Origin of the sequence: Bacteroides faecalis, assembly GCF_003865075.1 — a bacterium.
GTDB classification, from domain to species: domain Bacteria; phylum Bacteroidota; class Bacteroidia; order Bacteroidales; family Bacteroidaceae; genus Bacteroides; species Bacteroides faecalis.
In genome coordinates this window covers 230,687-288,357 of record NZ_BHWB01000001.1, presented here as the reverse complement: position 1 = coordinate 288,357, position 57,671 = coordinate 230,687, and the positions used below count along the sequence as shown (strand labels likewise).

Annotated in this window: 38 protein-coding genes and 7 pseudogenes (1 of these 45 cut by a window edge); 27 read left to right on the top strand and 18 right to left on the bottom strand. The window is 36.9% G+C overall.

Annotated elements, in window-relative coordinates; translation table 11 throughout:
- The 8 genes and pseudogenes from EJF25_RS01075 to EJF25_RS25290 form a co-directional block, all read right to left on the bottom strand.
- Window positions 1-197: the 5' portion of a hypothetical protein gene (locus tag EJF25_RS01075; protein ID WP_125039670.1), read on the bottom strand. It extends 88 nt beyond the left edge of the window; 197 of the gene's 285 nt are visible here — the first part of the coding sequence; it begins with the start codon at window positions 195-197; its stop codon lies beyond the left edge, outside the window.
- Window positions 198-635: 438 nt separating this feature from the next.
- Complete coding sequence (locus EJF25_RS01070) at window positions 636-962, bottom strand: DUF1493 family protein (RefSeq protein ID WP_125039669.1); 327 nt, start codon at window positions 960-962, stop codon at window positions 636-638.
- Between the two features lie 662 nt (window positions 963-1,624).
- Window positions 1,625-2,376 (bottom strand): annotated as a pseudogene (locus EJF25_RS25295) (RHS repeat domain-containing protein); the annotation flags it as partial.
- Window positions 2,336-3,469 carry a hypothetical protein gene (locus EJF25_RS01060; protein WP_125039668.1) on the bottom strand — a complete coding sequence of 378 codons (1,134 nt, stop codon included), beginning with the start codon at window positions 3,467-3,469 and terminating at the stop codon, window positions 2,336-2,338. The pseudogene EJF25_RS25295 and the gene EJF25_RS01060, both read right to left, overlap by 41 nt.
- 1 nt (window position 3,470) lies before the next feature.
- The gene (locus EJF25_RS01055) at window positions 3,471-4,955 is read right to left on the bottom strand and encodes a JAB-like toxin 1 domain-containing protein (RefSeq protein ID WP_306308329.1); all 1,485 of its coding nucleotides are present in this window, start codon (window positions 4,953-4,955) and stop codon (window positions 3,471-3,473) included.
- 499 nt (window positions 4,956-5,454) lie between these two features.
- A complete protein-coding gene (locus EJF25_RS01050; protein ID WP_125039666.1) occupies window positions 5,455-5,706 on the bottom strand; it encodes a hypothetical protein in 252 nt (83 codons plus the stop codon).
- A gap of 114 nt (window positions 5,707-5,820) precedes the next feature.
- Entirely contained in the window at window positions 5,821-6,225 is a 405-nt protein-coding gene (locus tag EJF25_RS01045; protein WP_125039665.1) for a hypothetical protein, read from the bottom strand.
- An 847-nt stretch (window positions 6,226-7,072) separates the two neighbouring features.
- Window positions 7,073-8,120 (bottom strand): annotated as a pseudogene (locus tag EJF25_RS25290) (RHS repeat domain-containing protein); the annotation flags it as partial.
- A 62-nt stretch (window positions 8,121-8,182) separates the two neighbouring features.
- Between EJF25_RS25290 and nadA (EJF25_RS26440) the strand changes: the two are divergent.
- A pseudogene (gene nadA / locus EJF25_RS26440) lies at window positions 8,183-8,776 on the top strand (quinolinate synthase NadA); the annotation flags it as partial.
- 232 nt (window positions 8,777-9,008) lie between these two features.
- Here nadA (EJF25_RS26440) and EJF25_RS01035 read toward each other — a convergent pair.
- The 7 genes and pseudogenes from EJF25_RS01035 to nadA (EJF25_RS01005) form a co-directional block, all read right to left on the bottom strand.
- On the bottom strand, window positions 9,009-9,539 hold the full coding sequence (locus tag EJF25_RS01035; RefSeq protein WP_125039664.1) for a hypothetical protein: 531 nt from the start codon (window positions 9,537-9,539) through the stop codon (window positions 9,009-9,011).
- 4 nt (window positions 9,540-9,543) lie between these two features.
- Window positions 9,544-11,817 carry an RHS repeat domain-containing protein gene (locus EJF25_RS01030; protein ID WP_235016664.1) on the bottom strand — a complete coding sequence of 758 codons (2,274 nt, stop codon included), beginning with the start codon at window positions 11,815-11,817 and terminating at the stop codon, window positions 9,544-9,546.
- Window positions 11,818-11,921: 104 nt separating this feature from the next.
- Window positions 11,922-12,140 (bottom strand): annotated as a pseudogene (locus EJF25_RS01025) (IS5/IS1182 family transposase); the annotation flags it as partial.
- Between the two features lie 127 nt (window positions 12,141-12,267).
- The gene (locus EJF25_RS01020) at window positions 12,268-12,687 is read right to left on the bottom strand and encodes a hypothetical protein (RefSeq protein WP_125039663.1); all 420 of its coding nucleotides are present in this window, start codon (window positions 12,685-12,687) and stop codon (window positions 12,268-12,270) included.
- A 108-nt stretch (window positions 12,688-12,795) separates the two neighbouring features.
- A complete protein-coding gene (locus tag EJF25_RS01015) occupies window positions 12,796-13,053 on the bottom strand; it encodes a hypothetical protein (protein WP_125039662.1) in 258 nt (85 codons plus the stop codon).
- Between the two features lie 737 nt (window positions 13,054-13,790).
- Window positions 13,791-14,864 (bottom strand): annotated as a pseudogene (locus EJF25_RS26435) (RHS repeat-associated core domain-containing protein); the annotation flags it as partial.
- A 906-nt stretch (window positions 14,865-15,770) separates the two neighbouring features.
- Window positions 15,771-16,709 (bottom strand): quinolinate synthase NadA, encoded by a 939-nt coding sequence (gene nadA, locus EJF25_RS01005; protein WP_125039660.1) that lies wholly within the window; start codon window positions 16,707-16,709, stop codon window positions 15,771-15,773.
- A gap of 490 nt (window positions 16,710-17,199) precedes the next feature.
- Here nadA (EJF25_RS01005) and EJF25_RS00995 point away from each other — a divergent pair, with 490 nt between their 5' ends.
- The gene (locus tag EJF25_RS00995; RefSeq protein WP_125039659.1) at window positions 17,200-17,727 is read left to right on the top strand and encodes an RNA methyltransferase; all 528 of its coding nucleotides are present in this window, start codon (window positions 17,200-17,202) and stop codon (window positions 17,725-17,727) included.
- A gap of 87 nt (window positions 17,728-17,814) precedes the next feature.
- Here EJF25_RS00995 and EJF25_RS00990 read toward each other — a convergent pair whose 3' ends face one another.
- Entirely contained in the window at window positions 17,815-18,390 is a 576-nt protein-coding gene (locus tag EJF25_RS00990; protein WP_125039907.1) for a DUF4294 domain-containing protein, read from the bottom strand.
- A 155-nt stretch (window positions 18,391-18,545) separates the two neighbouring features.
- Between EJF25_RS00990 and EJF25_RS00985 the strand changes: the two genes are divergently transcribed.
- From EJF25_RS00985 to EJF25_RS00975, 3 genes are all read left to right on the top strand, one after another.
- Window positions 18,546-20,597, top strand: a complete 2,052-nt coding sequence (locus EJF25_RS00985) for a helix-hairpin-helix domain-containing protein (protein WP_125039658.1) — start codon at window positions 18,546-18,548, stop codon at window positions 20,595-20,597.
- A 78-nt stretch (window positions 20,598-20,675) separates the two neighbouring features.
- Complete coding sequence (locus EJF25_RS00980) at window positions 20,676-21,449, top strand: radical SAM protein (RefSeq protein WP_125039657.1); 774 nt, start codon at window positions 20,676-20,678, stop codon at window positions 21,447-21,449.
- A 30-nt stretch (window positions 21,450-21,479) separates the two neighbouring features.
- Complete coding sequence (locus tag EJF25_RS00975) at window positions 21,480-25,346, top strand: TIM-barrel domain-containing protein (RefSeq protein ID WP_125039656.1); 3,867 nt, start codon at window positions 21,480-21,482, stop codon at window positions 25,344-25,346.
- Between the two features lie 299 nt (window positions 25,347-25,645).
- Here the strand turns inward: EJF25_RS00975 and EJF25_RS00970 are convergent, their stop codons facing one another.
- Window positions 25,646-27,331, bottom strand: coding sequence for a SulP family inorganic anion transporter (locus EJF25_RS00970; protein ID WP_125039655.1), 1,686 nt, complete (start codon window positions 27,329-27,331; stop codon window positions 25,646-25,648).
- A gap of 250 nt (window positions 27,332-27,581) precedes the next feature.
- Between EJF25_RS00970 and rbr the strand changes: the two genes are divergently transcribed.
- The 7 genes from rbr (at window position 27,582) to EJF25_RS00935 (ending at window position 38,460) form a co-directional block, all read left to right on the top strand.
- Entirely contained in the window at window positions 27,582-28,160 is a 579-nt protein-coding gene (gene rbr / locus EJF25_RS00965) for a rubrerythrin (protein WP_025076001.1), read from the top strand.
- A gap of 237 nt (window positions 28,161-28,397) precedes the next feature.
- Window positions 28,398-29,942 carry a S8 family serine peptidase gene (locus EJF25_RS00960; protein ID WP_125039654.1) on the top strand — a complete coding sequence of 515 codons (1,545 nt, stop codon included), beginning with the start codon at window positions 28,398-28,400 and terminating at the stop codon, window positions 29,940-29,942.
- Window positions 29,939-32,206 (top strand): S9 family peptidase, encoded by a 2,268-nt coding sequence (locus tag EJF25_RS00955; protein ID WP_125039653.1) that lies wholly within the window; start codon window positions 29,939-29,941, stop codon window positions 32,204-32,206. Before EJF25_RS00960 ends, EJF25_RS00955 begins: the two co-directional genes overlap by 4 nt.
- Before the next feature lie 57 nt (window positions 32,207-32,263).
- A complete protein-coding gene (locus EJF25_RS00950; RefSeq protein ID WP_235016663.1) occupies window positions 32,264-35,524 on the top strand; it encodes a SusC/RagA family TonB-linked outer membrane protein in 3,261 nt (1,086 codons plus the stop codon).
- A gap of 13 nt (window positions 35,525-35,537) precedes the next feature.
- On the top strand, window positions 35,538-36,938 hold the full coding sequence (locus tag EJF25_RS00945; protein ID WP_125039651.1) for a RagB/SusD family nutrient uptake outer membrane protein: 1,401 nt from the start codon (window positions 35,538-35,540) through the stop codon (window positions 36,936-36,938).
- Window positions 36,939-36,952: 14 nt separating this feature from the next.
- Window positions 36,953-37,168 (top strand): hypothetical protein, encoded by a 216-nt coding sequence (locus EJF25_RS00940; RefSeq protein ID WP_125039650.1) that lies wholly within the window; start codon window positions 36,953-36,955, stop codon window positions 37,166-37,168.
- A 26-nt stretch (window positions 37,169-37,194) separates the two neighbouring features.
- Window positions 37,195-38,460 carry a Calx-beta domain-containing protein gene (locus tag EJF25_RS00935; protein WP_160119354.1) on the top strand — a complete coding sequence of 422 codons (1,266 nt, stop codon included), beginning with the start codon at window positions 37,195-37,197 and terminating at the stop codon, window positions 38,458-38,460.
- A 114-nt stretch (window positions 38,461-38,574) separates the two neighbouring features.
- On the opposite strand, the gene nadB is transcribed toward EJF25_RS00935, so the two are convergent.
- Entirely contained in the window at window positions 38,575-40,146 is a 1,572-nt protein-coding gene (nadB, locus tag EJF25_RS00930; RefSeq protein WP_125039648.1) for an L-aspartate oxidase, read from the bottom strand.
- 106 nt (window positions 40,147-40,252) lie between these two features.
- Between nadB and EJF25_RS00925 the strand changes: the two genes are divergently transcribed.
- From EJF25_RS00925 to EJF25_RS00860, 15 genes and pseudogenes are all read left to right on the top strand, one after another.
- The gene (locus EJF25_RS00925) at window positions 40,253-40,657 is read left to right on the top strand and encodes a PH domain-containing protein (RefSeq protein WP_125039647.1); all 405 of its coding nucleotides are present in this window, start codon (window positions 40,253-40,255) and stop codon (window positions 40,655-40,657) included.
- A gap of 164 nt (window positions 40,658-40,821) precedes the next feature.
- A pseudogene (locus EJF25_RS26430) lies at window positions 40,822-40,884 on the top strand (hypothetical protein); the annotation flags it as partial.
- A pseudogene (gene lpdA, locus EJF25_RS00920) lies at window positions 40,885-42,204 on the top strand (dihydrolipoyl dehydrogenase); the annotation flags it as partial.
- Between the two features lie 224 nt (window positions 42,205-42,428).
- Window positions 42,429-43,631, top strand: coding sequence for a TlpA family protein disulfide reductase (locus tag EJF25_RS00915; protein WP_125039645.1), 1,203 nt, complete (start codon window positions 42,429-42,431; stop codon window positions 43,629-43,631).
- Between the two features lie 26 nt (window positions 43,632-43,657).
- Complete coding sequence (dacB, locus tag EJF25_RS00910) at window positions 43,658-45,076, top strand: D-alanyl-D-alanine carboxypeptidase/D-alanyl-D-alanine endopeptidase (protein ID WP_370685677.1); 1,419 nt, start codon at window positions 43,658-43,660, stop codon at window positions 45,074-45,076.
- Window positions 45,077-45,346: 270 nt separating this feature from the next.
- Window positions 45,347-46,462 carry a hypothetical protein gene (locus tag EJF25_RS00905; RefSeq protein ID WP_235016662.1) on the top strand — a complete coding sequence of 372 codons (1,116 nt, stop codon included), beginning with the start codon at window positions 45,347-45,349 and terminating at the stop codon, window positions 46,460-46,462.
- A 17-nt stretch (window positions 46,463-46,479) separates the two neighbouring features.
- Window positions 46,480-47,736, top strand: a complete 1,257-nt coding sequence (locus EJF25_RS00900; protein WP_125039644.1) for a hypothetical protein — start codon at window positions 46,480-46,482, stop codon at window positions 47,734-47,736.
- Entirely contained in the window at window positions 47,733-48,338 is a 606-nt protein-coding gene (locus EJF25_RS00895) for an RNA polymerase sigma factor (RefSeq protein WP_125039643.1), read from the top strand. Before EJF25_RS00900 ends, EJF25_RS00895 begins: the two co-directional genes overlap by 4 nt.
- Window positions 48,328-48,897: a hypothetical protein gene (locus EJF25_RS00890; RefSeq protein ID WP_125039642.1), complete on the top strand. Its 570-nt coding sequence runs from the start codon at window positions 48,328-48,330 to the stop codon at window positions 48,895-48,897. Before EJF25_RS00895 ends, EJF25_RS00890 begins: the two co-directional genes overlap by 11 nt.
- Before the next feature lie 846 nt (window positions 48,898-49,743).
- Window positions 49,744-50,886, top strand: coding sequence for an ISAs1 family transposase (locus tag EJF25_RS00885; RefSeq protein ID WP_125039904.1), 1,143 nt, complete (start codon window positions 49,744-49,746; stop codon window positions 50,884-50,886).
- Between the two features lie 5 nt (window positions 50,887-50,891).
- Entirely contained in the window at window positions 50,892-53,435 is a 2,544-nt protein-coding gene (locus EJF25_RS00880; RefSeq protein WP_125039641.1) for an RHS repeat domain-containing protein, read from the top strand.
- 191 nt (window positions 53,436-53,626) lie between these two features.
- Window positions 53,627-55,237, top strand: coding sequence for a DUF6443 domain-containing protein (locus EJF25_RS00875; protein ID WP_125039640.1), 1,611 nt, complete (start codon window positions 53,627-53,629; stop codon window positions 55,235-55,237).
- 14 nt (window positions 55,238-55,251) lie between these two features.
- Window positions 55,252-56,613 (top strand): RHS repeat domain-containing protein, encoded by a 1,362-nt coding sequence (locus EJF25_RS00870; RefSeq protein WP_235016661.1) that lies wholly within the window; start codon window positions 55,252-55,254, stop codon window positions 56,611-56,613.
- Window positions 56,582-57,007 (top strand): hypothetical protein, encoded by a 426-nt coding sequence (locus EJF25_RS00865; RefSeq protein WP_125039639.1) that lies wholly within the window; start codon window positions 56,582-56,584, stop codon window positions 57,005-57,007. The genes EJF25_RS00870 and EJF25_RS00865 overlap by 32 nt, the downstream gene beginning before the upstream one ends.
- 6 nt (window positions 57,008-57,013) lie before the next feature.
- On the top strand, window positions 57,014-57,625 hold the full coding sequence (locus EJF25_RS00860) for a hypothetical protein (RefSeq protein WP_125039638.1): 612 nt from the start codon (window positions 57,014-57,016) through the stop codon (window positions 57,623-57,625).
- Window positions 57,626-57,671: the final 46 nt, after the last annotated feature.

The window sequence follows — 57,671 nt, the reverse complement described above, 5'->3', positions numbered from 1 at the left end:
TTATAGTACTTATGAAACCATCGCTTAAATTCTTTAGGAAATTGTTTCATATTAGAATCTCTTACATATTGTTTCCCACCTCGAAATCCTTTACCGGGGAGTGGTGGAAAACCTATTTTAGGAGCTATTCCGGTAATTCTTCCTTGTAAGTTTACATTCCAAGTAAAAGTACCATCAAAATATTTAGTTCCTTCCAAAAAATGATTCGCTTTTAATATAAAACCATCTAAAGGTTCATAAACGAATGCTCCTTTATATCCTATACCTGAAAATGTAACAGGTTTTATATTAGCTTCAAAACTGACTCCTATTATATTGATTTCTCCATTTATAATTTCTGTATAGCTGCTATAGAATTTCTTCTTTTCATCATTATAAACTAAATCAGCTAAAAAATCCGCATCTGTAGCATGATTCCAACTACTAAAATCAAATTGTTTGTTTCTGTTAGTCAGTGCATTGATAAAGGTAAAATAGTATGATCTCAGTCATTTGTACTCTAATATTTTTTTCATTGGGATCAATCCTATATATGGGTTCATTATTACTGTATGAAATACCCTGATATAAGTTTGTGTATCAAACAACTCATATCAGGGTAAAACAAATTTATGTATAAATTTAATGAAATAATATTAAATCAACTTTCCTTCTTTCACCCCTCGTTCTAAATCTCCAAGTGTTATCTTCTTCTTTATTTTTTTCTTCCGTTTTAGGAGTAAGTCTAATATCATTGGAAGTATCCAATCTCCTTCAGAATCAAAGTATTCTTCAAAATCAAACTCGGAGATATTAATATTAAACTTTTTGCCAAATAAACAGATAAATTCGTAAGCATCATCTCCTTTAAGCTTTAAATCTTTTACGAGATCCGTTTCGTGAGTAAATTCACCATTCCATCGTTCTTCTTCAACAAATAGAATAATTTGTTTCCAGATATCATCTTTATTCATTGTTTTCATTCAAACCATTTATAATCATTATTTCCATACCAAGTACTTGGTCCATATTTTTCTCCTAGACTAAACGAAGTAGTAGTGATAGTTATTCCCACACCTAAATAAGGCACAAATCGACCAATAGCTCGACCAATAGTATTGGTTCCAACTTTTTTTGCAATTTGTGTTCCAACTTTCTTTCCAAACACATTTGTAAAACGTTGTGGTAACGCCTTTGATAATGTATAGGAAGCTATTGAAGAACCAGGCTTTGATCCTAACGCTCCAATGGGTTTTAGTGCTCGAATAGGTTGTCCCAAAAGAATCAAAGAAGGACCTATTAAATGCTTCCAATTATTACTATCACTAAAACCCATTCTTTGTTGGTTATTATTGTAATAATTTTGTACAACAGAACTATATTGGTGTATTTCATTAAGCATTGCTATTTTTTGAGATTCAGTAATGTCCCATTCTCCTTGCTTATTCCTAATAGTACTCACTTCTGATAATAATATACTTCCATCACTCAATCTACCTCCTATACCTTTATATTCTTCATAAATAAAAGTATTTAATTGGTCTATTAAAACACCTCCTCGCATATCATTTTCGATTTGGATCATATTAAAAAATCTTCCTATATCTTTTATATTATTTGTAGACCATCCTGAAGAAGTCTGAACCCATAAACCATTAGGATCTATATATAATATAGGATTATTCACACAATAATTGTATGGACTCAATGAATTATACTTTTCCGCCATCGGATCCACCACATGCCATCTACCTATCGCCGCGTCATACTGCCTTGCTCCGTAATCATACCAATCCAGACCATTGACCCTGTCCAGTTCCTTACCATTATATTTATAAGGTTGAATATTCGTAGAATTAGCAAATAATCCTCCGAATGGATAATAATGGTTTACTTCCTCCACTTTTCCATCTTTATCAACTACCACCCGGTTGTTTCCCTGATGATCCTGAATAAAATAATGAAATTTAGAATCATTCATCGTTATATATCCGTTCTCTGTAAGTACCTTTACCAACACCCCATTTTCATAGATCGCATTTTTATAGTAATCGGTAGTTACCGTATTACTTCCTGTTTCGTGTGTTGTTCGGAATTTCGTTCCGTTCGCCAAATACAGATAATTAATACTATTCCCACTTTCAAACTGTATCTTACTAGGCAAATCAAAACAATTATATTGTATTATGGTAATTTTTTGTTTAAATCTTTAGTTAAATTACCGTTTTCATCATAAATATATTATGTTTCCATATTTGCCCCGTCTTTGAATTCAAAACCATTTCCATAAACAGAACTTGTCGCATTATCCTTTACTGATTTTAATTGATTACCGTTATATGTCAAATTCAAATTATCAATCAGCCCATAAGTCAATGTCTTTAAACCAATAATATCTATATTTATCTACAGCGTATTTAGTTGATTCACCATCAGGATATATATTATATATACTGTCATTAACCCAAAAATTGTACCAATTAGTAATGGGATAATATATTTTAAATTTTTTATTCCAGATTGACTTATTAATAGTGTTAGGTATTTGAATGGATTTTGTTGGAATATAATAGATAGAGTCATAAAATAAATCATATAATTTGTGAGCATATTCTTTAGGGGACGTATCTTTTAATATGATAGACTGTTGGGCAGTCTTTAGATTAAAATTCATTTCTCCATGGGGAATAATTGAATATAGTCCTGGAGAACATTCGTGAAAATCACTATAATTATTATTAATTTCTACATTTGCAATAAGAGGCATAGAGTGTTCTCCATTTTTTATTATAAAACTACCATATAAATCAGGATTCAATCCTATTAGAATTGCAGAGTCTGATTTATTGAATATTGACATACTAATTAATATTTTGTCAGGAGAGGAAAATCTATTTGATTTTCTTTTTTTTCCATGGATATCTATACTTTGAATTACCATATCTATTATGACCGAATCCTGTTTTCCTTCGTTTAAATATCTGAGTTTTGGATATTCATAAGTATTAGTTCCGTATTTAATTTGTACAAAAGCTGATTTATTTGATTTTTTTTCCTTTGCATATATCCATATTCGTGAATCGACTTCTTGATAGTTAGGTATATCATCTTCGGATGTTATTCCTAATATTTTACAAATACTCTTATCACTTAATATTTTTTTTCCATGTAAATAAAATAAGATGTATTTATCTTTATATTTTATTGCATTTGTAGGTAAAATAAACCTGAGTTCATCTGTATTTCTACCAGTATCAAACGAAAAACCACCTTGTTTAGGCCATATACCATATATATGAACTTTTCTGTTATCAAACTGATAAACTTTTAGAGCTTTTCCACAATCCGGATAGAAATCTATTACAGATTTTACATGTTCCATAAGTACTGGGTCTATATCATTATTATTTACCCCCTGACAGTTACCTGTCAGGGGGATAATTAATGTTATTAGCGTATTTTTCAAAATATCAATTACTTTTTTTTTCATATTATTTAAATTGTTGAAGTATGTATGTTATTAAATCTTTCATAGAGTTTATTTTGATTGAATATGTCATACTATTTTCTTGGTCATAACCAATAATTTTTTGATCATCTCTAAAATAAATACTATATTTTACATCAAGTAATAATTTTGAGATATTCATGTCTGCTTCTGCTGCTTCTGGGGTGTATGGATGTGAATGAATATCAAATATTGGTTCAAAGTTAGGAAATAATGCATTTTCTACTTTAGTTAGTCCGTATATACCAGTAACTCTATTCTCATTATTATCTGTTCCTAATATAAATGTTTTTTTTCCATCCATATAGCCTCCTTTAAGAGTCCATTCTACATTTGTATTATTTTCTGCAAATAAAAAGACATTGGCAGCATCGTATGCTGAATTTGTTGTAGTGTATAACATACGATCTAAAGTATATTTTCCTTTATTCTTCTCTAATCCTTTTAATAATGATTTATCAAACACTTGGATACTTTTCCAATTTGGCTCTGGTTGTGTAGCTTTTGGACCATTAATACCACTTGCATACAAAACATCTACTATTCTATCGGTTTTACGCATCATATAAATAGCTCCATTTCTATTCAAAACATAATCGTCTTTTCCATCTACGTCAATTCTTATTATTGGGTTATTTTTACAATAAGTATACAATCCCCAATTGACATATTTCTCTCCTGATGGGTCCACTACATGCCATCTTCCTATTGTAGGATCATATTGCCTTGCTCCATAATCCAACCAATCCAGTCCATTAACCCTGTCCAGTTCCTTACCATTATATTTATAAGGTTGAATATTCGTAGAATTAGCAAATAATCCTCCGAATGGATAATAATGGTTTACTTCCTCTACTTTTCCATCTTTATCAACTACCACCCGGTTGTTTCCCTGATGATCCTGAATAAAATAATGAAATTTAGAATCATTCACCGTTATATATCCGTTCTCTGTAAGTACCTTTACCAACACCCCATTTTCATAGATCGCATTTTTATAGTAATCGGTAGTTACCGTATTACTTCCTGTTTCGTGTGTTGTTCGGAATTTCGTTCCGTCTGCCAAATACAGATAATTAATACTATTCCCACTTTCAAACTGTATCTTACTAGGCAAATCTAAACAATTATATTGTATTGTGGTAATTTTTTTGTTTAAATCTTTAGTTAAATTACCATTTTCATCATAAGTATATTCAGTCTCCGCATTCGCCCCGTCTTTGAACTCAACCCCATTTCCATACACCGCAATCGTAGCGTTATCTTTCACCGCCTTCAGCTGGTTCCCGTTGTAAGACAAAACAAGATTATCAATCAAACCATAAGCGGTTGCCGTCGTCTGCCCGTAACGCGAAAGCCCCAGAATATTCCCCTGTTTGTCATACCCAGTGATCTGCTCGTTGAAACGATTGACATTCAATGAAAGATTATTTCCTTTTCTATAAGTAGTATTTTTCAATCTTACCAATTTGATATGTATGAATTTATATCCTTTTATAATAGGTTTCCCGTTTTCTATATCATGTGATATTATAATGGGATGTTCTATTACAGTTGCATTGATGTAGAACAACGTCTCAGTGAAGTAGGGATTTGAAATAATAGATGATGCTTATTATGCAGTTGTTAAATATATCTTCATCACTTTTTTTTATGAAAAATACCTTGATATAAATTGTCTATAATTAAGCAACCTATATCAAGGTAATACAAAAATTGTAATTATATAGAATGTAAACTTACAGTTATTAAGTTTTATAAAATATTGCAGTGAAATTATTCTTGATATTTTGTATATATTATTTTGTGACTTTCTGTTATATTAGCTACTATATTTTTTTCTGGAATACTAAAATCCCAATTACAATTATAAACATCTTCATCTTCTGAAATAGATGTAATAATATTACATAATACATTAACTAAAATATTATTTTCAAAATGAAGTTTTACATCATATTGTGGAGTTAATTCGTAATATAGAGCTTTCTTCCAATTAATTTTTCTGCATTTTTATTCATATTTCCTATTAGCGGTGTTCCATCATCCCAACTAGTTGTTATGACAATTCCATTATCTTCAATTCTCCAAGTGCAATTAATAGTATAAAATGCTTTATTTTCAAATTCAATTATTAAGATAGAACCAGCACCACCACTGGTTCTGCTATAAGTAACTGTTTTATCAATTGCTTTTGATAATAAATTTTGTATATTCATTTTGTTGATTTCTGGAATATTAATATATGATGATAATAATTGATCGTCATAGTATCGTTATTCATTAATGATACTGTTATAATTTGGTGGAATATCGTTATCTTTTGGAAATAGTTAAAAGAATAGTTGTATTAACATTGCAATTGTAAAGTAGAATATACATCCAAAGAATGTCCATTTGCATAGTTCTTTTCCTCGTTTTTGGTATCCAAACATCATAAGTCCAATTCCTATTATAAAAAATAATAAAACAGGAAAAATAAATGCTATTATTTTTATTGATTTAGGTAAAGGTACTTGCAGTTTTTTATTCTCTGTTTCTTTCTCAATTTCTATTAGTTTTTCTACCTTATTAGTGAAGTCTTCATACATTGAAGCAGAAATATTCCTTTTCATTAATTCATCTTTTGCTGCAACAATGGCTTCCGGTTGATAATATTTTTTTTCTGACGTGGTGATACGAATTAATTCTATATCATCTTTTTTTTCCATTACTGTAGAGAATTTATTTTTTTCCATATTTCTAATATTGAAAGATTATAATTTTAGTATTTTCAAGTCTTAGTATTTTGAATATGAATCAGATGAACCATCTGATTCATATTCTATATTTTAATGACTGGGACAATTTGTAATAATTGTAGGTCCAAAAATTATTATAATTGAAGCAACTCTCCACTTAATTATAGTGGTTTCGTTATCTTCAGGCAATACTTCATTTATAAAAGATTGCTTTTAGATCCTTTAAATAACCATCTAATGAATGTGCCAATAATATCTATAATTATCATTTTTCTTCATTTGTTGTTGTATTGGTAATATGTAAAAGTATATTTATTTTATCGATTATTTTTTGAAATGTTTTTGGTTTTCTACTTATTTCTTTGTATTTATTCACTTCACTGTTATAAACTCCTTTTTTGTTTTTTATTAGTATATGAGTATTTTCATTTTTGTACTTATACCAAGAAAGTGGCTTTAATTCTTTTATTAAATTAGAGCTAGGAAACCATGTTGTAAGGACATCAATAGCACCTCCTGCTTTTTCATCTGGAGTAACAGAGGATCCCGACCACGTTCTTCCAGTCATCCATATTTTAGGAGAATTTATCATTGAATATGCAGATGATTTAAAAAAATTATCCATCCACTCAATGGGATTTTTTACAGGTTCATTCAAAGTAAATTCTAAAATACTAAAAAAACTATCTACCTGTTTGATAGTCGCATAACTACCTGTTCGTTGCCATAACCAAAATTCATCTTCAGATAACCGTACTCTTTTATTTCCATAGTCAATATATTTTTGCCTTCCTATGAAAGTGTTATGAAACCAATTGTTATTAGTGTTTTTTTGATAAGTTCCATCAGGATTATAAATTACTTTCATTTTTCCGTCTGGATCAATGAAAGTAATGGGATTATTTCCACAGTATATAAATTGACTTTCAGAAAAATATTTTTCACTCATTGGATCTACTACATGCCATCTCCCTATCACCGCATCATACTGCCTTGCTCCATAGTCATACCAATCCAAACCATTGGCTCTGTCCAACTCCTTACCATTATATTTATAAGGCTGCACACCGGTAGAATTAGCAAACACTCCTCCGAACGGATAATAATGGTTTGTTTCCTCCACCTTTCCATCTTTATCCACTACCACCCTGTTATTTCCCTGATGATCCTGAATAAAATAATGTGGTTTAGCATCTTTAACCGTAATATATCCATCCTCTGTGAGTACTTTGACCAGCACCCCATTTTCATAGATCGCATTGTCACAGTAATCCGTTGTTACCGTATTACTTCCTGCAGTATGTGTGGTTCGGATCTTTGTTCCGTCTGCCGCATACGTATAAGCAATACTGTTTCCTCCTTCAAACTGTACCTTTTCAGGCAAATTTAAACAATTATATTGAATCAGTGTAATTTTCTTGTTTAAATCTTTATTCAGATTTCCATTTTCATCATAGGTGTATTCTGTTTCTGCGTTTGCCCCGTCTTTGAATTCAAATCCGTTTGCATATACTGTGCTTGTCGCATTATCTTTTACCGCCTTCAGTTGATTTCCATTATAAGATAGAGTAAGGTTATCTATCAAACTGTATCCAGTTTCTGAAATTTGTCCGTAACGTGATAATCCAAGAATATTTCCCTGTTTATCGTAGCCTGTTACCTGCTCGCTGAATCGATTTGTATTCAGTGAAAGATTATCTCCTTCTCCGTAAGCAGCATTTTTTATTCTTGCCAATCTGTCATAGGTGAATTTATATCCTCTAACAGTTGTTTCACTTCCTGCCTCCATGTCATGATGCTTATATTTCCATTATAACATCATCCGTATAATAGAGATTCTGTGAGAAATAGGGACTTTGTATGGCTATCATCCATCTTCTTATGTTGTATGACAGATTTTCTTTAGCACGTTCTCCATATTTTTTGGTAATCATTTCATAACTGATCTTGTCCACCTAGATATACTGTTATTTCATATGTCAATATACGATAGCTACTATAAAAACACTGACAGATGTTTCGTCAATGTAATGCAGATTGTTGAAAGCTTCCTAAAAGATGAGAAAATATCTTTGGACCTGATGGTAATATAGGTAATTATATCAACTCAATTACGAACTATAATATGTTACTTTGGGATGCTTCTTGTCATGTGCAAGCACAGAAAGATTGAAAAAAGAACATCCTGATGCAGTAATATTGGTCTCATCCTGAATGTAAAATACAGCGTTGAAATTGGTCGATATGGTAGGTTCTACAACTACGTTGTTGAAGTATGTGTAAGTTATCCTGCAAAGAAGTATGTAGCTAACGAATTAGGTATTCTAGATGAGATGCAGAAGAGGTGACAATAAATTATGTTTACATCCTTTCCTCTGAATGATAGTACATGTGCATGTAAATAGTGTAAAATATAATTAAATATGTTAGAGAAGTCCTATGAGTGTTTAAGGAATTAGTCTACTGAAATTACAATTGATCCGGAGGTATAAAAAATATAAAATCTATTCAACAGATGTTGGAGATTTTGGCAAAATTAGGGTTCTAATTTCCGTCATATTTTCATGTATCTTGTCATTACAAGAACTGTTGCATTACGTCATCTTTTTCACTTAACTTTTCTCGTATAGGTTACTAGAAAAATTATGAGTAAAAAAGATGACGATAGGCATTCTTTTTGAGGTATCATTAGAATAAAAGATGATAGAGAAAATCTTATGATATCTCAATTAAATTGTAAAAAAGATTTATATCAGGATAAAAAACAGATTATTTATAAATTAATAAAATAGAAGTTTCTTACTCATCTTTTTATAAATGGCAGTAATTTCTTTCTGACTTTTAAGATAATCTAATAAAAATAAAGCAAGTTTTTTTTTCTCATTTTCAAGCTTTTTTTCTTTTAAAAGAACTTCCAATTTTGTAATGTTTTTATTTAGAGTTCTTGTTTTAAAAGGAGCACGCAAATCCATAATAATAGAGACTGAATCCATATATACTTCATCTCCTATTTCACAATTTAATAACAAATGTATAAAAAAATCTAAATACTCACTATTTTTGTCTGTAGGTTCAATACATTCATTCAAAGAGAAAATCAGATTTCCTTTTTGATTCTCCCATTGTTTATCGTGTAATAGTTCGAAAAATAGATTCTCTACATCAGTAGTCTTGTAATAGTCAGTCAATAAAATTCTTGAATAATATTTCAGACTAGAATTACTAGAATACTTAACTTGATTTATTAGTTCTGAGATTTCTTTTTTTATTATCTGATCTTTAAATAAATAATCTTTTTTGTACTCATCCATATTATTATTTTACTTTAGGTTGTCCCATTTTTATCCATTCTTGATAGAGATCATTTAGTTCATCTGTCGTTGCATCTAAATCACCATCCTTTTTATAGTACTTATGAAACCATCGCTTAAATTCTTTAGGAAATTGTTTCATATTAGAATCTCTTACATATTGTTTCCCACCTCGAAATCCTTTACCGGGGAGTGGTGGAAAACCTATTTTAGGAGCTATTCCGGTAATTCTTCCTTGTAAGTTTACATTCCAAGTAAAAGTACCATCAAAATATTTAGTTCCTTCCAAAAAATGATTCGCTTTTAATATAAAACCATCTAAAGGTTCATAAACGAATGCTCCTTTATATCCTATACCTGAAAATGTAACAGGTTTTATATTAGCATCAAAACTGACTCCTATTATATTGATTTCTCCATTTATAATTTCTGTATAGCTACTATAGAATTTCTTCTTTTCGTCATTATAAACTAAATCAGCTAAAAAATCTGCATCTGTAGCATGATTCCAACTACTAAAATCAAATTGTTTGTTTCCGTTAGTCAGTGCATTGATAAAAGCAAAAATCTGATTTCGATCATTAGTGCTCCAATAATCTTTTCCATTAGGATCAATTCGACCAATAGGTTCATTATTACAGTAATTATATGGGCTTAGGCAATAATATTTCTCACTCATCGGATCTACTACATGCCATCTCCCTATCGCCGCATCATACTGCCTTGCTCCATAGTCATACCAATCCAACCCATTAGCCCTGTCCAACTCCTTACCGTTATATTTATAAGGCTGCACACCGGTAGAATTAGCAAACAATCCCCCGAACGGATAATAATGGTTTGTTTCCTCTACCTTTCCATCTTTATCCACTATCACCCTGTTATTTCCCTGATGATCCTGAATAAAATAGTGTGGTTTAGCATCTTTAACCGTAATATATCCATCCTCTGTGAGTACTTTTACCAGCACCCCATTTTCATAGATCGCATTGTCACAGTAATCCGTTGTTACCGTATTACTTCCTGTAGTATGTGTGGTTCGGATCTTTGTTCCGTCTGCCGCATACGTATAAGCAATACTGTTTCCTCCTTCAAACTGTACCTTTTCAGGCAAATTTAAACAATTATATTGAATCAGTGTAATTTTCTTGTTTAAATCTTTATTCAGATTCCCATTTTCATCATAGGTGTATTCTGTCTCTGCGTTTGCCCCGTCTTTGAATTCAAATCCGTTTGCATATACTGTGCTTGTCGCATTATCTTTTACTGCCTTCAGTTGATTTCCATTATAAGATAGAGTAAGGTTATCTATCAAACCGTATCCGGTTTGAGAAATTTGCCCGTAACGTGATAATCCAAGAATATTTCCCTGTTTATCGTAGCCTGTTACCTGCTCGCTGAATCGATTTGTATTCAGTGAAAGATTATCTCCTTCTCCGTAATCAGCATTTTTTATTCTTGCCAATCCGTCATAGGTGAATTTATATCCTCTAATAGTTGTTTCACTTCCTGCCTTCCATGTCATGCTACTTATATTTCCATTATAGCATGGAATTCCTTTTCCATCCGTATAATAGAGATTCTGTGAGAAATAGGGGCTTTGTATGGCTGTCATCCATCCTCTTATGTTGTATGATAGATTTTCTTTTGCACGTTCTCCATACTTTTTGGCTGTCATTCTTCCTACTGCATCATATTCATAACTGATCTTATCCGTTGCCGTACCATTCCATTTATATTCCTTGGTTAGCATTCTTCCACGATTATCATACGTATAAGCTGTTTCCCATGAATTCGTTCCTATTGCTTCTCTCTGTTTCAATGTATTTCCTAAGAAGTCGTAGACAGTATTGATATAACTCAATCTTTTTTGTGGATGATTGGATGCCGTTTGTACCGGTCGGCATTGGTCATCATAATAGGTTGTAGACGTTATCCATTCATCTGTTCCGAGAACTTTAATTTTGGTACTTGTTGTCAATCCTGATACACTTTGATAATAACCCTGACTGTATCCACTGAATGCAGTGAACGGATGTGCTGTCACTTCTCCGGTCGCTATGTAATTATCATATATGGTATATTGCAGGGGAGTCTTTGTACCTGTCGGCAGATAACTCTCTTTTTTCCATGCTTCCTGCTGTAATTGTTTATGTGTGGATGCATTGGAAGTTACTATTTCTCCGCTTTCAACCGCTCTATTTTGACTGTCGTATACAAAGTAGCTCCATTTCTTCGCATTGGCTGCCCGTTGTTTTCCATCTTGGGCCAATGCCAATCTATTCTGCCAATCGTACACCAAATAAATCGGGCTACATTCCTGAAATCATTTTACAACCATATGGTCTAGTCGGTCGTACTACTAATAGTAAGCTAGTTTTTCCAGAATAATACCTTCAGAAGCATACGAGGATAATATACGAGACAGCCACTGCCTTTATAAGTGGACAACAACGGACTTATGTCAAGCTCATCAACAATCTGATTGACAAGCCTAACCGGAGCATCCGAAGAAAAATTTTCATCAAGACGGAAAGGAAATAATAAATCCATGCTTTGAGAATACTCTTTAAATTGTATATTTGCACTATCGATTAATATGCTCTAAGATAATTATTTTAGAGCGAATAAAAAAGTCCAAGCTTGCGAAAGTTAGAACTTTTGCACAAAAAAGTAGAGGGTACCCTTTTCGGACACCCTCATAAACTTTTCTATATTTTATTCCTTTTTAGAGTGCTCCCATATAATCGTTCCTTTTTTTCTCTTTTTTTATCTCTTTTTCTGCGGCTGCTATGGTTTCCGGTTTATGATATTTTCTTTCAAAAGTTACAATGTCAACTAATTTAAAATCATCTGCTTTCTTTAGATTTACAGGATCTGGTATTACTAAAAGCAAATCTTTCTTGTCCATGGCCATTTTCATTAGATCATCTATGACTTCTTTATCTTTAATTTTTTCTTCCAATGACTTTCTAATATTTTCTTCTTTATCTTTTGAATTAGCAATGTCTCGAAGTAGTTCAATAATTAAATACCATTCTTTGCTTGATATTATTTCTTTTTCTTCTTTTTTACCAAGAATAGTCCACATTTCTATATAGCCTTCATAGTGCTTATAGACTTCAATTTGTTTTTTATTAATCATCATTATTCTATTGTATATTTTATTGTAGAAAACACTGCCGAAACTATGAATTAACACTCGATTCGGCAGATGAAAAATGATTTTGGATAAAAATTTAATCAATTTTATGACTTATAAAGAAACGTATTTCTCATATGTTTTAGCCATTTCTATTAGTTCATCTACAGTTTCTTTATCTTCAACTTTTTCTTCTAATAACTTTCTAATATCTTTTTTAGAATTAGCTATCTCTATAAGTAATTCACCAATTATATTCCAGTCATCTTCTGATATATTTTCTTTTTCTTCTTTTGTACCAAGTAATATCCATATATCCATATATCCTTGATAATCTTTGAAAATTTTTACTTGTTTTTTATTAATCATCATTATTCTATTGTATGTTTTATTATTTTGATATTGTTTTGATTTAAAATGGGTAATTCTATTGTTTTCCATACACTGTTAGTTACAGTATTTTTTGAATCGATAAATACATGAACAGTCCCTTTTGCTCCTTTCGCATATGCAGCAGATAGTCTTTGCCACATTTTAGCAGATTCAACAGGTGACATATCTTTTACTAAATTAGTTAAATTTTTGCCAGCACGAGTCATATTAAGTGTTGTCATTCCATTAGATGAAGCGTATTCCATAGCAGCATTCATTGCTTTTTCTTTACCAGACCAAAAAACTCTAGTTTGTTTAGCAACTTTATTTGTTTGAAAAATCTTAGATATCCAGTTTAATGCACCGCTAGCTCCAATTTTTCCAATACCCCAAAATGCAGCTTTTCCAATTCCTGCCCCGACAAACGATGTTGCAGCAAGTTTTACCGCATTTTCTTCCAAAGGACGTAGTACCGCATCTATTTGCCTGCTGTTAATTGTATTAAACAGTCTTGATTGATCATATATTCCCAGCGGACTATGTTTTCCCAGCAAATATTTTTGCATCCTCAGGTCTCTCTGTATGGTTGAGAATATGTCCATTTGAGGCTCTGATATATATACAATTGTATTTTGATAGTAGTTTACAAAACCTCCTCCGAACATAGGTGAAGAAAATGTGCTTCCTATATTTTTCGCACCTTTAATTTCCCTACTTCCTGCTTCCCAAAAGACACCTCCTTCTTCATTTTTATACCAGTCCATTCCATTCGGGTCCGTATTGTTTACAGGATTGTTACCGCAATAATCATACGTGCTTAGACCATGGTATTTTTCGCACATCGGGTCCACCATGTGCCATCTGCCTATGGCTGCATCATACTGTCTTGCCCCGTAATCATACCAATCCAGACCATTGGTTCTATCTAACTCCGTCCCATTATATTTATATGGTTGGATATTTGTAGAGCTAGTATATATCCCTCCGAATGGATAGTAATGATTTGTTTCTTCTACTTTTCCGTCTTTATCCACTACCACCCGGTTGTTTCCCTGGTGGTCCTGTATAAAATAGTGTGTTTTGGCATCTGTAACCGTTAAATATCCGTCTGCTGTAAGAACTTTGGTCAGTATCCCATTTTCATAGATCGAATTGGTACAATAATCAGTAGTGAGTTTAGTATTTCCTGTTATGCGTGTTGTCCGTAGTTTTGTTCCGTCCGCTGTATACAGGTACGAAATACTGTTTCCCTCTTCAAATTGTACCTTACTTGGCAAATCTAACCAATTATATTCAATCAGTGTAATTTTTTTGTTTAAATCTTTAGTTAAGTTCCCGTTTTCATCGTAGGTGTATTCTTTGTCTGTATTTGCCCCGTCTTTGAATTCAAATCCGTTTCCATATACATTGTTCGTCGCATTGTCTTTGATTGTCTTGAGCTGGTTTCCGTTGTAGGATAATACAAGATTGTCTATAACACCGTATGTCGATGTTCCCGTCTGTCCATACCGAGATAATCCCAGTATGTTTCCTTGTTTGTCATATCCGGTCACTTGCTCGTTGAAGCGGTTCATGTTGGTTGCAAGTGTTGTCCCTTCTCCATAAGTGGCATTCTTTAACCGGGAGAGCCCATTATATGTAAATTTATATCCTCGCAATGTAGTTTCGCTTCCTGCTTTCCATGTCATACTGCTTATATTTCCATTGTAGCAGGGTGTTCCCATTCCATCGCTGTAATGCAACGTTTGTGAAAAGTAAGGACTCTGGAGACTTGTCATCCATCCACGAATATTATACACAAGAGTTTCTGTAGCACGCGTTCCATACTTTTTGGCAGTCATTTTGCCTAACGTGCTTTATTCATAATTGATCTTATCCATAACTTTTCCGTTTCAAGTTCATTTTTTGGTTAGTATTCTTTCGATTGTCAGTCGTAGATTGTATTGAGAAATCGTGAAATTGAAAGTGGAGAAATCACAACTTCAGTTGCATTGATACACAAATAGTTGCAACAGGAGGTATGGAAACAGGAAAAGTATTTACCTGCAGGTAGAAAGACTCTGTCACAATACATGGTATACGATAACTATAAAGCAATCCAAACCGTAACAGCAGGGGTATATTCTTTTTTTCGAATATACCTATAATACATCTATAAGAACATTCAATAAGATATACTAGAGTTAGTCAAAAGATATAGAAGAACTAAGTAAGAGATATACTAGAGTTGAAGAAAAGATATACTAGAGTCAAGTAAAACAACCGCTTCTTTTTCTATAATCAACAGGTAAATTTTGTCCGATTGACTGTATCTTTCCACTAAAAGATATACTTAAAAAAAAACTATGGGAAGTTTAAACTCAATCACTTCGATCTTTTTTTCAAACATTATTATAGTTTTATACAAACATCAAAATCTTTTTTTGAACAAATATCAACTATTTTAGCAAATGAATAATGGTTTACCTTCATCGTCATATTTTTAGTTATTACACTAAATATCAACCTATTATAATGAAGTATCTTTTTATTTACATTATTGGTCAAAAATAAGTAATTATTACGACAACATCTACTGACTAAAATGTCATAAAAAAGAAGCTTCATTATAATTTACTATATATCAATGAAATATGCAAAAACATGACGATGAAGGTAACCGTTTTACTACTGTGATATGAACTTATTAATCATTCATCGGTCCATTATCAATGCAATCACAATCCCAGCTTTGCCGAAATATCCAACATCCTTTGAATAGGCTTTACTGCTTTTTTTGCTATCTCCGGATCTACTGTTATTTCAGGAGACTCATTCTTCAAACACTCATAAAGCTTCTCTAACGTGTTTAACCGCATAAAGCTACACTCGTTACATCCACACGTACTATCATTCGGAGGAGCAGGAATAAACGTAGTTTGTGGACACTTCTTTTGCATCTCATGCAGAATACCCGATTCGGTAGCAACAATATATTTCTTTTCCGGATGGTTCACTGCATACTTTAACAGAGCTGCGGTAGAACCTACCACGTCAGCCAGTTTCAACACTGTACTTTTGCATTCGGGATGAGCCAATACAATTGCGTCAGGATGTTCCGCTTTCAATTCCACGATCTTTTCCACAGAGAATTGTTCATGCACATGGCAAGCACCATCCCAAAGTAACATATTACGGTTCGTAACTGAGTTGATATAATTACCCAGATTCCGATCCGGTCCAAAGATTATTTTCTCATCTTTGGGAAAGCTTTCTACAATCTGCTTTGCATTGGTAGAAGTTACCACTACATCTGTTACCGCTTTCACAGCAGCCGTCGTATTAACATATGAGACAACAGTGTATCCCGGATGCTCTTTGACAAACTGTGCAAACTTATCAGCCGGACAACTGTCTGCCAGTGAACAACCGGCATTCATATCAGGAACTAACACCTTTTTATTAGGACAAAGCACCTTTGCTGTTTCACCCATGAAATGAACACCACACATCACAATAATATCTGCTTCCGTTTTTGCTGCCCATTGAGCCAACGCCAGACTGTCGCCAACGTAATCAGCGATATCCTGTATTTCACCCTTCTGGTAGTAATGGCCCAGAATGATTGCATTCTTTTCTTTTTTCAGCTCGTTAATAGCTTTTATTAGATCATTCATAATAATATTCTTTTTTCTTTCCTTTTAAAAAAAAACTTTTGTTAGTGATAATAGCCTGTTAATAGTGTTAGGAAAAAAATCCTGTTTTTCTTGTCGGATAAGTTATTAGTTCCTACTTCAACTTTATTAGTTCATTATGAACGGATGAAAAATAGATTATATATTATCTATATACTTCATTATCATAAAGCTTCGGTAGAACAAGAAAAAGCTATTCACTCTCTGTTGATAAGATGCAAAGTTAAAAACTTTATAGATATAAACAGCTAAGTAAGTGATGAAAAATGTGTTTAAGGTGAGGTAGAAAGTTATGGTTTACTTTTTTGGAATGTTAATTAGGATACTCTTCTATACCTTCTTTTGAATAATGCAAGGATTATTTTTTAAAATCTTTGCTGATTGTTTTGACAGGTTTTAAACCGTTATCAACATCTCTCTTAACAGAAAAGAATTACTTTTGTGACTGGAATGTATTAAATGAAATAGCTGTATGAGAAAACTAAAGATAACTGAGTTGAACCGCATTACTGCGGAAGAGTTTAAACAGGCTGAGAAACTGCCTCTAGTGGTTGTATTGGATGATATTCGTAGTCTGCATAACATAGGTTCTGTATTTCGTACTTCAGACGCATTTCGTATTGAATGTATTTATTTATGTGGTATAACAGCTGTTCCTCCACATCCCGAAATGCATAAAACTGCTTTAGGAGCTGAATTTACTGTAGATTGGAAATATGTTAATAACGCTGTTGATGTGGTTGATAACCTTCGGAAAGAGGGATATATTGTTTATTCAATCGAACAAGCAGAAGGTAGTATTATGCTAGATAAGTTGGAATTGGATAAAACAAAGAAATACGCTATCGTAATGGGAAATGAAGTGAAAGGTGTTCAACAAGAAGTTATTGATCATTCAGATGGCTGTATCGAAATTCCTCAGTATGGTACAAAACATTCTTTAAATGTTTCTGTGACAACAGGTATTGTAATCTGGGATTTATTCAAGAAGCTTAGTTGATAAGAAGATAACAGCTGGTTAATAAGTGGTTTATATCTATGTTAATCATTTAATAACCAGCATATAATACTTGTTTATAACATATCATTAAATTTGTCCGCTTTCTACCATTAATACGATTCTTTCCGTTAGTTTATCTTCTCCTAACGGATCATATTCTTTTTTCAAACTAGCACCAAATAAGGAAGCAAATGTTTGATAAAAACCTGCTTTGAATGGTCCCATAAAAGCTTTCACTAGTTCATAGCTAGTCTGATTGCTTTGTCTGTCTACTAACTTTATTAACAGCTTTCCTTGTGCAAAAGATAATTTTTTCATTTGAGCTGTATATTGTTCTTTCAATCCCTTTTCAACACGTTTGATATGCTTTTGACGAGCTTTCTCATTGGGTAATGTTTGAAGATACTCATAAGTTTCGATGATAGCACGATGGATCTCTTTAGAGATAGGATATACCTTTTTTACGTTTCGTACCAGTCGGTTATATTCTATTTCTTCTTTTTTGTTTTTAAATATTAATGGACGGAAGATATAAACAGGTCTTAGCTGGATCCAAGGGATTGTATCACCTTCGTAGATACACATTGGAACCAGATATCCATTAATGCTTTGCTTTTCCTGAGCTTGTACGCAGAGTGTACAGAACATAGCAAACATTGTCATTAATAATATGTTAAGTCGTTTATTCACACGACAAAAATAAGATATTATCTTCAAATTTTTTTTATTATCCTGTTTTTTCATTGGGGTATTAACCTATTTAAAGTAACTTCACGGACTTTTTCCTTTAACGACAGGAAAATGAAACATAAATTCAAATGAAAAGAAATCAACTTTTATGGTTGATAAGTATTATAAACAGCCTGTTGATTATTCCTGCTTGTAGTGCTCAAGACCAGCCTGAGAGCCTTCTAGATGATGTACTCGAAGATTTATCTGTTAATAATGATATTAATAACTCTATTAATGAGCAGAATTGGGAAAATGAATTGGAGGAACTTTCTGTTCGTTTACAAGAACCTGTTAATCTGAATGTAACTACCCGCGAACAATTGGAACAATTTCCTTTTTTATCTGATTTGCAGATAGAACATTTATTAGCTTATATATATGTACATGGCTCGATGAAGACTCTTTATGAACTTCAGTTAGTAGAGGAGATGGATAAGCGAACCATTCAATATTTACTGCCTTTTATATGTGTCGAAGAAATTAACAATAGATCTTCCTTTCAGTGGAAAAGTATGTTGAAAAATGCAGTGAAGTATGGAAAGCATGAAGTGCTAACTCGCATGGATATACCATTTTATAAGCGAAAAGGTTATGAACATACCTATTTGGGACCTTCTGTTTATAACTCTGTGAAGTATGGCTTTCGATATAGCGATCAACTTTATGCCGGAGTAGTTGCCGAGAAAGATGCCGGAGAACCTTTTGGAGCTTTACATAACCGTTATGGATATGATTATTACTCATTTTATCTGTTACTACAAAATTGCGGTCGGTTGAAAACATTATCTGTTGGTAACTATCGGTTAAGTTTTGGACAAGGATTGGTAGTCAGCACTGATTATCTGATGGGAAAGACTGTTTATGCTTCTTCATTTATATCCAGAGGAAAGGGTATTAAGAAACACTCCTCAACAGATGAAGTGAATTATTTCCGGGGAGTGGCGGCTACTGTGTCTCTTACTGAAAAGTTGGATATTTCCAGCTTTTATTCACACCGGTCGATGGATGGAGTATTGACAGGTAGGAAAATAACTTCTATTTATAAAGCAGGGTTACACCGAAGTCAAAAGGAAGCGGATAAGAAGAACTTGTTCACTTTACAATTAACAGGTGGAAATGTAAGTTATCAACATAAACATATTCACCTGGGAATCACAGGTATTTACTATGTTTTCAACCATCCTTATGAACCGGAATTAACAGGTTATTCCAAGTATAATCTTCATGGTAATCAATTCTATAATTTAGGTATTGATTATGCATATCAATGGCATCGTTTTTCTTTTCAGGGAGAGACAGCTAAAGGAAAACAAGGTTGGGCTTCTTTGAATCGTTTGCAGTATTCACTAATGGAAGGAACTCGTTTGATGTTGATACAACGGTTTTATTCGTTTGATTACTGGGCGATGTTTGCTCATTCTTTTGGAGAAGGAAGTACAGTTCAGAATGAACAGGGATATTATTTGGGGGTTGAAACTTCCCCTTTTCGTTATTGGAACTTTTTAGCTTCATGCGATTTATTTTCTTTTCCATGGAAAAAGTATAGAATCAGTAAGACCGGTTCTCATGGGATAGACGGTCTGATTCAGGCAACTTTTTCTCCACATAAAAATTTATCGATGTATCTAAAATACCGTTATAAACAAAAGGAACGGGATCTGACAGGAACTAAAGGTAGCATTATACTCCCGGTTTTTCATCATCAACTTCGTTATCGTTTGAACTATTCTTTGAATGAGGTGTTATCTTTTCGTACAACTTTAGAATATAATCATTTTCATTCTCAGGACAAAGCTGCTAGCCTAGGATATCAGGCTACAGAGATGATATCTTATCGACTGCCCGGAACCAGGCTGTTTGCTGAAGTTCAGGGCAGTTACTTTTATACGGATGATTATGATTCGAGAGTATATATATCTGAAAAAGGATTACTTTATACATTTTATACTCCTTCGTTTCAAGGACAGGGGTTTCGTTGTATTGCTCACCTTCGTTATGACTTGAATGAACATTGGATGTTCATAACCAAATTTGGAGAAACTACTTATTTAAATCGGAATGAGATAGGTTCCGGCAACGATTTAATTCGTGGAAATAAAAAAGCAGATATACAAATGCAACTACGTATCAAGTTTTAAAGTATCTTTGTCCAATGCTAAGATGTATGAAAATATACGTTTATTGGTCAAATTGTAAATTGTCAAAATCTAAATAAAATGACTATTATCTATCCTTCACCCATCTTTGGTCCTGTACATTCCCGCCGTTTGGGTGTTTCTTTGGGAATTAATTTATTACCGGCAGACGGTAAGGTTTGCTCATTCGACTGTATATATTGTGAATGTGGTTTCAATGCCGATCATCGTGCAAGAAAGCCCCTTCCTACTCGTGAAGAAGTTCGTACGGCTCTTGAAGAAAAGCTGAAAGATATGCAAGCAAACGGACCTACTCCTGATGTATTTACTTTTGCAGGAAATGGAGAACCGACTGCTCATCCTCATTTTCCGGAAATTATAGAAGATACGCTTGTTCTCAGAGATAAGTATTTCCCGAGTGCAAAAGTAAGTGTATTGAGTAATTCTACCTTCATTAATCGTCCGGCTGTTTTTGAAGCACTGAATAAAATAGATAATAACATTCTAAAATTGGATACGGTGAATGAAGAGTATATTCATTTATTGGATCGTCCCAATGGTAAATATTCAGTGAAGCAGATTATTGAAAAGATGAAGGAGTTCAAAGGGAATTGTATTATTCAAACTATGTTTTTAAAAGGAAGTTATCTTGGGAAAGACGTGGATAATACAACAGATGATTTTGTACTTCCCTGGCTGGAGGCAGTAAAAGAAATTGCCCCCTGGCAAGTGATGATATATACTATTGATCGTGAAACACCTGACCATGATTTGCAGAAAGCTACTCATGAAGAGTTAGACCGGATTGTAGAATTGATAAAGGAAACGGGAATTCCGGTTACGGCTTCCTATTGATATTTGATACTATACTATATAATAATAAAAATGAAAAACACCTATTCTTCTTATTTACGATATCTTAAAGGTATCATCGTATTATTGTTCCTGTATCCGGTAGTGCAGACATTTGCAGTAACGGACAATAAAGATGATGTTTTGTCGGGAAATCAGCAAGCTTCGGGCATTCTTGCTGTGAAAAAGATTAATCCTACGACTTTTGAAGTATTGTTGTCCGATCAACAACGGATAACAATCGATTTTTATGGAGAGAATATATTCCGTATTTTTCGGGATCCTACCGGAGGTATTATTCGTGATCCTGAAGCAACTCCTGAAGCACAGATATTGGTTGATCAACCCAGACGTAAAGTTTCTCAGTTTATAATAGGAGAAGATAAAAATGTCATTGCAGTGTCTACCGGAAAAGTACGTATTGAATTGGATAAGAAAACAACTTTGATGAAAGTTGCTAATCTGACAACCAATGCATACGTTATTGAAGAGATGGCTCCGGTGGTATTTGATCTTAAGAAAGTAACAGTTACTTTGAAAGAGAAACCGGAAGAATACTTTTATGGAGGGGGTGTGCAAAATGGACGTTTTTCTCATAAAAATAAAGTAATTGCCATTGAGAACCAAAATAGTTGGACAGATGGCGGAGTAGCTTCACCTACTCCTTTTTATTGGTCTACGAATGGTTATGGAATGATGTGGTATACTTTCAAGAAAGGGGAATATGACTTTGGTGCAACAGAAAAAGGAATGGTAAAACTGTCTCATGAGTCTCCTTATCTGGATATTTTCTATATGGTGAGTGATGGAGCTGTTGCTTTGCTAAATGATTTTTATCAATTGACTGGAAACCCGGTTCTGCTTCCCAAATTCGGTTTCTACGAGGGACATTTGAATGCTTATAATCGTGACTATTGGAAAGAAGATCCGAATGGAATTTTGTTTGAAGACGGGAAACGGTATAAAGAGAGTCAGAAAGACAATGGAGGCATTAAGGAATCATTGAATGGTGAAAAGAATAACTATCAGTTTTCTGCCCGTGGGGTAATTGACCGTTATAAAAATCAGGATATGCCTCTTGGATGGTTGTTACCGAATGACGGTTACGGTGCCGGTTATGGGCAAACGGAAACATTGGATGGAAATATTGATAACTTGAAAAAGTTAGGTGAATATGCTCGTGAGAATGGAGTTGAAATCGGACTTTGGACACAATCGGATTTGCATCCTAAAGAGGGAGTAAGTGCTTTATTGCAACGTGATATTGTTAAGGAAGTTCGTGATGCAGGAGTACGTGTACTGAAAACTGATGTAGCATGGGTAGGTTCCGGATATTCTTTCGGATTGAATGGTGTAGCAGATGTAGGTCATATCATGCCTTATTATGGAAGTAATGCCCGTCCTTTTATCATTTCATTGGATGGCTGGGCAGGAACTCAACGTTATGCCGGAATCTGGACAGGTGATCAAACCGGAGGTGTTTGGGAATACATTCGTTTCCATATACCGACATATATTGGTTCCGGACTTTCCGGCCAGCCGAATATCTGTTCGGATATGGATGGAATCTTTGGTGGTAAGAATGAAGCGGTTAATATTCGTGACTTCCAATGGAAGACATTTACTCCGATGCAGTTGAACATGGATGGTTGGGGAGCCAATGAGAAATATCCTCATGCTCTTGGAGAACCTGCTGCATCTATCAACCGGATGTACTTGAAACTGAAATCGGAATTGATCCCTTATGCTTATAGTTATGCTAATGAAGCGGTAGATGGCTTACCTCTTATTCGCGCTATGTTCCTCGAATATCCGAATGATTATACACATGGATCTGCAACACAGTACCAGTTTATGTATGGTACCGATTTTCTTGTAGCTCCTATTTATCAAATTACCAAAGGGGATAAAGAGGGGAATGATATTCGTAATGGTATCTATCTTCCCGAAGGTTCCTGGATTGATTATTTTAGTGGAGAGAAGTATGAGGGTAACTGTGTGATAAATAACTTTGATTCACCTATCTGGAAATTACCGGTATTTGTCAAGAGTGGAGCTATCATCCCGATGACTAATCCCAATAATAATGTTACGGAAATAGACCGTTCTCTTCGTATTTATGAATTCTATCCCAATCAGCATTCTTCTATGGTAGAGTATGATGATGATGGAGTGACGGAAGCATATAAAGACGGAAGATTTGCCACTACCTTGATTGAATCGGATGTAGATAACAAGAATCGTGTAACAATTACCATACATCCGGCAAAAGGAGATTTTAATGGTTTTGTGAAAGAAAAAAAGACTGAATTACGTATCAATGTTTCGGAAAAGCCTAAGAAACTTGTGGCAAAGATAGGTAATAAAGGAGTGAAATTGACAGAGGTGGCTACTATTGATGACTTCCTCAAAGGAGAAAATGTTTATTGGTATGAGGCTGTTCCTAACTTGAATAAGTTTGCAACCAAAGGAAGTGAATTTGAAAAAGTGGTGATTACAAAGAATCCGCAGTTACGTGTTAAACTTGCTTCTATAGATGTAACAGTGAATCCAGTAACACTGAAAGTAGAAGGCTTCCGCTTTGAACCGTCAGACAGCTATCGTGTGACAACAGGTGCTTTATCAGTTCCGCAAAATGTCCAGGTATCTGAACAAAACAGAGAAGCATATACTTTAAAACCAACATGGGATAAAGTGGCTAATGCTGATTATTATGAAATTGAGTTTAATGGTATGCTTTATACCACTATCAAGGATACGGAATTGTTATTTGAAGATCTGACTGCAAAAACGCCTTACAGTTTCAAAGTGCGTGCTGTCAATAAAGACAATATTTCCGATTGGGCAGAAATACATGTGACAACGAAAGAAAATCCGTTGGAATTTGCTATACATGGCATTGAAGGTGAGTCTTCTGCTGCTGCACAAGGTGGTGCCGGAGTAAATCGATTGTTCGACTTTGCTGAGTCAGGAGATGTTTGGCATACAAAATATAGTGTCAATTCAATCCCATTGGATTTGATTATTGATCTTAAGACAGTCAATCAGTTGGATAAATTCCACTATTTACCTCGTACGGATGCAGGAAATGGAACCCTATTGCAGGGAATTGTATTCTATAGTATGGATAAGGAGAACTGGACCGAAGCCGGTGCTTTTGACTGGCAACGGAATGCAGATGTAAAAGTATTCAGTTTTCCGGAACATCCTTCTGCTCGATACATTAAACTAGCTGTTACGGCAGGTGTTGGAAATTACGGTTCAGGTCGTGAAATATATGTATTTAAAGTACCTGGAACCAGTAGCTATTTGCAAGGTGATATAAATAATGATGGTAAGATAGACCGTAATGATCTTACTTCTTATATGAATTATACCGGATTACGTCATGGAGATTCAGATTATGAAGGATATATCAGTAAAGGGGATATCAATATGAATAATTTGATAGATGCTTATGATATTTCTGTAGTAGCAACACAACTGGAAGGTGGAGTCGATAAGGAAGCTGTCCAAAAGGTATCAGGTTCTTTATCCATTACTACTCCGAAACAGATTTATCAAAAGGATGAAATTGTAGAAATTCATGTAAAAGGTAACGAACTACAATCAGTGAATGCACTTAGCTTTGCTTTGCCTTATGATCAGAATGATTATGAGTTTATAGGTGTTGAACCGTTGAATATGAAAGAGATGGAAAACCTGACATATGACCGTTTACATACGAATGGAGTGAAATCTCTTTATCCTACATTTATTAATATAGGAAAGCAGGAATCACTGGAAGGGTCCGAAGAACTGTTCATCTTAAAGTTTAAAGCAAAACGCAAAGTGAAGTTTGAATTGCAGATGAAGGATGGAATATTGGTGGATAAGCAGTTGAGAATGTATCAATTCTAAAATATACTCTTCTGAGTTTATAAAAAGATCCGGGTTTCCGACCCGGATCTTTTATAAAGTTTATTTTATGATGTGAGCTTGATATGCTACCATGAGAACTATTTAAATCTTCTCTTAGCTCTTATTAAAAAGTATAATTGGTAATATTGGTTCGTTCTATTATAGTTTCCGCTTCGTTCCACAGTTATTTCCGTTGCGTCCCACATATATGGAACGAATTTGTTTTTATTATGTAAATAGATCATTTATATATTGAGGAAGTAAGTAATATACCTCTTTCTAAATAATATATATACCTCTTACTTATTTTTAGTAATGTCTTTTGCTCTATTTAATGCTACATTAATATTGGGGCAAATATTCTCTTTTCCCAGCAATTCATAGAAACCGGATTTACCTAATACATGATGCACTTTCTCATTGACTCCGGAAAGAATAACAGTAATTTTTTCTTTCTGGGACATTTGGCAAAGTGTTGTCAGATTATGTATACCGGTAGAATCAATAAAAGGAACTTTACGCATACGGATGATACGTACTTTCGGTCGATCTCCCAATTGCGCCATTGTTTCTTCAAATTTGGTAGCAATACCAAAGAAGTAAGGACCATTGATTTCATATACTTCTACTCCTTGAGGGATAGTCAGATGTTCTTCATGTAAGGTAATATCAGATTCAGAGTTGGGGTCAATCTCATCAGTGATAACTGAAATTTCTGTAGTTTCCATTACACGCTTCATGAAAAGAACACACGCTATGACTAGTCCAACTTCGATGGCAATTGTCAAGTCGAAGATAACAGTCAGAAGGAAGGTAATCAACAATACGGTAACGTCTGATTTAGGATTTTTCAGTAACGCTTTGAATACACGCCATCCACTCATATTATAAGATACAATGACCAGCACTCCGGCGAGGCACGCCATAGGTATGTATTGTGCAAGCGGCATTAAAAATAGCAAAATTAAAAGTAGGACTACTGCATGGATAATTCCTGCTACAGGGGTTTTACCTCCATTATTGATATTAGTCATCGTACGTGCAATAGCTCCTGTAGCAGGGATACCGCCAAATAAAGGAGTTATAATGTTTGCTACACCCTGTGCGACTAATTCTGTATTAGAATCGTGTCGGTCACCTATCACACCATCTGCTACTGTAGCGGATAGCAAAGATTCGATGGCTCCCAATACTGCAATAGTAATAGCTACCGGAAATAAATTTTTGATAGCTTCCCAGTTTAGGACTGGTACGGTGGCATCCGGAAGTTCAGAGTTGATCGTAAAGCGATCACCAATAGTAGGAATACAATCTATTCCGCCATAAATCTTCATTAAATATACAGCGACTGTCACTACCACAATAGCAATTAATGAACCTGGAATTTTTTTAGAAAACTTAGGAGAAATGGCAATGATAAAGATACTGACAAAACTTACGATCGTATTCCACCAGTTTACCGTATCAAAATGCTGGAAATAAATGATCCATTTTCCAATGAAATCACCCGGTACTTTTTCTCCTCCAAATGTCAGCCCAAATATATCTGCAATTTGTGTAGTAAAAATAGTGACAGCAATACCACTGGTGAAACCTACAATAATAGGGTAAGGAATAAATTTAATGACAGCTCCGAGTTTAAATACTCCTAATAATATAAGAAGAACACCCGCCATCAAAGTGGCAATTATCAGTCCGGCTTCACCATACTGCTGGATGATACCATAAATGATAACGATAAAGGCACCTGTCGGTCCTCCAATCTGTACCTTACTTCCTCCTAACAGAGAAATGATGAATCCGGCAATGATGGCAGTAATGATACCTTTTTCCGGCGATACTCCCGAAGCAATACCGAAAGCGATAGCTAAAGGAAGTGCTACAATACCAACGATAATACCTGCCATCAGGTCCGCCATAAATGTTTCTTTTGAGTAATTCTTCAGACAAGAAACCAGTTTGGGTTTAAATTCAAATAGCTTCATTTTTTATATGTTCTTTGTATATTTATTGCTCTTTTGTAATGTAGAGGTTGCAAAATTAGATAAAATAATTCATATAAGTATGTTTTGGAACATACTATTTGTCTGTTGATAGGTTTTATCAATGAGATGATAGTTTTTATTAATAAAGAAAAGAGTGTTTATTATGAACAAAAATCCTATATTTGCGTTATAAAATTATCGACAACTTACGTATAAATTGGTTTTTCATCAATTAAATTATATCAGAATTATGACTAAAAGTATTAAAGGAACTCAGACAGAAAAGAATCTGTTAACTTCATTCGCAGGAGAATCACAGGCAAGAATGCGTTACACTTATTTTGCAAGTGTTGCTAAAAAAGAAGGCTACGAACAAATTTCTGCTATTTTCACAGAAACAGCTGACCAGGAAAAAGAACATGCAAAACGTATGTTTAAGTTCCTTGAAGGTGGTATGGTTGAAATTACTGCTAGCTATCCGGCAGGTGTAATTGGTAATACACTCGAAAATCTGCGTGCTGCTGCAGCTGGTGAACACGAAGAATGGTCGTTGGATTATCCTCATTTTGCAGACGTTGCAGAGCAAGAAGGTTTCCCAATGATTGCTGCTATGTATCGTAATATCTCTATTGCTGAAAAAGGTCATGAAGAAAGATATTTGGCTTTCGTAAATAATATCGAGAATATGACTGTATTTGCTAAAGAAGGTGAAGTGGTATGGCAATGTCGTAATTGTGGTTATATCACTGTAGGTAAGGAAGCACCTGAAGTTTGTCCGGCATGTCTGCATCCACAAGCATACTTTGAAGTGAAGAAGGAAAACTATTAAAAAGTAATATACGAAGAAGAAAGCCGCGATGGGATCTCTATCGCGGCTTTTTTTATTTTCTTTTATCTGTTTTTTCTCTTTCTCCTTTTAGGAGTATATTTATTCCTTTTTCTTTATTTTTATGTTTTAGCTAAAAAAACTAATATGCGATATTGTTTATTATTGTATAATATCGTATTTTTGCGTGAAAACGTTGCATATTGCTTTGTTAAACGTGTAACTATAAAGCAGCGATATATGAAAAGATTAAAATTATTGGCTTGTTTGTTTGTTTACCTTAGTGTATCAAACATCTCTGTGGCTCAGGATTCTTTTTCGTTGAAATGGCATAAAATGTATAATGATACATTACAAGGAGTGAGGTCTGAAGATGCATTACATTTTTTAAAAACAGAAAAACGGCCCCCTCGCAAACAAATCATTGTCGGTATTATTGATTCTGGTATTGATACTACTGTTGTCGATCTTCAATCTGCTCTTTGGACTAACCGCAAAGAGAAACAGGACGGAAAGGATAATGATAAAAACGGATACACGGATGATATACATGGCTGGAATTTTTTAGGAACCAAAGACGGAACTTTTAATATGACTAGTGCCGGTACTGAAGAATATCGTGAATTTAAAAGACTTTTCCCTAAGTATAAAGACATGGATTCCGCTTCAGTAAAAGATGTTAGCGAATATGCTTATTATGAAAAGATGAAGAAGAAAGCAGGTATTGTGAATTACATAAAGTTTTTCGGATATACTGCCATGAAAGACGCTGCTTACCATGTGGTAGATTCCGTATTGCAAGTGACGGGAGTATCTGTAGACACATTGACGGTCAACGGACTTGCTCATTTGTCCATTGATAATGAGAAATGGAATAAAGCCTGCGAAACTCTATTTGTCGATATGTATAAAGGAGGGAAAGACGCATTATGGAAAAAAATCAGGGATACGCATAGGTCACAGTTCAATTTGATGAAAAAACGAATTGATGGTATTGAACATGATGCAGACAAACGACTGTTGATGGGAGATGATATGACGGATCCGAAGGATCGTTTTTATGGAAATACTATCCTACAGGTGGAAGGTTGTGATCACGGTACGTTTGTGGCTGGAGTCATTGCCGGACAAGGAGTGGGGGATGTGGCGGTGACAGGAGTTTATCCGGAAGCTAAGTTGATGATACTTCGTGCTGTACCCGATGGCGACGAATATGATAAGGATATAGCAACTGCTATCCGATATGCGGTAGATAATGGTGCTAAGGTCATTAATATGAGTTTGGGTAAATATACGTCTCCTAATGCGGAGATGGTAAATGAGGCCATTGCTTATGCTGCAAAAAAAGATGTTTTGTTGGTTCAGGCAGCGGGAAATAATAAGAAAGATATCGATGATGTTGCTTATTTCCCTTCGGCAAAAGATAAATCGGGAGCTATTTTCTCCAATTATTTAAGAGTGGGGGCATCAGATAAACTAGGAAAAATGTGTTCATTCTCCAATTATGGGCAGAAGGAAGTTGATGTGTTTGCTCCGGGTGAGGATATTACTTCAGTTACTCTCGGCAACGAATATATGAAGTCGCAGGGAACAAGTATTGCGGCTCCGGTGGTAACTGCCGTAGCTGCTATGCTTCGAGCATATTTCCCTAAATTAAAAGCTGCGCAGGTCAAGGATATTTTGATAAAAAGTGTTCGTCCGATGCAGGAAGAGGGACTTTGTACGAGTGGAGGTATTGTGGATGCATTACAAGCTGTGAAACTAGCAATGGAATATAAGAAATGAGAAAACTGACTTTTATATTATTCTCAAGCATTTTTTCCCTGTCTGTTTTTGCTCAGGAAGCGAATTGGACGCAGGCTGAAAAATGTTCCGCTGATTCTTTGGAACAATATATAAAAGGTAGAACTCTTTATCCCAATTGGATAAAAGGCAGCCACTATTTTTCCTATGACGTAAAAAGTCAGGATGGGAATCATCATTATTTGGTGAATGCTGAAAACGGGAAAAGGAAGAGCATGATAAAGGATAATGAACAGTTTGTCCGTCAATATGCTCAGATTACTGGAGATACATTGGATGCAAAAGATATTCAACTGTATGGGTACCAATTTAAGAATAATGATTTTAGCCGTTTTTATCTCGATAAGAAAGGCAAATCAATGGTCTATGATATGAATACAGGTAAGCTGTCTGAGATCCCGGTTGAAAAGAAAGTGACAGATCGTTTGAATCTCAAACAATCTTGTCATAGTGCTGATTCTTTATATAGTATGTTAGGAAGTGGTTATGACTTGTTTGTGCGAGATAATCGGACAGGGTCAGTAAAACGAATCACGTTTGACGGGAAAGAAGATGCTTCTTATACTTATCGTAATTCGAAGGATACGGTATCTACCAATTCGAAAGGTTTTTGGCTGGGACATCGGTATATATATATGATGCAGGACATGAGTGAAGTGAAAGAAATAAGCTTAATTCATTCACTGGGTAATTCACGTCCAACTACGAATACCTTTAAAATGCCTATGCCGGGTGATGCGGGAGTACGTCAGTATCGTGTGTTTTGGTATGATGCCGATCGGGGGCAAGGAAAGTTGCTGCCTGTCGAGAAGTATCCGGATCAGGTTGTGGCAATGGATTATTTCCGTTCTCTCACTGCATTATACATTACCCGGAGAAGCCGTAAGGCCGACAAGATAGATCTTTGCCGGATAAATGTGGAAGACGGTACGGTCACTGAGCTGATTTCGGAAGAGTGTGTTCCTCATATCAATCTTACTTTGTTTAACTATAAAATATTGGAGCAAGGTAAATATTTCATTTGGTGGTCGGAGCGTACGGGAAAAGGGAATTATTATCTCTATGATCATGACGGGAAGTTGCTGAATCGTATCACAAAAGGTGAAAGTCTTGTAGCAGGCAACATTGTCCATGTCGATACACTGAAAAGAGAAATGATCTTTTCCGGATACGGCAACGAGGAAGGCATAAATCCTTATTATACTTTTTTCTATAAAGCGCGTTTGGATGGTAAGAAACAAGTTTTGCTGACTCCCGGTAATGGCAATCATGAGTTGACTCTTTCCGGAGATAAAAAATATGCGATAGATAAGTATTCGCGTATGGATATGTTTCCTGTGATGAATGTATTGTCCATTGAAAACCCTGGGAAGAATTTTAAGGTGGACCAAATGGATGGTAGTAATCTGCGGCAGGCCGGATGGCACCCCCCTACTTTGTTGAAAGTGAAAGCGGCTGATGGACAGACAGATTTATATGGATTGATGTATCTGCCTTCCCATTTGGATAAGAGCAAGAAATATCCGATTATAAGTAATGTATATCCGGGCCCTCAGGATGATCAGATTCCGCAATCTTTCGTACTTGATGACAATGGAAATCAGTCTTTGGCGGAATTGGGATTTATTGTGATTAATGTAGCTCCGAGAGGAAGTTCGCCATTACGCGGACATGATTTTTATTGTTTTAGCTATGGTAATTTACGTGATTATCCGTTGGCAGATGATAAATATGTGATAGAACAGTTGGCTAAAGAGTACTCTTACATTGATTTAGATAGAGTAGGTATTTACGGGCATTCCGGAGGGGCTTTTCAGACGGTAGCTTCAATCCTTACTTATCCGGACTTTTATAAAGTGGCAGTAGCCGCTTCCGGCAATCATGATAACAATATTTATATTCAGTGGTGGGGAGAAATATTTCATGGATTGAATGAGAAAATAGATGCTAAGACGGGAAAAACGACTTTTTCCGTAAAAATTCCTACTAATATGGAGTTGGCAGGTAATTTGAAAGGAAAGTTGATGCTGATTACCGGTGATGTAGATAAGAATGTACCTCCTTCTTCTACTTATCGGTTAGCAGATGCCCTGATTAAAGCGAATAAGCGTTTTGATATGTTTATTCTTCCGGGAAAAGATCATGGAGTGATGAGTCCTTACTATCAGAACCTGATTCGTTATTACTTTGTGGAGAATTTGCTTCGGCCTTCACAGAGACATATTAATATTATTAACCATAAATAAAAGCTTATGAGATGTATGGGAATATTGAGAGTATTTCTACTGAATTGCTTTTGCTGCATGGCTATAGGCTTATCTGCTCAAAGGCCACAAGGTGATGCTACGATCCTTGTTAAGGTGACTATAGTGGATTCGGACAAAAATCCATTGCCGGGAGCTACAGTAAAAGTGGCAGGTAAAGCGCAGGGAGTTATCTCAAATGAGAACGGTGAAGTATCGCTGTGGGTTGATAAAAATGCTGAAATTGAATTTAGCTATGTCGGTATGAAACCTTTAGTAATGCGAGTGACTAAACCTATTTCCGGATATATTACGTTGGAAGATGAAATGTCTGAATTGGATCAGGTGGTAGTCACAGGATATCAACGTACTACCAAACGTCGTACTACGGGATCATTGGCAACATTAACGGCAAAAGATTTGAAAGGTGCACCAACAGCAAATTTGGATATGTTGATGCAGGGTAAAATTGCAGGTGTAGATATTAAAGCTGTTTCTGGTCGTCCGGGGGAATCTGCAAAGATTCGTATTCGAGGTACAAATACGATCACAGGTAATGCTGAGCCGTTGTGGGTAGTAGATGGAGTTCCTTTGCAGAGGGATATACCGAGTATCGAAACTAGCCGAATTAAAGCTGGAGATTTTAATGACATTTTTACGAATGGAATTGCCGGGATTAATCCTAGTGATATCGAATCTGTTACAGTTTTGAAAGATGCTTCTGCAGCTGCTATTTATGGTTCTCGTGCAGCAGGTGGCGTAATTGTTGTGACAACGAAACGGGGAAAAGAGGGTAAGATGCAAATTAATTATTCTACGAATGTTTCTATTGTTACAAGCCCTCCTAGAGATGCAAACTTGATGAATTCCAAAGAAAAGTTGGCTTGGGAGCAAGAATTGTGGGATGAATTTTCTGCAAAGAAGTTTGCAGAAGGTAGTAATTATCCGGTAATAGGTATTGTGGGGATGATTCGTTCTGGATATAAACAATATGCTGGCATGACTAAGGAGCAACAAGATGCAACAATTGAATCTTTGGGGGCACATACGACAGATTGGTTTCAAGAACTGTTTCAGAATTCTGTATCGCAGAGCCATTATTTGTCTTTATCCGGAGGTTCAGAAAAGAATTCATATTACGTATCACTGGGATATTCACAGAATAACGGATTAGTGAAGAAAACAGATTATGATCGTTATAATGTTAATGCTAAAATAGATATGAAACCCAATAAACGGGTAAAATTAGGTTTTACGGCTGATATGGCGATGCAACATTCAAACTCCTCTTCATTAGGTGTGGATCCATTCAAGTATGCTTATTTTGCTAATCCATATGAAAAGGTTTATAATGAAGACGGTTCATATGCAGCAGATAATACTTATTATAGTTTATCACATGCTAATGGTTCTTATGATGTAAGATTACCAAAAGATGGATATAATATATTCCGCGAGATCAATGAAACATCCAATAATACGAAAAATATTTCAGCTTCGTTAATTGCTAATTTAAATGTAAATATCCTCGATAATTTTAGCTTTGAAGGTCTGGCTTCGTATGGCTATGTTTCAAATACGACCGATAATATTAACGGAAAGAATACTTATGCGGCATGGACAGACCGTCCTTTTAAAGATGATAATACAGATCGTATATATGGTTCAATCACACAGACTTCGGCATATAATACCAGTTATAATTTGCGAGGACAGTTGCATTATTTCAATACATTTGCTGAAGATCATTATATCAGTGCTTTGTTGGGAACAGAGATTCGAGGGCAATATGCTAAAAGTATTTATGAAAAACGATATGGGTATGATCCGGTGACGGGTAATTCAGCAACGCCTACTTATCCGTCAGATACTAAGATAGAATATGCTGATTTATTAGCTTATGCTGCTATTATAGATGGGTTGTCGGGACAAAGTATTGTAGAAGATGCATTTGCATCTTTCTATTTTTCATTTGATTATGTGTTTAAACAACGTTATGTTCTTAGTTTTACAGGGCGTACCGATGGCTCTAATAATTTTGGGAGTAAAGAACAATTTAATCCTACGGGGTCATTAGGTTTGTCGTGGAATGTAGATCAAGAAGCTTTTATGCAATCCTTGAAGTCTGTTATCAGTAGTCTTTCATTTCGTGCTGCATTTGGATATACTGGAAATATAAATAAAAGTGTTTATCCGCAATTAGTAATGGATTATAATACATCATTCCGTCGGACAGATACAGACTATTATCGTATGGGATATTTGAAGAATGCGCCAAATCCACATTTGCGTTGGGAGAAAACAAGAGATATGAAAATATCGATGGATATGGGCTTTTTTAATGATCGTTTCCGTTTGCAAGGAGAACTTTATGATCGTCGGACACATGATGCGGTTACGACTGTATCTGTTCCTAATACTACGGGATTTTCGTCTCAATCTTACAATACTTCGGAGTTATTAAACCAAGGAATTGAAGTTACTTTGAATGCCAATGTTTTAAAAACAAAAGATTGGAATATTTCTGTTTCTACAAATATAGCTTATAATCGGAATAAGTTGTTAAAGTATGATGTTAATTCTGGGTATCGTAGTTGGGGGACTAATCATGTAGGGTATCCTTTGGGAGCTATTATTAGTGGAAAGGTAAACAAAATTGATAAAAAATTAGGTATTTATACGTATGAGCCACGTCCTGATGCTGTGTTTACAACAGCAGAAGACCGTCGAAATGTTAATAACTATTCTTTTTACTTAGGAACTAGTACTGCTCCTACTAATGGAGGATATTCTATTTCAGTTTCTTATAAAAATTTGAATTTAAGTATAGGAGGAACCTACTCATTAGGTGGAAAAATTTTAAATAATATAAATTGCCCAATTAGTTACAGTACGCTATCAGGAAGCAAGCTAGAGTCAGTACCAACACAAGAAAATGATTTATATATTAATCATTTGAATGTGACAAAAGATGCAGTAAATCGTTGGACACCCAATAATCCCATTACGAATGGTCATCCACGTATCATCGATGCGTATGGTGAAGATCTTGGACTTGACGATTTTGTACCATCCATAGATTTTATAACTAAAGCTTCTATGTTAGAAGATGTATCTTATTTTAAACTTGGTTCGTTAATGATAGGCTATAATTTTACGGGTAAGTGGATGCAGAAAGCACATATTAATTCGTTAGCATTGTCATTCAGTATGAGTAATTTATTTACTATTACAAACTACTCCGGCATTGACCCAGAAACTCCGGGAGCGGTTTACCCCACTCCACGTACATTCTCAATGGGACTTTCTGTCGGATTTTAAATGGAGGAAAACAATGAAGAGAAAGATTATTTTATGGATATATGGACTTGTAACATTGTCTTTTATTTCCTGTAGCCATTATTTGGATATTAAACCATATGGGAAAACAATACCTAAGACATCTGAAGAATTTTCAGCGTTATTACATACTTGGTTGAATGAAATAGATGGAGGTGTAGATGAATTTCTGGTTGGAAATTCATCGGTACTATTGGATATGGATGGGGCATATGGGGATGACTTTGAAGTTTGTCTGACTTCACAGAATGGACGACTTATGAGTGTTTATGTAGGAAATTTAGTCGGTTCAAGAGCTCCTTCAAGACAATATAGTAAGTATTATGAGATAATACGTGATTGTAATATTGTTTTGGGAGAAATGGAAGAAAGTGGAACAGCAGAAGTAGGTGAAGTACGCGCTACTGCCTACGCTATGCGTGCTGTTGCTTATTACCAATTATTACGTTTTTATTGTGAAGTGCCGCAAATTGGTAATTTTGAAAATCAGTTAGGCGTACCTTTGGTGATGTCATTTGATATGGAAGAAAGACCTATTCGTAGTACAATGCAGGAAACAATTGATTTAATTGAATCTGATTTAAATCATTCACTTTCCTATCATATGAAAAATGACCTTTATCGCTTTACAGAAGATGTAGTTAAAGGCTATTTAGCGCGTTTATATTTCTGGACCAAACAATGGGGAAAAGCTTTACCATTGGCGCAAGAGTTACTGACAAAGTATGGATTATTGGAAGGAGATGCTTATAAAAATATGATGTCTACTTCTTATGACCTTGTAGGGAATCAATTATTGAAATCATATCGGATGACTGTTGATATGAGTGAAATAACAGCATCAAAAACTTATCTTCAATATCGTCCTGTGAGCAAGAGGTTTTTAAATACATTTACTGAGGAAGAGAAAGTAAGCGATATACGTTATGCACTTTGGGTAAATAATAAAAGGATAGCTATAAAGACTTTCTTTTGTGGTATGCGTATAGCTGAGTTTAAACTAATGGAAGCGGAGTGTTATTACCATTTAGATAAGCCGGAATTGGCATTACGTTCAATTAATGATCTGCGCGCTCATCGTATTAATGATTATAAGGATTTAGTAATGGATAATCTGCCTTCTCTTCAAGATACAGAAATTATTGTAACTGATGCGGAAGGAAATACTCTGACTCCGTTGATGGGCTTAATTTTACGTGAACGGAGGAAGGAATTGTTTTTGGAGGGAGACCGTTTTTTTGAACAGAAAAGAAACGGTATGCCTGAGTATTGGACAGCATACAATGGTCGCAAATATGTAACTCAAAAGTATATGTATACGCTGCCCATTTCACCTAGGGAGATAGAATTAGTTGATGGGTTAATACAGAATCCCGGATATACAGAATTAGAATGAAAGGAGAAGAGAGTATGAAAAAGAAAATGATTTATGGTGTACTAATTGTTTGCTTGTTATTGACAAACTGTATGTATTCTGCTTGTGAGGATATAGATGAGGTACCTCCAAGAGAAACTGTAGTAAGCAGTGAGGTGTACAAAATACCGGATCCGGTTGTACTGAATACAAATGAAATTGCTGTGATTGATGCTATTAAGCAGGAGTATAATGAACATGTATCTCAATAATTATTAATTAAAAAACGATGAAAATTATGAAGAAAGTTTTGTTTTATTTATTTGTGATGTGCTCGTTAGTAGTTACGTCTTGTTCATCTGATGATGACGATAATTTTGTAGAGGTGATAGAATTGAATTTTAATCAGGCGCATTATTCTTTAGCTAAAGGTGAAATAGAGTTAAGGCTTATTTCAGATCAACCTGCTTCTGCTACAGTTTCTATACCAGTTTTATTTTCAGGGACAGCAGTGGAAGGTACAGATTTTACAGCTGATAAATCGATTACATTAAAAGCAGGTGAGACAGAAGCCGTACTTAAAGTAAAACGTATCGAAGAAAATATTGGTGAAGACGATAAAGAGTTGGTTGTAAACTTGGGAACGGCTCCTACAGGTTTTAAAGTTGGAGTTGGAAGCTATACATCTGTAGAATTACTTGGCACTACAGGAGTTATTATGTCATTTGATGATGTTTCCGGTATTTTAACTGAAGCTACTTCTTATGGTATTACTCTTGAAACTATGACGGGAGCTGTTTATAAAGTATCAGAGGAAACAAGATTTGATATAGAGGTTGATCCTTCTTCTACTGCAGTGGAAGGTACTCATTTCTCGTTTGATGGTGGTAAATATGCGACTGTTCTTAAAAATAAAAACAAAGGAACTGTATCTGTTAAATTCCTGAAGAAGGAAGAAGGAAAAGATAAATTGGTGTTACGCTTGGTAGAAAGGGATGGATATGCTTATGGTAATAATGCTTCCATTATAATTACTATTAGTGGCCCGTATATATTAACTGGTACATGGGCATTTGATAAAATATCTAATTTAACATTCTATCAAAATATGTGGGGAGAAGATATTACTAAATTTCCAACAGGAACTTCTGCAGATCAGATTAAATTTGAGGGTAATTCTTATCAAGAATATACTTTTATTCCTACTTTAAGTGGTGAACTGAAAAACTATTTTGGTACAGAATCTTGTACGGTAACTTATAAAGAGGAACTTGAAAAAACAATTGAGGAAGAGAGTACTCGGTATCAAGTAACTGCAAAAATAGCAGTGTTACAGTTTCCTTCAGTTAATGTAAATTTTTCTGCTAATAATACTAGTAATCGTGCGGCAGTTGTTGGTTTCCGCATTATAAAGTCAGACGGAAAAGATATACTTGAATGTACTATTGATGATTTTGAACCTACGGATTTTATGACGGATACTTATGATATGATGAAAGATTATGGAGAAGATCCTATTATGAAATCAGCTCCGCTTCGTTTGCATTTCACTCGAGTCAAATAAATAACTGTAAATAGCTAGTATAAAATGAAGAGGCTGAATTTTAAGACTTTCAGTTTTTAATTTGATGAAGTTTTAGAATTCAGCCTCCTATTAAATGGTTGAGGTTCTTTTTAATCATTCTTTTTTTCGTGGATAATCAATCGTATAATGTAGTCCCCGGCTTTCTTTCCGTTCCATAGCCTGACGTGTAATCAGATAACCTACATTAATCATATTACGAAGTTCGCAAAGTTCACGGGTAGCTTTACTGCTCTTAAATAGTTTTTCCGTCTCCTCATAAAGAATATCCAGACGATTCCAGGCACGGGTCAGACGAAGATTACTGCGGACGATACCGACATAAGACTCCATAATCTGATTGACTTCCTTCATGCTTTGAGTAATCAGTACCCGTTCTTCTGTAGAAATCGTTCCTTCATCATTCCACTCTGGAATGTCTTCATTGAAGTCATAACGTTCAAGTACGCTTAAAGCATGTTTGGCAGCTGCATCAGCGTAAACCACGGCTTCTATCAACGAATTGGAAGCCAAACGATTTCCACCGTGCAGACCGGTACATGAACATTCACCCAATGCGTACAGGCGGCGGATACTGGATTGACCATCCAGATCGACTGTGATACCTCCGCAAAGATAATGTGCGGCCGGAGCTACCGGTATATAATCTTTGGTAATATCGATGCCGAGACTGAGGCATTTTTTATAGATATTCGGGAAGTGCTTTTTGGTTTCTTCCGGGTCTTTATGTGTTACGTCGAGATAGACATGGTCGTCTCCGCGTTGTTTCATTTCATTGTCGATGGCACGTGCTACGATGTCGCGTGGAGCTAATGACAGGCGTGAATCGTATTTTTGCATAAACTCTTTGCCATCCTGTGTACGGAGTACGGCACCATATCCGCGCATTGCTTCTGTGATGAGAAAACTCGGACGGTCTCCCGGATGGAAGAGAGCTGTGGGGTGGAACTGAATAAATTCCATATCATTTACTGCACCTTTGGCGCGGTAAACCATAGCGATTCCATCTCCTGTGGCTACTAACGGATTAGTTGTATTGCGATAAACTGCTTCACATCCGCCGGTTGCCATTACCGTTACTTTGGAGAGGAAAGTATCTACTTCTCCGGTAGCTTCGTTTAATACATACGCACCGTAACATTTAATGCCGGGAGTGTAGCGGGTTACGATGATTCCCAAATGATGTTGGGTAATGATTTCTACTGCGAAGAAGTTTTCGAATACAGTAATATTCGGATGGTTTTTCACCGTTTCAATCAGGCTGTCCTGTATCTCTGCTCCGGTGTTATCTTTATGGTGAAGAATACGGAATTCAGAGTGACCGCCTTCTTTGTGCAAGTCAAAATCTCCGTTGTCCTTCTTATCAAAGTTTACTCCCCACTTGATCAGTTCGTTGATTTGTTCGGGAGCGTTACGAACTACTTTTTCTACTGCTGTACGGTCACTAATCCAGTCACCTGCAATCATCGTATCTTCAATGTGCTTTTCGAAATTGTCTACTGCAAGATTAGTAACAGAAGCGATACCGCCCTGAGCGAAAAATGTATTGGCCTCTTCTAACCCGGCTTTACAGATAAGAGCAACTTTACCTTTGTGCGCAACTTTCAGCGCAAAACTCATACCGGCAATTCCGGAGCCGATGACGAGGAAATCGAATTTTCTTACCATAATTTTGTTATTTCTCACCGCAAAGCTACAAAATAACTCACTTCGTTGTACTTTTCGTTGTCACTAATTCATAAAATTGCTACCTTGCACGCAAAAATCTGACAAAATGAATCGAATATTCCATGCTCGTATTGCCTGGTATCAGTATTTTGCTTTGGCGTTGTTTACAGTGAATGCTGTTGCTGCTTTATGGTGCAAATATATCTTGCCGGCGGTGTTTCTGATGTTATTGTTGATCGTATTGATTGAACAGATTATTCATACTGTTTATACCGTAACTTCGGACGGAACGCTAATTATACATCAGGGACGTTTCAGCCGTAAGAAAGTAATTCCTATTTCCAAGATTGATTCTATTGAGCAATGCCGTTCCATGAAATTCGGTCGGTTTTCAGTGACTCGTTATGTGCTGATAAAATATGATGAAAGAAAATATGAAGCACTAATGCCTGTCAAAGAACAGGAATTTATACAGTTGATTGAGAAAAGGATGTTGAATGAAGAAACTTGATTCTAAAAGATGATTTTAAGATTCATATTCTCTTCTTGAACATATTCTGAGGACAATTGTTGGACATCTATATTCATCTGGTCGATATATATGCCTAGCATACAGAGTATAACGATTAAATAAATGAACCATAAGTCATATAAAAGTTATATAAATTATTTACTATGAAATACCAAGTGATCATTATTGGTGGAGGGCCTGCAGGATATACAGCTGCCGAAGTTGCCGGTAAAGCCGGTTTGAATGTATTGCTGATCGAGAAAAGCAGTTTGGGTGGTGTCTGTTTGAATGAAGGTTGTATTCCTACGAAAACATTACTTTATTCTGCAAAAACGTACGATAGCGCCAAACATGCTTCAAAATATGCAGTGAATATATCGGAAGTTTCTTTTGATTTACCCAAAATTATTGCAAGGAAAACGAAAGTAGTGCGTAAACTGGTACTGGGAGTAAAGGCAAAGCTGACTTCTAATAATGTGACTATTGTATCAGGTGAAGCTAAAATTATTGATAGGAACACAATTCGTTGCGGCGAAGAGGTATTTGAAGGGGAAAATCTGATACTTTGTACAGGTTCCGAGACTTTTATACCTCCTGTTCCTGGTGTAGAGTCGATAGATTATTGGACACATCGCGAAGCATTGAACAATAAAGAATTGCCGTCTTCTTTGGCCATCGTCGGTGGCGGAGTGATCGGAATGGAGTTTGCTTCGTTCTTTAATAGTCTGGGAGTAGAGGTGACCGTCATTGAGATGATGGATGAAATTCTGGGTGGCATGGATAAAGAGCTTTCCGGCATGTTGCGGGCTGAATATGCAAAGCGGGGAATCAAATTCCTGCTTAATACGAAGGTTACAAGTTTCTCCCCGTCACTCTCTCAAGAAGGGATAAGATATACCTATAAACCTATGTTGGAGAACGAACCTTCAGATTGCCTTTCTCAACCGGAAGAAAGTTTTGGAGAGACTGATCGTTTACTACTTAGTGTGGGGCGTCGTCCTGTGATGAAAGGTTTCGGGCTTGAAAACCTTCATCTGGAAAGAACAGAGCGGGGAGCTATTAAAATAAATGCCCAAATGCAGACTTCCGAACCCAATGTGTATGTTTGCGGTGACCTGACCGGTTTTTCTTTATTGGCTCATACGGCTGTTCGTGAAGCAGAAGTAGCTGTACATTCTATATTAGGCAAAAAGGACAGTATGAGTTATCGTGCTATTCCGGGAGTGGTTTATACCAATCCGGAGATTGCGGGAGTAGGCGAAACAGAAGAATCTGTTCTGGCGAAAGGGATCAATTATCGGATTGTGAAACTTCCGATGGCTTATTCCGGTCGTTTTGTGGCGGAGAATGAAGGGGTGAATGGAGTTTGTAAAATACTTCTGGACGAACAAGAACGAATTATAGGTGCACATGTAATGGGGAATCCGGCTTCGGAGATTATTACACTTGCCGGAACTGCCATTGAATTGGGACTGACGGCTGAACAATGGAAAAAGATAGTCTTTCCCCACCCTACTGTAGGTGAAATTTTCAGGGAGGTATTGTGAGGTTGATTTTGTCATCCTGAACTTGTGAAGGATCTCTTCTCTTTGAATACAGAGAGAAAACATTTATTCTAGAAAAGATTCTTCCTCCCTGCGATCGTCTATACCATAATATAAAAATCAAAAGATGTTTTGAGCGAAGCTAATGACAGATACTATAATTGACCTTAGTATGAATTAATTATGTTGTATTACTAATAACTGTTTCATATAAATTAGAAGATAAAATGAAAAAGTGTATTGTTTGGGTTTTCTTATTGTTGCTTATATGTATGACTATGATCAACTGTTCAATTCAGAAAAGGAGAAATATTCCGGCAAATGAGTATTTCATTTATGGAAAGTTGAAGAACGTTCCGGATAGTGTTGTCATTGGTTTGTACGTGAGTGAAGGGAATATTATAAAATTGCTGTCTCAAGATACATTGACCAATGGAGAGTTTTCATTTCGTGACACCATTTCGGATACTCAACAGTTATTATTAATGTCTAAAAGTAAAGGCTTTCCCGGTGTATGGCTGAACGTGTGGGTAGCACCGGGGAAATATGTTGAAGTCAGTGGACAAGACAAACTTTTGAGAACCTGGACGATAGAAAGTGATATTCCCGAACAATTGGAAGAGAACCGTTTTATGGGTTGTGCCATGACGCAACAAAGAGAATTGATGCAACATTTAGCTGCCAGTTATGATTGGCAGCGTATGATGTTTATTGATCATCCGGGAGATGAAGAGTTTGCTAAAAAAGCATGGGCTAAAATAGATTCTATTCGGAAGCTGGAAAATCCGTTGCAAAAGGAAATCTGGAAAAAAGAAATGGAATATATGAAAAGTGCTCCCGTTTCCAGGGTTTGGATTAATAATTTGTTACTGTATGCTTCTATGATGAAATACGAAAATATTATGCCCTATAAGGATGAAGTGAAAGAACTTTATACCAGAATGTCCGATGAAGAGAAACAAACGCCTGCCGGACAGGAAATTACTCAATATATTTATCCGCCTGTTACTGTTGGCGTGGGAGATGAAATGGTAGATGGAGATTTATATGACAGTGCGGGTGTGTTACATCACCTTGCAGAGTTTAAAGGAAATTACATCTTACTTGATTTCTGGAGTAGCGGTTGCGGACCTTGTGTACAATCTATACCTGAAATGAAGAAGATTGTAGCAATGTATAAAGATAAACTTATAGTAGTCAGTATCAGTGAAGATCCGAAAGACAACTGGAAAGAGTATATAAAAAATAACGGTATGGAAGGTAATCAATGGAATGAACTCCGTAGAGGTCGTACCGGGCTTGCAGCAAGCTATCAGGTGAACGGAATACCATATTATGTACTTATTGCCCCTGACGGAAAGATTCAAGATGTGTGGTCGGGATATGGAGAAGGGTCGCTTTTAAATAAGGTGAAACGGAATATTAAGTAATTGAGGAAGAAGATTATAGAGGAAATATGAAGAAACAATTTTATGTGAGGAAAACTTTTATATCGGTTGTATTGTCTATCTGCTTTTTGCCTTTATGGGGGCAGAGTGACTTTTCTCAGATTGATTCATTAATCAAAAAGATGCTTCCTGAAGCCTCTGAAGTCGGGATATCTGTTTATGACCTGACGGCAAAGGCTCCATTATATAATTTTCGTGCCGATAAACTCTCCCGTCCTGCTTCGACAATGAAGTTACTGACGGCAATTACTGCCCTTTCCCGCCCCGAAGCTGACGATCCTTTTCGTACAGAAGTATGGTATGACGGTGTGATAGAGCATGATACCTTGCAAGGCAATCTATATGTTGTAGGAGGATTTGATCCTGAATTTGACGAACTGGCAATGGATTCGCTGATAGAAGATGTGATCACTTTCCCTTTCTCCGTGATTAACGGACAGGTGTATGGAGATGTGTCCATGAAAGACTCACTTTATTGGGGGAGCGGTTGGGCATGGGATGATAATCCGGAAGCTTATCAACCTTATTTGTCTCCGCTGATGTATTGTAAAGGTGTTGTCGAGGTGGAAGTTGCCCCCGGTGCTCAACAGGGAGATTCGGCAAGGGTCTCTTGTAAACCGAACTCTTCTTATTATACGGTGACGAATCAGGCAAAAACACGTACTCCATCTGCCGGAAAGTTCTCTGTTTCACGTGATTGGCTTACCAATGGGAATAATATCATTGTAGAAGGTAATATGGATGGTATTCGTAAATCCTGGGTAAATGTCTATGATTCGAAGTGCTACTTTATGCACGCATTTCTTGAACGACTTCAGGAGCGTGGAATTATAGTTCCCCAATCGTATGATTTTGCTGAAATTCCTCTTGTTGGAGTGCAAAAGATGAGTAGTCGGGAAACTCCGGTGCAAGACGTTTTGAATCAATTGATGAAGGAAAGTGATAATTTGAATGCAGAAGCATTTCTTTGTCGTCTGGGAGCGCAAGCCACCGGCAAGAAATATGTAACGGCTAAAGACGGGATTACCGAGATTATGAATCTGATTGAGCAATTGGGGTACGAACCGAAAGACTATAAGATTGCAGATGGTTGCGGATTGTCGAATTATGACTATCTCTCTCCTGCCCTGCTTGTGGATTTCCTGAAATATGCTTATTCTCAGACTGACATTTTTCAGAAGTTGTATAAAGCACTTCCCATTGCCGGAATTGACGGGACGTTGCAAAACCGGATGAAAGGGACCGTTGCTTATAAGAATGTACATGCAAAAACCGGATCTTATACAGCAATTAATGCATTGGCCGGATATTTGAGAATGCAGAACGGTCACGAAGTCGCATTTGCCATTATGAATCAGAATGTGCTTTCTGCTGCTAAAGCAAGGGCTTTTCAGGATAAGGTTTGCGAAATAATAATCGGGCATTAATGATCGAATTAAGTGTAAGTTTTCTCTTTCTCATTCTTTTTTTAAGAAAATACTGTTTTGTTTGAACGTTTCCTTTCTTCGCGTGTATGCTTTGTCGGAACGGTTCTATTGAAAACAATGTCAAATTAAAAAAAGTAAATGATGAAAACTATCAAATATCTGTTGTTTATCCTGTTTTGTTGTTACACTACACTATCTTATTCTCAAGTTGAGTCTGTCTTAAATGATAACATATTATCTCCGGATTCAATTGCAAAGGCTGTAAAAAGTATGTGCGATAAGCTGGAGCAAGCAAAACAAAAAGTAAAAGAAAATCCTAAAGACGAAAGAGCATGGCTAGAATATTCGGGAGTACTTCAAATACTTAAAGGAGCTTCATTAATGCAGTCAATGACACCATCGAAAAAGTATCCGACGCCGGACCCGAATATACAAAAGGAAATGGACGAAATGCTGGAAGGTATGAAACAAAATATACCTAATACTGCTACTTATGCTATTACAAGAAACTCGAATATCAAGCCGGGCGAAAAGAGAATGTCATTTGACGAGATCATAGAAAAATGGCCTGATGCTGTCTTACATTATCCTACTTATGTGGCCGTATCATTGAGAAATGAAAAACGGTTGAAAGATATCTGTAAACGTTGGTATGAATCCGGGGAGTTTCCTCCCCAGCAATTGAACTTTGCCTACAATGAGTTGGCCTCGGCAGAGAAAAATGCTATTATCTTCATGGGAGGTTGCTTTGATTTGTACGGTGTAAGGGTTCTTCAGAGTGTGAAAGACCAGTTTAATGATAAGAAGATTATTATGTATCCTTTCTTGACCGACTCTTTTTCTATAGACAAGGTAACCGAAGAGTTAGGAATACCTAAATATCGAAAGGCAAAGAATGATACGATCTCATATTCTTCGCCCGGTGACTTTATGAAAAGCTATTCCAGAGAACTCAAAGGAGTGATTGAACATTTTGCTAAGTATAGTAATCGGCCTATCTATTTTACGATAACAATGGATGAAATGGCTAAAAATGCTCTTAAAGATAACCTGCATTCCGAAGGTTTGTTGATGAGATATTCTTCCAAACCTTATGATAATCTGGCAGTCATGCGGCGGAACTTTGAGAATGTGTATTTAATGGATTATCTGCGTGAGTCTTTTTATCCTCAAACTCTTGCTGTGTCAGCTTTCGATCCTAAAGTAAATGAAGGACTTAATCTTTATTATGTCCCTGCCCTTAAAGCTCTGTTGCAATTCTACAAAGAGTCGGAAGATCATAATCATTATGATAAACTGTATTCAATTCTGCGGACTGTTATCGACGATGCGAAATCTTGTACCAAAGAAGTACGGGAGCAGTATTTGAAAAGTATTAATTCCTGAGCAAACCGATAAGAAATATGAGGCGATTTATCTACTTATTATTCTTTTTCATCATTTTAGGGCAGGTGACAACTGCCCGGAATACAGAGCGTCTGGAAATATCTTTGATGGGATATCCTATGCCTTTGGGGATATCCTGGTATCAGACGCAGAAGGAAGCCTGGCAAATGGAATTGAAGAAAGATAAAAGGAATGAAAAATCATGGGATAACTATGCGTACGCTTGTTTTGCGATGTGGCAAACGGAAGAGGATTCTTCAAAGAAACAGGAATTCCAAAAGGAACTGGATGCATGTATAAAGAGAATGAAGAAGTATATTCCGGATACTCGTACTTACTATCGTTATTTACTGGTACAGAACACTGATTCGCAGGAACAGGAACGCATTCATCAACAGATACTTTCTTTAAAACGGACTTGTGAACGGGATTATCTGAATGATATACGTTATTGTTATGATACGCATCAAATGGAAAAGGTGAAAGAGATAGCTCGTGAATGGTACAAAAGTGGTTTGTTTTCTTCCGATCTTCTCTCCTATTGTCACAATGAGTTAGCCGGTTTAGAGAAGAATGCGGTACTTGTCTCCGAACTGGCTCCGAGTTTGTTTTATCATTATTTGCTTCAATATGGTTTAGGACTGTTTGAGGATATTGAGATCATATCCTCTATCGATTTGATGAATCCCGAACAAGGCAAGTGGTTTTGGGAAAAGCAAGAGGTAGACCCGAAAATCTTCTCAGATAGTAAAAAGGTGGCGCCCGGAGCGGAATATTTTTTGGAAAAAGAGAAACGCCCTGTATATTTTAGCCAATTTGTGTTTGAGAAAGATCTGTTAGAAGCTTTGAAGAGTAAGTTATATCCCGAAGGATTAGTATTAAAGTATTCGTTGAAGCCGTATAATAATATGGCAGTTGCAAGAAGAAATTATGAGCAGGTTTATTTATTAGATTATTTACGCCGTCCCTGGTCCGACTATCATCCGGGGATTACGTACAATTTAACTGCCAATTGGAATTATATCATCTCCTTTGCTCCGCTACTGCAATTCTATCGTACGAGTGGGGATAAAAACCAATATACGAAGTTGAAGAATCTGTTGCAAGGTATTTTGAACCATTCTCGTTCTTTTAAAGCTACTACTGAAAATGAGAAAATGATAGAAGCAGTAATGGCCCGTCAATTGGAGATGAAAGAGAAAGGAGAAGCTGTTGATAAAATAGTAGATAGAAGGGACGAATTTCAGAAACTTATAGACGGAGTGGAACCATGAGGTTATTCAAAACTTTCAAACGCGACGAAACGGACGAGCAACTCATGGAACGATTTGCCACCAGGAGGAATGAAAAAGCCTTTGAAGAGCTTTATGGGCGATACGCTCCCCGGCTGAAGGGATTCTTCATGCGGATGTTTTCCGGAAATGCAGCCTTGGCAGATGACTTCCTTCAGGAATTGTTTCTTCGTATTTATGAAGCAAGAGATAGTTATCAACAAGGAAAATGTTTTTCTACATGGGTTTTCTCTATGGCGTATAATCTCTGTAAAAATGAATATCGACATCGTGAGATTGTAGAAGAATATATGTCTCAACAGTCCTATATGGAAGAAAAAGATTATTGTGTTTCTCCGGAATTTGAGACTGTTTATGATCGGCAAGTGTTTAATGAACAATTGAAAAAGGTCCTCACAAGCCTGACAGACGAGCAACGAGCGGCGTATACTCTTCGATATGAAGAGGAACTTTCGGTTCAGGAAATCGCACAAGTGCTCCATTGTCCTGAGGGAACTGTGAAATCCCGCTTATTTTATGCGCTAAAAATATTGCAGCATTCATTATCTAACTATAACCCCCAAACAAGTGATTATGAAAAATGATGATTTAGAAAGATTAGAAGAATCACAGGAAGTACAATGGTTGATTCGTTCTGCGAAGAAACAATATGAACAGGAAAAGGAGGAGCATTCTCCTGTCTCCTTTTCTTCTGTCATGCAGTCTATCAGGAAAAAGCAAAGTCAAAAGAAAAAGTTGCGAATTTCTCCTTGGTGGCTGACTGCTGCCTGTTTGTTAGGTTGGATAATCGGTTATGCTTTTTCGGGTGGACAAGAATCACAGCCGGATAATCGGTTAACTATTACGGATACGGTAATCGTCGTACACGAAAAGATAGATACTATATATCAAAAAGTAGAAACGCAGCCAATGAAGACATTAATCGCTACTCACAACGTAGAAAAACCTGTGTCTTCAAAAAAAGCCGCTACTCAAAATGAAAAAACAACCAAACAGGTAGCACCGGTTCTGGTATCTCCTGAGTTTTTGCAGTCACAAATGAGTATGCCGGATCCGGAAAGTGATTGTTATGCAGCAAATGGCATGACTGTTGCCGAAGATAACTATCCGATTCATTTGCTAATGACTGCACAATTTAAATAGAGATAGTAAGTAAATGTTTCTAACTGATAAGATCTAAAAAGCTAAGTATAAAATATGGCAGAGATATAGTCAAATCATCGGTTTCATGCGGTGAAACTAATAGTTTCAACCGTATGGAACTAAAGGTTTCAAAGTTTGAAACTTTTTGTTTCTCGGTGTGAAACCATTAGTTTCAGTTATTGAAACCTTTAGTTTCGAATATATGAAACTCGTATTTTAATAAGTGCTTTTGACTGTACTGGTAATTGTTTTAATTATATCTGGGTTTACTCTATTCACTATTTGGCTTTTTTCCTTTTTTAGTATACATTCCCTTTGGAATATTACTGATTCCTTTTGTATTCTGCTGAGACTCTCCTTGATTAATTTGCATAGACTTATTTCTGTTATTCAACTGCCATGAAGTGTTATAAGTATTTTTTGCCGTATATATGATTTGTACTGGTGATATCGATCCTCAAATATAGGCTATTAATAGTTGAGATACAGACTATTAATCCCCATCAACTGGCTTAATGATACTTTTCGGACCTTAAAAACTCAATTGTAAAAGATAGGTGGTATCACAAATTTACGGGTGATAGGTGATAGATCCGGTGATAGGTTCAGGAATCAACCTATCACCACTTAAAGGTCGATGAATAAAGACTTTCAGAAGATTGGTGATAGGTTGATAGAGAAAATGAATAAATTTCTCTAGTAGAACGTTTTTGTATTTAATCTATATCAGGGCATACGCTCAATAATTTATACATTTGTCATTCTTCTTCTATTAAATATTCAAAAGGCTTTCTTCTGTCAGTATCTCTTTCTATATTTGCTTTCAAATTTCTAACTTTATAAATGCTGAGTCTACTCGAGTTTTCTTCTTATGTTCCTGATATCCGTAATGAGAAAAACCTTCTTTACAGCGTTGATGAAATCGTTTTTATCTCTTTGGTCTCTGTTCTCTGTGGCGCAGAGACCTGGAGTGAGATTCATCTCTTCGGTACTAGTCATGAAGATTATTTCAAGAAACGTCTTCCGACTTTAATCGGTATTCCTTCCGATGATACTTTCAACCGTTTCTTTTCCTTATTGAATATAGATTGGTTCGAAGAAGCCTTTCGTCTCTGGATAAGCGATATTTGCCGTCGTGTTCCCGGCGTAGTGGCTATAGATGGCAAAGCTGTATGCCGTAATCCTGATTCCGCCGGACATGGAATGAAAGATCGTCTTTATATGGTCAGCGCCTGGGCGGTACGCAATGGCCTGTGTTTGGGACAACGCAAAGTGGATGGAAAGTCAAATGAGATAACAGCTATTCCTGAAATAATCAAAGCCCTTGACCTTGAGCAATGTATTGTAACGATTGATGCTGCCGGTTGTCAAAAAGCAATAGCAGAGACAATAATTAATGCTGGCGGGGATTATATATTATGCGTCAAGGACAATCAGAAAAAACTTAAAGGTAAGATTTTATCTTTACTTTCGGAAGAAGACCGGATTTATTTGCCATACAAACAAAGTTATTTTCAAGAAAATGAGGGGCATGGAAGAAAAGAATATAGGAAGTGTGTTTGTGATGCAGTATGCTATCCCGAACATTTTTATCCTGGCTGGAAAGGGATAAAGACTATTGCCAAAATAACATCTGTCAGGCAAGTTGGTAATGCAGAGCCTACTACAGAAACCAGATGCTATATATCCTCTTTACCGCAAGATCCAAAATTGTTACTCGAATCAATCAGATCGCATTGGCAGGTCGAAAATAAACTGCACTGGCAATTGGATGTTTCATTTAGGGAAGATTACACCAGAAAGACAGACAACGGGGCAGTGAACTTTTCACTCATGTGTAAAATGGCGCTAACACTTTTGAAGCAGAGTAAAAAGAAAGTGGGAATAGCAGCCAAGAGAAAACTGTGCGGATGGAATGAGCAATACAGGGATGAAGTACTAGAAATTATAAGAATACCACTGGCAGAAGAGAAAACAATAGGAGGTTAAAATTATTGAGCGTTTGCCCTGACTATTATGAGTTCGACAGCGTGGTAGAGAAAGTATTCTATACCCAATCCATCAACCGTTGGCACTGTACCAGTATCCGGTCGCCACATCGGACCACCCCGTCCGTTACCTTCGAATACGATATCCTTCCCCACCAGTCATCCGGAACCAACAAAGGCTGCATGAGGCTTGGAGAAGTAATCATCAACAAGCACCCAACCGAAGACGGATATCATCTGACCGAACATCTTCCGCTTCAAGAATACAACTATGCCTTAGTGCCCGATTATAATTCAGGTTCGGACGCTTACTATTACGACTATAAGGCTGAATTGAGACGTGGTTACTCCGAAAGTCTCCACATTGATAATTCGGGCAGCATCCTTCCCAACGATGTTGAAGTTCCGCGGCTGACCGATATCCGTTTCCTGGGCAATACGATGAAAATCAGTTATACCTCGGTAGGCGGTCCTGAGTACTGGAACGATGCATACGATACCATCGAAGTGACCGACGAACATGGCAATCCGGTACGCAGCATCCGTTTCTACCTCAGTACCTACAACTCCCATACCAGCCTGACCAAACTGGATTCCGTCAGCATCTCGGCACCCGGCGTGGAGACGAAGACATATAAGTTCAATTATAACGGCGGCCTGAATGTCCCTTCCACTGATACAAAGGTGGTAGACCATTGGGGATTCTGCAACGGTCCTGAAAACCGGTATGTCGTCAATACAGTCCCCGGCTTCCGCAAGATATTGACTTACAGCAATAACGGAAAGCAAATACGTCTGCTTCTGGATTATAAAGGAGCGAACCGGGAGGCTGATGCCAGCTGGACCAATCAGGGAATGCTGATTCAGATCACCGACCCGCAAGGCTTGGAAACACACTTCGAATATGAGGGAAACAATGCAGCTTTCGCCATGGGATATCCCGGTCCGGAGGAAGAAGGTGCGATGTACCTCCGTCCGGTTGGCGGCCTTCGGGTCAAGCATATCCGCATCTACGACCCCAAGGAACAAAAGACGGTGCACAAAAAATACAGCTACGGACTGGAAGGCTCCATCGGCTGGGGAGTCATCTGGGGCGGCGGTGCCATTCCCCATATCGTCACCGAACGGGATTACCAGACCGGCATTCTTGTACCTTTCTCACCTGGCAATCTCCAGAGTATGACGGTTATCCATAACAATCCCGTCAGTGAGATCACATTCCACAACGGAAGCCCTGTTCTCTACAGTAACGTAAGGGAGAGTGTGGAAGGCGGCGGTTCCGCCCTTGTGACAGAGTATATCTACCATGTGCCTTGCCATGAGTACAACAACGTAGTGGAATGGGACCAATATGATCCAGAGCTGAACTATGTCAAAAAAGAGAAACAAGTGAATGATTACCTGTTAAGTCACTCTTACAGTGAATTGAAAGGCCTCGTATGCCCCCTTCCCAACAACCCGGGAAAGCATGCGGATGAATACATCAACCTGTCCGACGACCAATGGCCGGCAGGAAAACTGAAGCGAGTGGACCGTTACAAGGATAATGGCTTTTTCTTATCCACTACGGAGTATGAGTACGAACATGTCAGTACGGGAGGCGTGGTCAGCATCGACATCCCGGTACGCCGTATCTCTGTCAGCCGGGAAGTCTGCGAAAATAATCCGGGAGATTATTCCTGGGATAATGTATTCAATACCGGCAGGTTCTATCCATCGGAAGACGGTGGGCTAGCCCAGACTACCTTCTATCTGGATCCCGGGTCGTATACATTCCTCACAAAAGAATATACCATAGAAACTCGTGAGCAGGTACCTCATGACCAGCCCCCTTATGAGTTTGAGTCTTACAAGGAAAATAAGACATTCGAGTATAAGTTTTCCCATCTGTCGGGAACTTCTCTGGCCCCCCGTAAGATAACCACTGTCCGCAGTGACGAAGGTCTCACTATTGACGAGTACGATTATCTGGACGGGCAATTTCCGGGAATACTTTCGATGCACCGTCATACGGAAGGGGGCAGCCGGAAAGAGAACCGTATCCTCTTCAAGGAAGGTACAAGCCTTCCCGAGAGAGTGTTTTCCGCGACGGACCGGGAAACAGAATTTCGTGATGAGGTGGTTTATACGGCTTACGACTTATATAACAATGTGGCAGAGGTACACAGCAAGGACGGAACTCCCATTACGTATCTCTGGGGATACCGGGGCCGCTTCCCGGTTGCTATGATAGAGAATGCCACACGATCGGAGGTACTGGCCGCCATGGGAGTGGACGCCGGTGAGGCAGACGGTTGGGCAGGAGACATGATGCCTGGCCCGGCCATGCTACAGGCCCTGCAGCTTTTGCGTACTTCTTTACCGGAAGCGAATGTGTACACCTGCGAATACGAACCGTTGCAGGGGGTGATAGCTGTCACCGATCCCAATGGAATCACCACCCGGCATGAGTACGACGGTTTCAACCGGCTGACAAGGAGCTATTACCTGGACTCGGCCGCGAACAAGGTACTGCTGCAACAGTATCTCTACCACCTGGGGGAGAAATAACGGGAATCAGGTATGCTGAAGGCCGTATATGCCTGTGGCGGATTCACCAAATGCGACTACGGCTTTTCGGCATAGCTGATAAAGTAAGCTTGTGAACAAGAGTAATACAAGAGTAAAACAAGAATCAAAAATAGAATCAACAATAGCATAAATAACGAATAATTCAACAATAGCATAAATAACGAATAATTATGAAAGCGATACGAACTATCAGAAATCTGCGGACATTGGGAACCCTCCTTTCGTTCCTGGTCCTGTCCCTATATCCCGTCGGTGCTTCCGCCCAATCCCGGGACACCCTGTACATGCACACCAGTGCCGGACAGCCTCACATCATCACTGTGACTCCGCGGATAAAGACTTCCGGACTTGCCGGACTGAGTGAGAACCAGATGCGGCGTGAAATCCAATACTACGACCGCTTCGGTAATCCTAACCTGAACATCCTGCATGGCCTCTCCCCTAACGGAGAAGACCTGGTAAACCTGCAAAGCTATGACGGGCTTAACCGGGAATCTTTCCGTTACCTGCCTGTAGGCGCGAATACCTCCGGCGGCAAATACATGGAACCTTACGTGGTGGGGGACATAGCCCGGGCGGCCGCTTACTACGGCAAAGACACTGCCCCCTGGAGCTATCCCGTCCACGAGAACTCCTCTCTGAACCGGATCAGACAACAGTTCGGTCCAGGAAAGGACTGGGAGGAACATCCGGTGCAGACCTCTTTCCTTACCAACCAGAACCGACAAGGACTGGCGCATTACCTGACCTTCTATCCTAAATTGAGCGCGCGTATCTATTCCCTTTCAGCGGACAGCCTCACCTACCGTCAGGACTATGCGACAGGTACTCTCGACTGTACGCAGACCACCAACGAGGACGGGCACATCAGTCTGGAATTCAAGGACCGGGCTACGGACCGGGTCCTCCTTTCACGGGTAATGGACGGGGAGGTGCTGCTCGATACCTATTACGTTTATGACAACTACGGGAATCTACGGATGGTATTGCCTCCGGCAGCTTCGGACTTGCTGACCTCGACCACTACCCCCGCTTCATGGACCGAGACTGCGGCAGCCATCCAAAAATATGCTTACCTCTACAAATATGACGGCCGGAACCGTTGCATCTACAAGAAACTTCCCGGTTGCGATCCCGTCTATACAGGGTATGATTCTGCCGACCGTCCTATCTTCGTACAGGACGGAATGCAACGTTCCAAAGGGGAATGGTCCTTCAGCATACCCGATGTTTTTGGAAGGATCGTCTTGACGGGAACCTGCAAGAATACGCTGAATCATGCAAATGATCCGTTAAAGAACGTAGTGGTGAAAGCTACCCGGTTAACAGGCACGAATCAGACTAATGAGCTGAAAGGATATACGCTTCCCTCAAAAGTCGCCTTGACCACCCCTGTTATATTGAGCGTAAATTATTATGACCGGTATAACTTTATAGGATCGAATGGAATTCCTTCGGGCGCTGCCACTGCTTACGAAAAGGTAGCAGGGTATGACCAACTCAGGACAGTGGGAGTCAAAGGCTTGCTCACAGGCACACTGACGGCTAAGATATCCGGTAATGGAACAGTATCGGGATACCTGTACTCGGTGATGTATTACGATGAGAGGGGACGTATGATCCAGCAGCGGGGAAACAATTCTCGGGAGGAGAGGATAAGATATTTACTGCCTACGACTTCCCGGGAAATCCTACGCAAGTCAGGAAAGTACATACTGTCGGGTCGGATACCCGGACAGAAGTCTATGTCCACACGTATGACCCGGCGGAACGTCTGTTAAAGACCACCTATCAGTTGGATAATGCCGCGGCAGTGACTCTGGTGGATAACACCTACGATGAAGTGGGACGTTTGAAGTCGGACGGGCGAAACGGGAATGCTAGGCTGAAAACGGAGTATGCTTATAACATTCGTTCTTGGACGAAGAGTATTACAGGGACGCTGTTCAGTCAAACGCTGAATTATCAGGAGGCAATAACGGGGAATACCCCTTGCTATAATGGCAACATCAGCAGTATGTTGTGGAAGGCAGGAACGGAAACGATCCAAAGGGGGTATCGTTTCACGTATGACGAGCTTTCCAGATTGAAGGATGCCCTCTACGGGGAAGGCGCTACGCTTGCCTCTAATACGAATCGATTCAATGAGCAGATTACCGCTTATGACAAGATGGGAAATATCTTAGGCCTGAAACGTTACGGGCAGACGGCTGCAAGTAGCTACGGGCTGATTGATAATCTGACTTTGACGTATAACGGTAACCAGTTGCAGGCGGTAAAGGACGTTGCCACAAGTTCGGTTTATGGTAATGGAACAGAATTCAAAGACAATTCCAATCAGACGGTGGAGTATGCTTATGATAAAAATGGTAACCTGACTAAAGATTTAAACAAGAATATTAGTGGTATCGGGTATAATTTTTTAAATTTGCCTGATCAGGTAATCTTTGCGGATGGTAACAGCGTGCAGTATGAGTATGCTGCTGACGGAACGAAGCTTCGTACGGTACATAAGACGGGGGCTACTACCTTAACGACGGATTATTGTGGTAATGCGATCTATGAGAACGGGGTGTTGAAGATGTTGCTCAATGATGCGGGTTATGTCAGTTTCCCGGATAGGAAGGTTCATTTCTATCTGAAGGATCATCAAGGTAATGTAAGAGTTGTAGCAGACAAAGATGGCAATGTTGAGGAGACGAATGCGTATTATCCTTTTGGTGGTACTTTTACATCAACCAATAGTGTTCAGCCTTTTAAGTATAATGGTAAGGAGTTGGATACGAGGAATGGATTGAGCTGGTATGATTATGGGGCGAGACATTATGATGCGGTGATAGGGAGGTGGCATGTGATGGATCCATCTACAGAGAAATACAACAATGTAAATTCATACGCATATTGTAATAATAATCCGATAAAAAACATAGATATAGATGGACGAGACTGGTACATGAATGAATCGACAGGAAATTTATATTTTCACCGAGATTCAGTTGGACAACAGATGACATATAATGAACAAACTTATACTCATATTGGTGATAATAATATGTTTGGAAGTATGAAAGATATTTTATTGAAATTATATAATTTTGAAGAATCTGCTTCTTTAGCTCAAAAGCATGGATATAGTATTAATCCAATACAAGTCTAGAGAACAATCTTATTCAACGGGAAAAAATAACATAGTGATTGTTACTGGTGAAATTGACATTATTAATGAGAAATATGGAATATTTCCGATTGATAAAAATAAAATGATAGGAGTTAAGACTGATCCACTAATACAGAGAAAGTATGATGCCTTAGATATGATAGATGTACTTTTAACAGGAGGGAAAAAAACAGAATATATAGAAAGAAATTATATATCATATAGAGTATCAAAAACAAGTGATAATGTTTATACTACTATTGGGTCTGTTTTTAATGGAATGGAAACAATAATGACGGGTAAGCAAGATTATCGAACAATTAATGTTTATAATAATTGGAATCATTATTATAATGCTACAGAAGGAAAAGGAAAGTTGTTAATATATAAATAATAGTTTATGAAAATAATAAGTTTAGTACTAATAGAATTGTTTTTTATTCAATACAATTGTTTTTCACAGGAGTATCCTGATGAAAAAACAGTTCAAGGTTATAAAGAAATCATTAGTCTATATCCAGAAGATTTAGTGTCTCATTTTCCGAAAGAAATAGCTCATGAAAAAGTGCTTATAACAGCTTTTAAGTATCCGAAAATACAGGACTTGAGTTATATTCATATTATGTCGATTCTAAATGATAAAGAAATTGAGACATTAAAAAAAGATGCTTTACTCGAGGCTAAAGCCATTTATCATTTTACTGATTCTTGTTTAATGGTTATTCCTTATAATTATGAAGAGGATAGTATCATAATTAATACTGATTCGATTCGATATTGTCAGAATTCGAATATGCTTCCTATTTCCAATATCAGAACTTGGGGTGATTTCGTACCTAATTTTTATAAAAATGCGACCATTTTTATATTTAATGCAGAAAAAGGTTGCTTTCTTAAGAATGATTATCTTTCTAAATCAGGAGTTGGTTTACCAAATGCGTGGCAACATGGATATAGCAGAGGAATAGTAATATTTAAAAATTATGTACTGTATTGGCTCGATGTTTGGTAGTGCTTTGATTTAATCTAAATTTCGTTTTATCCTAATTAACTTACCC

Excerpts from the sequence above, each read along its gene's own strand:
- EJF25_RS01070 (WP_125039669.1), bottom strand. The coding sequence starts at position 962 with ATGAAAACAATGAATAAAGATGATATCTGGAAACAAATTATTCTATTT.
- EJF25_RS00955 (WP_125039653.1), top strand. The coding sequence starts at position 29,939 with ATGAGAAAACTGACTTTTATATTATTCTCAAGCATTTTTTCCCTGTCT.
- EJF25_RS00980 (WP_125039657.1), top strand. The coding sequence starts at position 20,676 with ATGACTATTATCTATCCTTCACCCATCTTTGGTCCTGTACATTCCCGC.
- EJF25_RS00925 (WP_125039647.1), top strand. The coding sequence starts at position 40,253 with ATGAATCGAATATTCCATGCTCGTATTGCCTGGTATCAGTATTTTGCT.
- EJF25_RS00915 (WP_125039645.1), top strand. The coding sequence starts at position 42,429 with ATGAAAAAGTGTATTGTTTGGGTTTTCTTATTGTTGCTTATATGTATG.
- EJF25_RS00895 (WP_125039643.1), top strand. The coding sequence starts at position 47,733 with ATGAGGTTATTCAAAACTTTCAAACGCGACGAAACGGACGAGCAACTC.
- EJF25_RS00970 (WP_125039655.1), bottom strand. The coding sequence starts at position 27,331 with ATGAAGCTATTTGAATTTAAACCCAAACTGGTTTCTTGTCTGAAGAAT.
- EJF25_RS01020 (WP_125039663.1), bottom strand. The coding sequence starts at position 12,687 with ATGATGATTAATAAAAAACAAATTGAAGTCTATAAGCACTATGAAGGC.
- EJF25_RS00890 (WP_125039642.1), top strand. The coding sequence starts at position 48,328 with ATGAAAAATGATGATTTAGAAAGATTAGAAGAATCACAGGAAGTACAA.
- dacB (WP_370685677.1), top strand. The coding sequence starts at position 43,658 with ATGAAGAAACAATTTTATGTGAGGAAAACTTTTATATCGGTTGTATTG.
- EJF25_RS00945 (WP_125039651.1), top strand. The coding sequence starts at position 35,538 with ATGAAGAGAAAGATTATTTTATGGATATATGGACTTGTAACATTGTCT.
- EJF25_RS00875 (WP_125039640.1), top strand. The coding sequence starts at position 53,627 with ATGAAAGCGATACGAACTATCAGAAATCTGCGGACATTGGGAACCCTC.
- EJF25_RS00990 (WP_125039907.1), bottom strand. The coding sequence starts at position 18,390 with ATGACAATGTTTGCTATGTTCTGTACACTCTGCGTACAAGCTCAGGAA.
- EJF25_RS00900 (WP_125039644.1), top strand. The coding sequence starts at position 46,480 with ATGAGGCGATTTATCTACTTATTATTCTTTTTCATCATTTTAGGGCAG.
- EJF25_RS00935 (WP_160119354.1), top strand. The coding sequence starts at position 37,195 with ATGAAGAAAGTTTTGTTTTATTTATTTGTGATGTGCTCGTTAGTAGTT.
- EJF25_RS00940 (WP_125039650.1), top strand. The coding sequence starts at position 36,953 with ATGAAAAAGAAAATGATTTATGGTGTACTAATTGTTTGCTTGTTATTG.
- EJF25_RS00865 (WP_125039639.1), top strand. The coding sequence starts at position 56,582 with ATGGATATAGTATTAATCCAATACAAGTCTAGAGAACAATCTTATTCA.
- EJF25_RS01060 (WP_125039668.1), bottom strand. The coding sequence starts at position 3,469 with ATGAAAAAAAAAGTAATTGATATTTTGAAAAATACGCTAATAACATTA.
- rbr (WP_025076001.1), top strand. The coding sequence starts at position 27,582 with ATGACTAAAAGTATTAAAGGAACTCAGACAGAAAAGAATCTGTTAACT.
- EJF25_RS00960 (WP_125039654.1), top strand. The coding sequence starts at position 28,398 with ATGAAAAGATTAAAATTATTGGCTTGTTTGTTTGTTTACCTTAGTGTA.
- EJF25_RS01045 (WP_125039665.1), bottom strand. The coding sequence starts at position 6,225 with ATGGAAAAAAATAAATTCTCTACAGTAATGGAAAAAAAAGATGATATA.
- EJF25_RS00985 (WP_125039658.1), top strand. The coding sequence starts at position 18,546 with ATGAAAAGAAATCAACTTTTATGGTTGATAAGTATTATAAACAGCCTG.
- EJF25_RS00975 (WP_125039656.1), top strand. The coding sequence starts at position 21,480 with ATGAAAAACACCTATTCTTCTTATTTACGATATCTTAAAGGTATCATC.
- nadA (WP_125039660.1), bottom strand. The coding sequence starts at position 16,709 with ATGAATGATCTAATAAAAGCTATTAACGAGCTGAAAAAAGAAAAGAAT.
- EJF25_RS00905 (WP_235016662.1), top strand. The coding sequence starts at position 45,347 with ATGTGCGATAAGCTGGAGCAAGCAAAACAAAAAGTAAAAGAAAATCCT.
- EJF25_RS00860 (WP_125039638.1), top strand. The coding sequence starts at position 57,014 with ATGAAAATAATAAGTTTAGTACTAATAGAATTGTTTTTTATTCAATAC.
- EJF25_RS00995 (WP_125039659.1), top strand. The coding sequence starts at position 17,200 with ATGAGAAAACTAAAGATAACTGAGTTGAACCGCATTACTGCGGAAGAG.
- nadB (WP_125039648.1), bottom strand. The coding sequence starts at position 40,146 with ATGGTAAGAAAATTCGATTTCCTCGTCATCGGCTCCGGAATTGCCGGT.
- EJF25_RS01050 (WP_125039666.1), bottom strand. The coding sequence starts at position 5,706 with ATGAATATACAAAATTTATTATCAAAAGCAATTGATAAAACAGTTACT.
- EJF25_RS01035 (WP_125039664.1), bottom strand. The coding sequence starts at position 9,539 with ATGGATGAGTACAAAAAAGATTATTTATTTAAAGATCAGATAATAAAA.
- EJF25_RS01015 (WP_125039662.1), bottom strand. The coding sequence starts at position 13,053 with ATGATGATTAATAAAAAACAAGTAAAAATTTTCAAAGATTATCAAGGA.
- EJF25_RS00950 (WP_235016663.1), top strand. The coding sequence starts at position 32,264 with ATGGCTATAGGCTTATCTGCTCAAAGGCCACAAGGTGATGCTACGATC.